Consider the following 57,502-nt stretch of genomic DNA (forward strand, 5'->3'; position numbering starts at 1 on the left):
CGCGATTGCGGTGTGTCAGATAAATATTTTTCAACTGACACACCGCAATCGCGAGCAAGCCCGCTCCCACAGTTGACTGAGTTCGGCTTGTGATCTTGATTTGAGAAACGCCCCGTTAAACCACGAGGGCATGCCGAGGCACAGCGAGGCACCGAGTGGTGGGGCAAGAGCGTTTTGGGTCCTTTCAAAAGTGACCCGCTGTAAGAGCGGAACCGATATAAGCCATAAACTCAATAACGGACATGCACTCAATAACCCCAAAAGCCCACCCCGACTGACGGCTATTGTCAGAAATTTCCCACAAGAGTACAAATGTACTCCATGACAACTCTGACCCCCCGCCGCACCGCCATCCTGACCTTCATCCGCGACCGTATCGCGCAACAAGGCCAGCCCCCGAGCCTCGCCGAAATCGCCGAAGCCTTTGGCTTCGCCTCTCGCAGCGTCGCGCGCAAACACGTGCTGGCGCTGACCGAAGCCGGCTTTATCGAAGTCAACCCCAACCAGGCTCGCGGTATCCGCCTGCTCAACCAGCCCGCACGCCCCGAATGGCTGGATGTGCCGGTGCTCGGCCGCGTCGCCGCAGGCAAGCCAATCGGCGCCGACGCCGAAGTGCACAGCCGCTTGCAACTCGACCCCGGCACCTTCGCGAAAGCCCCGGACTACTTGCTGCGGGTGCAAGGCGATTCGATGATCGAAGACGGCATCCTCGACGGCGACCTGGTCGGCGTACGGCGCAGCGCCGAAGCCTTGAACGGGCAAATCGTGGTGGCGCGCCTGGACGGCGAAGTCACCATCAAGCGCTTTGAACGCAACGGCGAGCATGTGCGCCTGTTGCCGCGCAACCCCGCGTATCAACCCATCGAGGTAGGGCCAGACCAGGACCTGGCGATCGAAGGCGTCTTCTGCGGCCTGGTGAGGCAAGGCTGATGGGCGCCGTCGTTGCGCTGGACGCGCTGTTCAATGGCGGCCGCGTCTGGAAGGGCCGGCCCGCCACGGCACCGGCCAGCGTGCATCCTACCGGGCTGGCGGCGCTGGACGCGGTGCTGCCCAGCGGCGGCTGGCCGGAAGCGGCGCTGAGCGAAATACTGATGGCCAAGGAGGGCGTCGGCGAACTGCAATTGGTACTGCCAACCCTGGCGCGGTTATCGGCGCTGGGTGAGCGCATTGTGCTGGTGGCGCCGCCTTACACCCCATACCCCCACGCCTGGCAGAACGCCGGGGTGGATTTGCGCCAGCTTTCGGTGATCCAGGCCGAGGCGCGCGATGCCTTGTGGGCGGTGGAACAGTGCCTGCGTTCGGGCAGTTGCGGCGCCGTATTGTGCTGGCCGCACAAGGCCGATGACCGTGCCTTGCGCCGCTTGCAAGTGGCGGCAGAAACCGGGCAGACCCTGGCGTTTGCGTGGCGCTCCTTGAGTGAGGCCGTTAATTCATCACCTGCTGCCTTGCGCTTGGCGGTCGAGGCAAAACCCGCCCAAGTGCGCGTGCTCAAGTGCCGGGGCGGCTTGGCGCATCCGGCGCCGATTGCGCTGGCCGGGCACTGAGGTTGCCATGCGCTGGGTGTGTATTGTGTTCCCGCAATTGGCGCTGGACGGGGTGCAGCGTGTGCACCCCGAGCCAGACCAACCTTTGGTGTTGCTGGCCGGCACGCCGCAACGCCGCGTGCTGCAAACCGTCAATCACGCCGCCCGCGCCTTGGGCCTGCGCCCCGGTCAATCGCTGACGGCGGCGCATGCGCTGGTCAAGACCTTTGCCAGCGCTGAATATGACCCCGCAGAGATTGAACGCTGGCAGCAGTTTCTGGCGGCCTGGGCCTACCGTTTCAGCTCTCAGGTCAGCGTGTATTACCCGCGCGCCTTGCTGTTTGAAATCGAATCGAGCCTGGGCCTGTTCGGGCCGTGGCCGCAGTTTGAGGCGCGTTTGCGTAACGAGCTGACCGAGCTGGGGTTTCGTCACCGCATCGTCGCTGCGCCTAACCCGGCAGCGGCGCGCGCGTTGGCCAATATCTACGATGGCCTGGCCGTGGCGGATGATCAGGTATTGATGCAGGCCCTGGCGCCGCTGCCCATTGATCGCGCCGGCCTCGACCCGCAGGCGGCCACGGCGTTGTTGCGCATGGGCCTGCGCACGTTGGCCCAGGTGCAAGCGCTGCCCCGGCATACCTTGGCGCGGCGGTTTGATGCCGGCGTGCTCAAGCACCTGGATGCGTTGAGCGGGCAGCGGCCGCTGGCCCTGGCGTTCTATCAGCCGCCGGACCAGTTTGATGTACGCATCGAGTTGAATTTCGACGTGCAATCGCACCAGGCGCTGCTGTTTCCCTTGCGCCGCTTGACAGGCGACCTGTCGGCTTTCCTCTGCGGCCGCGACAGTGGCGTGCAACGTTTCGACCTGCACCTGGAACACGCCGGGGCGCCCGACAGCGTGATCAAGGTTGGCCTGCTCAGCGCCGAGCGCGAACCGGCGATGCTGTTTGAATTGGCCCGAGGGCGCCTCGAGCACGTGCACGTCAGCGCGCCGGTACGCGGCTTTCGCTTGGTCGCCCAAGACCTGCCGGTATTCGTGCCGCAACGCCAGGACCTGTTCGACGACCGCCCGCAACAAACCTTGCCGTGGGAGCAATTGCGCGAACGCCTGCGCGCGCGGCTGGGGGATGAGGCGGTGCAAGGCCTGCGTTTTCATGCCGACCATCGCCCGGAGTGCGCCTGGCAAGCGGCCGCCGATAATCGCGCGTGCCCAACCTTGAACAAGGTGCAACGCCCCGGCTGGTTGCTGCCCGCGCCGACCTTGCTGGCCGAGCAGGGCGTACAGATAGTAATGGGCCCGGAACGCATCGAGTCCGGCTGGTGGGATGGCGCCGATGTACGCCGCGATTACTACCTGATCCAAACCCGCGCCGGTCAGCAAGGCTGGGCCTACCGCACCGTGGGGCAAAGCGATGGGCTGTGGCTGCAAGGCTGGTTTGCATGAGTTACGCCGAACTGCATTGCCTGTCCAATTTCAGCTTCCAGCGCGGCGCGTCGAGTGCGCTGGAGTTGTTCGAACGCGCCAAACGCCAGGGTTACAGCGCCCTGGCGATCACCGATGAGTGCACCTTGGCGGGCATCGTGCGCGCCTGGCAGGCGGCGAAGGCGGTGGGTTTGCCGCTGATTATCGGCAGCGAGGTGCGCATCGAGAACGGCCCGAAACTGGTGTTGCTGGTGGAAAACCTCAGCGGCTACCAGCACCTGTGCCGCTTGATCACGCTGGCCCGACGCCGCGCCGAAAAAGGCCGCTATCGCCTGCTGCAAGAAGATTTCGAGCAGCCATTGCCCGGCCTGCTGGCGCTGTGGGTAGCCGAAGACGGCGATACCCAGGCCTCGATTCAATGGCTGCGGCGCACCTTTGCCGAACGCCTGTGGCTGGCGGTGCACCTGCATTGCGGCCAGGACGATGCGCGCTATTTGGAGCAACGTTTGGCCCTGGCCGCGAGCCTGAAAATACCCGCGGTGGCGTGCGGCGATGTGCACATGCATGCGCGTGGCCGGCGTGCCCTGCAAGACACCATGACTGCCATCCGCCATCACGTGCCGGTGGCCGAAGCGGGCACGCGCCTGCACCCCAATGGCGAGCGGCATTTACGCAGCCTCGACGCCGTGGCCGCGCTGTACCCGCAAACGTTGCGCGACGAAACCCTGGCCATTGCGCAGCGCTGCACCTTTGATTTGAGCCAATTGCGCTACCACTACCCGCGCGAGTTGGTGCCCGAAGGCCATGACGCCCAATCGTGGTTGCGCGCCGTGACCGAAGCAGGCATCGCCCAGCGTTGGCCGCAGGGTGTCGACGCCAAGACCCTGGCGCAGATCAACAAGGAATTGCAGTTGATCAGCGAGCTGGGTTACGAGAGCTACTTCCTCACGGTGCACGACATTGTGCGCTTCGCGCGCAGCCGTTCGATCCTGTGCCAGGGCCGAGGCTCGGCGGCCAACTCGGCGGTGTGTTTTGCCTTGGGCATTACCGAAATCGACCCGAGCCTGACGAGCATGTTGTTCGAACGCTTTTTGTCCAAGGAGCGCAATGAGCCACCGGACATCGACGTCGACTTCGAACACGAACGCCGTGAAGAAGTGCTGCAATACGTGTTCCAGCGCTACGGCCGTACCCGCGCGGCGTTAACCGCAGTGGTCAGCAGTTACCACGCCGCCGGCGCGGTGCGCGATGTGGCCAAGGCCTTGGGCTTGCCGCCGGATCAAATCAATGCGCTGGCCGAGTGTTGCGGGCGCTGGAGTGATGACGCGCCGCCCCTTGAGCGCCTGCGTGAAGGCGGCTTCGACCCGCAAAGCCCGGTCCTGCGCCGCGTGCTCACGCTGACCCAACAACTGATCGGCTTTCCTCGGCACCTGTCCCAGCACCCCGGCGGTTTTGTGATTTCCGAATACCCGCTGGACACGCTGGTGCCGGTGGAAAACGCCGCCATGGCAGAGCGCACCATTATTCAGTGGGACAAAGACGACCTTGATGCCGTCGGCCTGCTCAAGGTGGATATTCTTGCGCTGGGTATGCTCAGCGCGATCCGCCGCTGTTTCGACTTGCTGCGCCGCCATCGCCATCGCGACCTGTCGCTGGCGACGATCCCCAAGGAAGACCCGGCGACCTACGCGATGATCAGCAAAGCCGACACCCTCGGCGTGTTCCAGATCGAGTCACGCGCGCAGATGTCGATGCTGCCCAGGCTCAAACCGCAAACATTTTACGACTTGGTGATTGAAGTTGCGATTGTGCGGCCCGGGCCGATTCAGGGCGGCATGGTGCACCCGTATCTGCGGCGGCGGAATAAGGAAGAGCCGACAACCTACCCGTCGCCGCAATTAAAAGCAGTGCTGGAGCGCACGTTGGGCATCCCGTTGTTTCAGGAGCAAGTCATGCAAATCGCCATGGTCGCCGCCGACTATGGCCCCGGCGAGGCCGACCAGTTACGCCGCTCCATGGCCGCCTGGAAACGCCACGGCGGCCTGGAGCCGCATCAAGAGCGCCTGCGCATCGGCATGCTGAAAAACGGCTACAGCGAGGCCTTTGCCGCGCAGATTTTCGAGCAGATCAAAGGCTTTGGCAGCTATGGCTTTCCCGAGTCGCATGCGGCCAGTTTTGCCTTGCTGACCTACGCCAGTTGCTGGCTCAAATGCCATGAACCGGCGGCCTTCGCCTGTGCGCTGATCAATAGCTGGCCCATGGGTTTTTATAGCCCGGACCAGATCCTGCAGGATGCGCGGCGCCATCGCTTGCAGATTCGCCCGGTGGATGTGCAGGCGAGTGACTGGGATTGCAGCCTGGAGCCGATCGACGGCCAGCAACCGGCGATTCGCATGGGCTTGCGCATGATTTCGGGGTTTCGCGAGGAAGAGGGGCGGCGCCTTGAAACGGTACGTCAGCGCCGTGCGTTCAGCGACATTGCCGACCTGGATGAACGCGCCGGGCTGGATGCGCGTGCCCAAGCGTTGCTGGCGGACGCGGGCGCCTTGCGCGCGTTGGCGGGCAACCGGCACCAGGCGCGCTGGAACGTGGCGGGCGTGCACAAACAACTCGGCTTATTCAGCGGCTTGCCGAGCCCGGATGAAGCGGCGGTGGAGCTGCCCACACCCACGGTCGGCGAAGACCTGCAGGCCGATTACGCCACGCTGGGTACCACACTCGGGCCGCATCCGTTGGCGTTGTTGCGCGGCGAATTGGGTAAACGCCGCTGCCGCAGCTCGCTTGAACTGATGTCGGTGGAGCATGGGCGCAACGTCAGCGTGGCCGGGCTGGTCACCGGCAGGCAACGCCCTGGCACGGCAAGCGGGGTGACTTTTGTGACCCTGGAGGACGAATTCGGCAACCTCAACGTGGTGGTCTGGCGCGACCTGGCCGAGCGTCAGCGCCAGGCGTTGGTCGGTTCGCGGCTGCTGAAAGTCGACGGGCGCTGGGAGGCGGTGGGCGAGGTGCGGCACCTGATTGCCGGGCGCCTGACCGACCTGACGCCGCTGCTGGACGGGATCAATGTGCGCAGTCGCGATTTCCACTGAGGGGCGTTGCCCAAGCCTTCACAGATAAGCTATCTGCAATGAAACGATTTATGGCCGCCAGGCTCCAAGTTTTTATCAGTGCAACTGCGCCGCTTATCTCCCCTTATCTTCCCCTAGAGCCCATTGATGCATTTTTTATCCAACACCCATGGCTGCGAAGGCTGGGGTGGCGAAATGGCCCAGCGGATTCGTGCCTTCGACTGGTCGGCCACCGACCTTGGCCCGATCGACGCTTGGCCGACTAGCCTGGTCAGCGCCGTGCAGATGCTGCTGGCATCACCCATGCCCATGGTGATGCTGTGGGGGCGGGCTGGCTATATGATTTATAACGACCACTATTCGCTGTTTGCCGGTGGTCGCCATCCGTACCTGCTGGGCACGCCGGTGGAGCAGGGCTGGCCGGAAGTGGCTGAGTTCAACCGGCAGGTGATGAACACTTGCCTGGCCGGTGGCACCTTGTCGTTTAACAACAAGGAGCTGGTGCTGCTGCGCAACGGCAAGCCGGAAGCGGTGTGGATGGACCTTTACTACAGCCCTGTCGCCGGGGATGACCAGGCACCGGCCGGTGTACTCGCGATTGTGGTGGAGACCACCGACCACGTGAATTCCGAACGCCTGCGCCGGGAATTGACGCATAACCTGGAGCAGCGTGTGGCTGCCGAGGTGCAAGCGCGTTCCGCTGCCGAAGAACAGTTGCGTCAATCGCAAAAGCTGGAAGCCATCGGCGGGCTGACCGGCGGCGTGGCCCACGACTTCAACAACCTGCTGCAAGTGATCGCCGGCAACCTGCACCTGCTGGCTCGGCACGAGCCCGAGAATGCCCAGGTTCAGCGGCGGGTGACGGCGGCTATCGCAGCGGTGGAGCGCGGCGCCAAGCTGTCGTCGCAACTGCTCGCGTTTGCCCGCCGCCAGCCGTTGTCGCCCGCCGTGTATAACCCGCAGCGCATCTACGCAGGGTTAGGTGAGCTGTTGCAGCGTGCGTTGGGCGAAACCATCCATATCGATGTGAAACTGCCGCAAGATTCCTGGTTTATCAGCGTCGACCGCAACCAACTCGAAAACGCGCTGCTCAACCTGGCGATCAATGCCCGTGACGCCATGCGCGGCGAGGGCGTGATTCGCATCACCGGTGAAAACATTATCCTCAACCCCGACGACTGCGTGGGCAAGAGCATCACGCCCGGCGAATATGTGCGCCTGGCCGTGACGGACATCGGCGTGGGCATGTCGCCAGCGATTCTGGCGCGGGTGTTCGAGCCATTTTTTACCACCAAACGTTCAGGCCATGGCACCGGCCTCGGCCTGAGCATGGTGTTCGGGTTCGTGCGCCAAAGCGGTGGCCATGTCGAGGTGTGGAGCGAGGAAGGCAAGGGCACTGTGGTGCAGATGTATTTCCCGCGCAGCCTGGGCGAAGAGAATCAAGACACCCACGTCGAACCGCCGCTGCACGAAGGCGGCCAAGAGACGATTCTGGTGGTCGAGGACAATGCCGACGTACGCGTAACGGTGGTCGATGTGCTTGAACAGGCCGGTTACACCGTGTTCACGGCCGAGGACGGCGACCGCGCCATGCACGCCTTGCAGAGCGGTGTGCAGCCGGACCTGATTTTTACTGACGTGGTGATGCCCGGCCGGGTCAAAAGTACTGATTTGGCCGAATGGGCTCGCGCCCAAATGCCGCCGGTGGCGGTGCTGTTCACCTCCGGCCATACCCGCGACATTCTCTCCAGCAATCACTTGCTGAGTGCCGATATTCACCTGCTGAGCAAACCCTACAGCCCCGATGCACTGACGCAACGGGTGCGCAGCGTGCTCACAGTCAGACAAGGTTGCCCATGACTTCCCCGCGTGACATCCCTGCAATCAATGCCCAACACCTCGGGTTTGTCCGAGTGCGCGGCGCCCGTGAACATAACTTGCGTAACGTTGATGTGGACATCCCCCGCGATGCGCTGGTGGTCTTCACCGGCGTGTCGGGCTCGGGCAAATCGTCCTTGGCATTTTCTACGGTATACGCCGAGGCGCAGCGCCGTTATTTCGAGTCGGTGGCGCCGTATGCGCGGCGCCTGATTGACCAGGTTGGCGTGCCGGATGTCGACAGCATTGAAGGCCTGCCACCGGCCGTGGCCCTGCAACAGCAACGCGGCACGCCGAGCGCGCGCTCTTCGGTGGGCAGCGTCACCACCTTGTCGAGCCTGATTCGCATGCTCTATTCGCGTGCCGGCAGCTACCCGGCGGGGCAGGCGATGCTGTATGCCGAAGACTTTTCGCCGAACCTGCCGCAAGGCGCCTGCCCGCAATGCCATGGGCTGGGCCGCGTGTACGAAGTGACCGAGGCGCTGATGGTGCCCGATCCGTCCCTGACGATTCGCCAGCGCGCGGTGGCGTCCTGGCCGTTGGCGTGGCAAGGGCAGAACCTGCGCGACATTTTGGTGACCCTCGGCTATGACGTCGATAAGCCTTGGCGCGACCTGCCGAAAAAGCAGCGCGAGTGGATTTTGTTCACCGAAGAAACCCCGACCGTGCCGGTGTACGCAGGCTTCACCCCGGAGCAAACCCGCGAGGCGCTGAAGCGCAAGCTGGAGCCGAGTTACCAGGGCACGTTCAGCGGCGCGCGGCGCTATATTTTGCACACCTTCAGCCACACGCAAAGTGCGCTGATGAAAAAGCGCGTCGCGCAGTTCATGCAAGGCAGCGCCTGCCCCTTGTGCGAAGGCAAGCGGCTGACCAAGGCGGCGCTGTCGGTGAAGTTTGCCGGGGTGGATATTGGCGAGCTGTCGCAACTGTCGCTGGCGCAGGTGGCCGAGTTGCTGCGGCCGGTCGCGGCGGGGCAGGACAAAATGAAATTGTCAGTGGAAAAACGCCTGGCCGCCCAGCGCATCGCCCAGGATTTGCTTGAGCGGGTGAGCACCTTGACCGACTTGGGCCTGGGCTATTTGTCGCTGGAGCGCAGCACGCCGACCTTGTCATCCGGCGAGTTGCAACGCTTGCGCCTGGCCACGCAGTTGGGCTCGCAATTGTTCGGCGTGATCTATGTGCTGGATGAACCGTCAGCGGGGCTGCACCCGGCGGACGGCGAGGCGTTATTCACCGCGCTCGAGCGTTTGAAAGCCGCAGGCAATTCGTTGTTTGTGGTGGAGCATGACCTGGAAACCATGCGCCGCGCCGATTGGTTGATCGACGTAGGGCCAGCCGCCGGCGAGCATGGCGGGCACGTGCTGTACAGCGGCCCGCCCGCCGGTTTGGCCGAGGTCGAGGCGTCGCAGACACGCGCGTATTTATTCGCCGAACGCAGCGTGCCAAGCCAGTCGCGACGTGAGCCCACAGGCTGGTTGAAGCTGGAAGGCGTGACGCGCAATAACCTCAATGACCTGAGCGTGGCTTTCCCGCTGGGCTGCTTTACCGCAGTGACCGGTATTTCCGGTTCGGGCAAATCCAGCCTGGTCAGCCAGGCGCTGCTGGAACTGGTGGGCACCGGCCTCGGCCGCGTGGTCGAAAACGACGAAGAACCGAGCCTGGAAGACGACACCCCGCAAAGCAGCGGCGGGCGCATCAGTGCCGGGCTTGAGCACATCCGCCGCTTGGTGCAGGTCGACCAGAAACCCATCGGCCGCACACCGCGCTCCAACCTTGCGACCTACACCGGGCTGTTCGACAACGTGCGCAAGCTGTTCGCCGCGATGCCGGCGGCGAAGAAGCGCGGTTATGACGCGGGGCAGTTCTCGTTCAACGTCGCCAAGGGCCGCTGCCCGCAGTGTGAAGGTGAAGGCTTTGTCAGCGTCGAGTTGCTGTTTATGCCAAGCGTGTACGCGCCGTGCCCGACCTGCCATGGCGCGCGCTACAACCCTGAGACCTTGGCGATTAAATGGCAGGGGTTGAGCATCGCCGACGTATTGGGGCTGACGGTGGAGCAGGCGGTAGCGGTGTTTGCTGAACAGCCTGGCGTGTTGCGCTCGTTGCAGGTATTGCGCGACATCGGGCTGGGTTATTTGCGTCTAGGCCAGCCCGCGACTGAGTTGTCGGGCGGCGAGGCGCAACGTATCAAGCTGGCGACTGAGCTGCAACGCAACGCACGCGGCGCAACCTTGTATGTGTTGGATGAGCCGACAACCGGGCTGCACCCACGCGATGTTGACCGTCTGCTTAGCCAGTTGAATCACTTGGTGGATGCGGGGCATACGGTGGTTGTGGTGGAACATGAAATGCGCGTAGTGGCGCAGAGTGACTGGGTGATCGACATCGGCCCAGGGGCTGGCGATCTTGGCGGCAAGGTGGTTGCCAGCGGCGAGCCCTGGAAAGTGGCTAAAAGCAAGACCAGCCGCACGGCGCCGTTTCTGGCCAGGGAATTGAGCTGAGCCCAGAGGGGGGTTAGTCCAATATCTCAAGCCCAAAACTGTGGGAGGCCATCTACATCTGAGTGGTTGAAGCAGATCAAGGGCGGGTTTTACATACACAGCAGATCTGCTTCTGCTTGTTGTGGGGGGGGGCTTGCCCCCGATAGCAGTTTTACAGTTGATACATGAATTGACTGACCCACCGCCATCGGGAGCAAGCCCCCTCCCACAGTTTGACCGAGTTCGGGGTGGGATTGGGTCGGCTTTCGGGGCGCCTGCTTGTGATCTTGATTTTGATCTGAGAAGCGCCCCGCACACTCAACCCTGCGCGAGTTGAATCTGCTCCTTGGCCAACTTCACCACATTTTCAGCCGTAAACCCGAACTTCTCCTGCAGCTTGGCCAGCGGCGCCGAGGCGCCAAAGCTGTTCATCACCACCTTGGCGCCGGTCTGCCCGACATACCGGTCCCAGCCCAGTGGCCCGGCCTGTTCCACCACCACCCGGGCTTTCACCGCCGGCGGCAAAACGCTGTCACGGTACGCCTGGTCCTGGTCTTCAAACAGCTCCCAGCTCGGCATCGATACCACCTGCGCGGCGATCCCTTCGGCCTTCAACTGCTCATAAGCCGCCACCGCCAGGCTGACCTCGCTGCCGGTCGCCAACAGCAGCACCTTGGGCTCATCAGCACTCGCCAAAACATAAGCCCCTTTGGCTGCACCCGAGGCGCTCGCGTACTTCGTACGGTCCAGCGTTGGCAATGCCTGACGCGACAACACCACGCAACTTGGCCGATCAGTCTGCGCCAGCGCGACCTTCCACAGCTCCAGGGTTTCATTCGCATCGCCAGGTCGCAACGTCAGCAACCCCGGCGTCGCGCGCAGTTGCGTCAGGTGCTCGATCGGCTGATGCGTCGGCCCGTCTTCACCCACGCCGATGGAGTCATGGGTAAACACAAACACCACCGGCAATTCCATGATTGCCGCCAGGCGGATCGGCGGTTTCATGTAGTCGCTGAACACCAGGAACGTCGAGGTGTAGGGCCGCAGGTACGACAGCGCCATGCCATTGGCAATCGCGCCCATGGCGTGTTCGCGGATACCAAAATGCAGGTTGCGCCCGCTGTAGTCGTCCGCGCTGAAACGCCCGGCGCCGTCGAAGGTGAGGTTGGTCTTGGTCGACGGTGACAAATCCGCCGAGCCGCCCAGCAGCCAGGGGATTTGCTGCGCGAAGGCATTCAGCACCTCGCCACCGGCGGCACGGCTGGCGACGCCCTTGGCGTCGGTGTCAAAGGTCGGCAACGCCGCTTGCCATTGCTCCGGCATTTCACCGGCGCGCATGCGGCGCAGTTCATCGGCCAATGGCGGTTCGTGTTGTTCAAGTTGCGCCAGGTGCCGGGTCCATTCTTCATACAGAGGCTGGCTGCGCTCAAGCAGCGCGTCACGCAGTACCGTGCGCGTCTCATCGGGCACCAGGAAGCTTGAATCCTGCGGCCAGCCGTAAGCGGCTTTGGTCAGGCGAATTTCTTCCTCGCCCAGCGGTTCGCCGTGGGCAGCAGCGGTGTTGTGTTTGTGGGGCGAGCCGTAGCCGATCACGCTGTCGACCACAATCAGGGTCGGCGCACCGGTGTTGGCTTTGAACGTCTCCAGGGCGTTGCTCAGGGCTTGCAAATCGTTGGCGTCGGTCACGTGCACGGTATGCCAGCCGTAGGCCTGGAAACGCTTGATCACGTCTTCGCTGAAGGCAAGCTCGGTGTGGCCCTCAATGCTGATGGTGTTGTTGTCGTAGATCCAGCACAGGTTGGCGAGCTTCAAATGCGCGGCCATCGAGGCCGCTTCGCTGCTGATGCCCTCCATCATGTCGCCGTCACCGCACAGGGTGTAGACGTTGTAATCGAACAGCGCCTTGCCCTCGCGGTTGAAACGCTGGCCCAGCCAACGCTCGGCCATGGCCATGCCCACACTGTTGGCGCAGCCCTGACCAAGCGGGCCGGTGGTGGTCTCAACGCCGGTGGTCATGCGGTATTCGGGGTGGCCGGGGGTTTTCGAACCCATCTGCCGGAACTGCTTGATGTCGTCCAGGCTGATTGCCGGTTGGCCGGAGCGCTTGCCGTGGGCATCAATCTCAACCACGCCCGCCAGGTGCAGCAGCGAATACAACAGCATCGATGCATGCCCCACCGACAACACAAAACGGTCGCGGTTAGGCCAATCGGGATGCTCGGGGTGGTAACGCAGGAACCGGCTCCACAGCGTGTAACCGACCGGCGCCAGGCCCATGGGCGTGCCGGGGTGGCCGGAATTGGCCTTCTGCACGGCGTCCATGGCCAGCGTGCGAAGTGTGTTGATGCAGTGCGTGTCGACAGCAGTGGCAGCGTGATTCATGAAGCCGTTCTCCCTCGGGTGGCGATTTACAGTGGAGGGCAGTGGGCGGCAAAGGTTTGATCCCATCGCCATGGCAGCGACGAACGGGGCCGCGCCGAGCGCAAAAATGACAAGCCGCCCAAGAATGGTCTAGCTTCAAGAGCGTAGGCCATTGATCAACATGCGGAGGTACTCCATGCCAGTGAAACACGACCTGTATCAGGATTTGGGTTTGACCAAGGAAGTCGTTCACGAACGCAGGAGGCGCGATGACCGTTTGAATTCGCTGCTTGAGCAATACGAGGCCGCCGATAAGGAGGTGCTGGCTTTCGAGTCGTCAGGCGGGGCCGATGAAGCGTTGGAGAAGCTCAAGAAAAAGCGCTTGCTGGTTAAAGACAAAATTGTGCTGCAACTGGGCTAGGCGCGAGCGCGCGCACGCCTGCAGCAAGGCGGTAATATTTATTCAGAATTGTCTGAAGGACAAGGCGCTTTTGCCTGATTATGATGCGCACCGTCCGCTCGGCTCTGGGGGCTGTAGGGCGCAAGGATTGCGCTGTTGAGCCGGGCGGGCACTCTTCTTTCAGGCTAGCAGCGCTTGGGTGTTTCAGGCCAGCAGCGCTTGGATGCATTCATCCATTGAGCGCTGTTGCGTCTCGCCATACAGCTGCAACTCGTCAATCGTCTTGCGGCCCAGCGCCTGCTCGAATTCGGCCTGGTTCGAATTCGCCGCATAGTGGCTTTGCGCGGCATCGCCCAAATTCGACTGAAAAATACCCGCCGCACTTACCGGCAGAAAATCCTCATACACCAGCGGCTCCACGTCGACGTGGCCGGCCGCAATCAGCGCGTCCAGCGTTTGCGGTTGATTGGCTTGGCCGCGTGCCGCCAGACCTTGCTCGGTGGCGAAGTAGCGAAAATACGCCAGGCCCTGTTCGCGCATCTGCGTGTGGGTGTCGGGGAAGGCCTCGAAATGCGCTTCCAGCAAGTGCACATAATGTGCGGCATTCGCCTCAGTCGGGAACGCGCCCAGCTCATCGCGCGCGGCGTTCAGCAGTTGGTCATACAGCGCGCGGCCCTTGGGCGTGAGCGCCACACCGCGCTGTTCGATTTCGCCAAAGCGAGCGCTGTGGCTGCCTTGGGCGTCGGTGAAGGCGATCGGCTCGTCGAGGGCCTTGAAACTGGTTTGGCGCAGCAGGATCGGGCAGTGACGGCGCGGCGGTCCTTCGATCACCGCTTTGGGCGTGATGCCTTTGCCGGGCATGGCCGCCTGGACGTGGTCGATGTCCAGCGTGCGCGGGGTCAGGTGGTTGATGTGCGGGCCTTTGAACGCCACCACGTCGGCGACCAAACGATGTTGGTTGCTCAGTTGCTGGTACTGCGCGCTCGTGACGGTGGCGGTGGGGTGCCAGCGGAAGGTTTCCAGGGCCTGACGGACAAATTCATCAGCCTGCGTCGTGTTCAGGCCGCCGTGCCGCTCGGCCTGTTCAATCAGCGCCAAGGCGCCGGGGGTAAAGATCTTGCGTTTGGCCAAAACGCTTTCGGCGAAGGCGCGCAGTTGGGGATTTTCGATCAGTTCCAGGCGCAGCAATGAGGTAAACACGCGGAACGGGCTGGCCTGCAGCGCGCGTTCATGCACGGCGCGAAACGCCGTGGAGTGCACCGGAACCCCGGCCGGCGTGAGGTCGTAATAACCCACCGGTTGCATGCCCATCACCGCAAACAAGCGGCTGATGGTGGCCAGTTCCTCAGCGCTGCCCAAGCGGATCGCGCCGTGGCGTTCCATGCCCAGCCGCTCGATCTCTGCGGTGCGTTGTAACTGCCGGGCCAGGGCCGAATCATTCTCCAGCGCGTGGGCGTTGGTCGCCGTGACCAGCTCCATCAACGCGCCATACAGCGGCACTTCATCGCGGTACATGTCGGACATGGCCTTGGAAAAGGCCTTGCGAATCGCGTCCGGGCTGACATGGGCGGCATTTGGCATAGAAAAATTCCTGAACGCTGTGGCGCTGAGTGGGCCGTTCTGAGGATTTTGTTGAGCTTGCGGCAGTGTTGCAAACGAAGATTCCTCAGGACTTCATTCTTCAAATGACTGAAACGATTGGCAGCGCAGACGCGTGAGGGTGTTTTTTGTGCGCACGCCGCAGACTTCATGTGCATCCGGGCGCGCATGGGTTCTACACTGCCCCCAACTGTGCCAGTGATGGAGGACCCGATGACGGCCACCCCCGCAACCCATATCCTTGAAACGATTGAAGGCCAGCGCCTGGCAACCCAACAGGCCGAACGCTGGCGCGAGTGGGGGCCGTATTTAAGTGAGCGCCAATGGGGCACGGTGCGCGAGGACTACAGCGCAGACGGCGACGCCTGGGCGTATTTCCCACATGAACATGCACGCAGCCGCGCCTACCGCTGGGGCGAGGACGGCCTGGCCGGGTTCAGCGACAAGGCGCAACGCTGGTGCCTCGGCCTGGCGCTGTGGAACGAGCGCGACAGCATTATCAAGGAGCGCCTGTTCGGCCTGAATAACGCCGAGGGCAACCACGGTGAAGACGTCAAGGAGCTGTACTTTTTTGTCGACGGCGTGCCCAGCCATGCCTATATGCGCATGCTCTACAAGTACCCGCACGCGGCCTTTCCGTATGCCGACCTGACCGCCGAAAACGCCCGCCGAGGGCTTGCAGATGCCGAGTACGAGGTGCTCGACACGGGCGTGTTCGAGGACAATCGCTACTGCGATGTCAGCGTCGAATACGCCAAGCATCAGCCTGACGATATTTTTATGCGGGTTACCGTGCACAACCGCTCGGACCAACCGACGCGCCTGCAGGTGCTGCCCCAAGTGTGGGCGCGCAATGACTGGAGCTGGACGCTTGATGCCGCCAAGCCGCAATTGCGGCTGGACGCTGAGCATGTGCTGGCGTGTCACCCTGAACTGCCTGACCGCTACCTCAGTGCGTGGGGCCAGAACGGCGTGGAGTGGCTGTTCTGCGAGAACGAGAGCAATTACCCCAAGCTGGACGGGCAGCCTGCGCCGGGGCCGTTCAAGGATGGCATCAACGACTACGTGGTGGGCGGCGTTCAATCGGCGATTCGTCGCGACGCCGGTACCAAGGTCGCCGCGCGCTTTATTGTTGAGCTGGCGGGCCTGGAAAGTAAAAGCCTGTACCTGCGTTTTGCGCCAGCCGACGCGCCGCAGGTCAACGCGCGCAAGCTGTTTGAACAACGCCGACAGGAGGCCGACGACTTTTATGCGGCCCTGCAACACGGGATTGCCGATGAAGACGCGCGCAACGTGCAGCGCCAGGCATTGGCCGGTTTGCTGTGGTCCAAACAGCTCTACTATTTTGACGTGAACCAATGGCTCGACGGCGACCCGGCCCAGCCCGCGCCACCGCCTGAGCGCCTGCATATACGCAACACGCATTGGCGGCATTTGTCCAACTTCGACATCCTGTCCATGCCCGACACATGGGAATATCCGTGGTATGCCTCGTGGGACCAAGGCTTTCAGGCGGTGGCCATCGCACTGATCGACCCTGAGTATGCCAAGCAACAGTTGCTGCTGTTGGTGAAGGACCGCTTCATGCACCCCAACGGCCAACTGCCGGCGTATGAATGGCGGTTCGACGACGCCAACCCGCCGGTGCATGCCTGGGCCAGTTGGCGCGTGTATCAGCAAGACAAGGCGTTGACCGGTGTAGGCGATTTGGATTTCCTGGAGCGGATTTTCCACAAGCTGCTGCTGAATTTTTCCTGGTGGGTCAACCGCAAGGATGCCGAAGGGCGCAACCTGTTCCAGGGCGGCTTTCTGGGGCTCGATAACATCGCCTTGTTCGACCGCTCGGCCACGTTGCCGCCGGGTTATCAACTGGATCAGGCCGACGGCACCGCGTGGGTCGCCGCCTATGCGCTGGACCTGATGCGCATGGGCCTGGAACTGGCCAAGCGGAACGCCGTGTACGTGGATATATCGGTGAAGTTTTTCGAGCACTTTTTGTACATCGCCGGGGCCATCAACCGGGTCGACGACAGCGCCGAAGGGCTGTGGGATGAGCAGGATCTGTTCTTCTATGACGTGCTGCATCGTCCCGACGGCCAGAACGAGCCGGTGCGCCTGCGTTCCATCGTCGGCTTGATGCCGTTGTTTGCGGTGCTGGTGCTGGAGCAGCGCGAACATGAAGGTTTGGACGGTTTGCGCGAGCGGCTGTTGGGTTTCATGCAGCACCGGCCGGACCTTGCCAAGTTGGTCTCGCGCTGGAACGAGCCGGGGCAGGGTAACCGCCTGTTGCTGGCGCTGTTGCGCGGCGAACGCACCAAAGACCTGCTGCGGCGCATGCTCGATGACAACGAGTTCTTGTCGACGTTTGGCGTGCGCTCTCTGTCCAAAGCCTATGCCGAGCAGCCGTTGGCGCTGAAGATGAATGGCGACACATTATCTGCGCGCTATCAGCCGGGTGAATCCGACTCACGCTTGTACGGCGGTAATTCCAACTGGCGTGGGCCGTTATGGATGCCGGTGAACTACATGCTGATTGAGTCGCTGCGCGAGTTTCACCGTTACTACGCGGATAACTTCTCGGTGGAATACCCCACCGGCAGCGGCTATCTGGCGTCGCTTGAGGAAGTGGCCGACAGCCTCAGCCAACGCCTGACGCGGTTGTTTTTGCGTGATGAAGATGGCCTGCGGCCGTCGATGGCGGGGTATGCGCAATTGCAGGCGGACCCGGCCAGCCGCGATCTGGTGCTGTTCCATGAGTACTTTCATGGCGAGACCGGGCGTGGGCTGGGGGCTTCGCATCAAACCGGCTGGAGCGCGTTGGTGGCGCTGTTGCTGCATGTACCGATAAAGGCCTGAACTCGCCGCTTTAACCAAAAAATCCCGCCAGTTGGCGGGATTTTTGTTTGGGCCGCGGCGTTATCAGGCCGGGAACAGCTCGCTCAGCTTCATCGCCAGCATCATGTCGCCTTCGGTGCGCAGCTTGCCTCCCATAAAAGCCTGCATGCCATCGGTTTCGCCGCTGACGATGCCTTTCAGGGTGTCGCCGTCCATCACCAGGGTCACTTGGGCGTCCGGGTTTTCACCTTCGAGCAGCTCGCAGGTGTTGTCCTTGACCACCAGCGAGAAGTTCTGGGTATCGTCAATACGGAAACCGAATACCAGGTCCAGGCCTTCAGCAGCGCTTGGGTTGAATTTGGCTTTCATTGCTTCTACAGCTTTAGCTACGTCAGTCATGGTTTCGATCCTTTAGGGTTGAGTCCAGTGACCTTGGGGTCACGGTTGGCCGCACTTCATCGGAAAGTGATGAGCTGCGGCGCCTTCATCAGTTGCAAGTGGGTATGACTGTTGAAGGAAGCCAGCGCCACCTCGCGACCACGGAATTTCAGCTGGTTGAGCGAGGTGTTAACAATTTGCCAATTCAGTTCGAAGGCCTGGGCGGCAGGCATTCGGGTTATCAGATGGAGCAGGGCGGTGATGCTGCCGCCGGAGGTAAACACGGCGATTTTGTGCGAGCTGTCGGCCGCTTCAAGAATACGTTGCAGGCCACCTTGTACCCGTTCGACAAACCCCAGCCAGCTTTCCAGGCCCGGCGGGTCATACGTGCCGGCCAGCCAGCGCTCGATAATCAGGGCGAAGATGCGCTGGAATTCGCTGCGGTGTTGCGCGGCGTTGCGCAGAACCTCTATGGCGCAGGGTTCTGCGCCCAGCAGGTCGGGGAGCAGGGCGCGGATGATCGCTTCGGCGTCGAATTCATTGAACGCAGCGTCTATTTCCAGCGCCGGAACCGGCAGGCCCAGGGCAGCGTACTGATCGAAAGCGGCGGTAGCGGTGTGCTGCTGGCGGCGCAGGTCGCCGGCGATACAGCGGTCGAACCTTATGCCCAGTGCTGCGAGATGGCGACCGAGCACGTGTGCCTGCTCCACGCCGATGGGCGACAGCACGTCGTAGTCGTCTGCACCGAAAGAGGCCTGGCCATGTCGAATCAGGTAAATGCTGCCCACGTCCGTTTTCCCGGTACGTTGAAAGTCTGGCGAGGTTATGAGGATGCCTGCAAGCTGTCAATGGAAAAACATACGCTCGTTTTAAAATCTCCTTGGAGCCCGCTTGGTGGCGGTTTGATCACTGGCCCGAACGCAGTGGCGCCGGTATGCTGGGGCAATCTGCGCCTGGCGCACCGCCATCTGTAAACCGCACCTGTAAGGAGTCACATGGATTTTCTGGCTGAATACGCAAGCTTTTTGGCTAAGACCGTCACCCTGGTGGTCGCCATCCTCGTGGTGTTGATCAGTTTCGCGGCGCTGCGCAGCAAAGGCCGTCGCAAACCCGCCGGCCAACTGCAGGTCAGCAAGCTCAATGACTTCTATAAGGGCCTGCGTGAGCGCCTGGAGTCGAGCTTGCTCGACAAGGACCAGCTCAAGGCCCTGCGTAAGTCCGAAAGCAAAAGCGAAAAGAAGAACAGCAAGAAGAAACCCGAGGCCAAGCCACGGGTGTTTGTGCTGGATTTCGACGGCGACATCAAAGCCTCGGCCACCGAGAGCCTGCGCCATGAGATTACCGCGCTGCTGAGCCTGGCCACGGCGAAAGACGAAGTGGTGCTGCGCCTGGAAAGCGGCGGCGGCATGGTGCACAGCTATGGTTTGGCGTCTTCGCAACTGGCGCGTATCCGCCAGGCCGGCGTGCCGTTGACCGTGTGCATCGACAAGGTCGCGGCCAGCGGCGGCTACATGATGGCGTGCATCGGCGAGAAGATCATCAGCGCGCCGTTCGCCATCCTCGGCTCGATTGGCGTGGTGGCGCAGTTGCCCAACGTTAACCGCTTGCTGAAAAAGCACGATATTGACTTTGAAGTGCTGACTGCCGGTGAGTACAAACGCACGCTCACGGTGTTTGGCGAAAACACCGAGAAAGGCCGCGAAAAATTCCAGGAAGACCTGGACATTACGCATCAGTTGTTCAAGAACTTCGTCTCGCGTTATCGCCCGCAGTTGGCGATTGATGACGTGGCCACCGGGGAGGTGTGGCTGGGTGTTGCAGCCCTCGACAAGCAACTGGTCGACGAGCTGCAAACCAGCGACGAATACCTGGCCACCAAGGCCAAGAGCGCCGAGGTGTTCCACCTGCACTATGCCGAGCGCAAGAGCCTGCAGGAACGCGTAGGCCTGGCCGCCAGCGGCTCGGTGGACCGCGTGTTGCTGACTTGGTGGAGCCGTTTGACGCAACAGCGCTTCTGGTAACCGAAGCACATCACCCCGCACGCTTATTCTGGCAAGCGGGCTGGTGTGGCGAGCCCCCTCGCCACACCAGCCCGTTGCTACATCACCTCAAACGCTGCTCAACCGAACCGGCCAAACACGTCAGGATCAGGCAGCACGACACCGCCCCAGCGTCCAGCACGCCCAATGAGCGCTCGCCCAAACGGCTGGCACGGCCGATTTTAGCCACCAGGTCTCTGGTCGAATCACGCCCTTGCGACGCGGCGCGCTTCATCGCTTCCAGCGCCTGATTGAATGACGCCCCACGCGCATGCTCACGCTCAAAGGCCTCAACCGCCGGGATCAACGTGTCCATCAAACACTTGTCGCCCACACCGGCCTCGGTGATGTCTTGCAGCGACGTCAGGCCGCCGCGCAATAGACCGGCAAAGGTCGCGGCGTCGATGTCTTCGCGGTTGCGCACTTCATCGGCCATGCCAATGAACAGGCTGCCGTACAGCGGGCCCATGGAGCCGCCGATGCCTTCCATCAGGCTCAAGGTCAGTTCATCCAGGGCTTCGGCGAGGCTCAATTGGCGGCCCTCGATGTTGCGCCCGCAGTCGGCGAAGCCTTTGGCCATGTTGATGCCGTGGTCGCCGTCGCCAATCGCGCCGTCGACTTCGCTGAGGTATTCACGGTTGGCCACGATCACGCGGACCAGGTCGGCAACGATGGCGCTGCCGTCGTCGCTGGAAAAATGCTCGCTCATGGTTCATTCCGCCTGGGTCATGCCGATGGAGCGGCAGGGGTGGTCGATCAGGGTTTTCAGTTCGGCGTCGAGGCCGAGCAGGGTCAGGGTCACGCCCATCATCTCCAGGGAGGTGAAGTAGTTGCCCACGTAGCAACGGTGAATCTGCAAGCCCCTGGCCTTGAGCTGGCGTTCCACCTCGGCATAAAAAATGTACAGCTCCATCACCGGTGTCGCGCCGAGGCCCGAGACCAATACCACCACGCTGTCGTCCTGGCTGAAATCGCGGTCGGCGAGGATCGGCGCGAGCATGCGCTCGGCCATCGCAGCGGCGGTTTCGATGGGGATGACCTGAATGCCCGGCTCGCCGTGGTGGCCGATGCCCAATTCCATCTGGCCATCGGCAATCTGGAAATTCGGCTTGCCCACGGCGGCAATGGTGCAGGGCGTCAGGCCGATGCCAATCGAGCGGCAGTGGTCCACCGCCTTCTGCGCGACGCGAATAACCCCGTCCAAATCATATTGGTGTGCGGCGGCGGCACCGCCGACCTTCCACATGAAAATTTCCCCGGCCACGCCGCGCCGTTTAGCGATCTCGGCCTTGGGCGCGGAGGCCACGTCGTCGTTCGCCACCACGGTGCGGATGTGCAGGTCTTTGCTGGCGGCCATTTTCATCGCCAGCTTCACGTTCATATTGTCGCCGGCATAGTTGCCGTACAGGCAGGCCACGCCCGCGCCATGCTCGGCCGCGCGGAAGGCATCGAAGAAACTTTTGGCGGTGGGCGAGGAGAAAATCTCGCCGACCGCCACGGCGTCCACCAGGCCCGGGCCGACATAGCCGAGGAAGGCCGGTTCATGCCCTGAACCGCCGCCGGTGACGATGCCGACACGGCCTTGCGCAGACGGTTCGGCTTTGACGATCACCCGCGGGTTGCTTTCGAATTGGTGCAGTTCGGGGTGCGCGAGCAGAATCCCGCGCAGCATGTCTTCGACCACTTGGTCTGGATCGTTGATGACTCGATTCATAACGCGGTGTCCTGTTGTTGTTTTCAAAGGCACAAAAGATCAAGCGGCGGCGCTGTTCGGGTTCAGGGTTGCAAAACGACTTTGAGCGATTTGTCGCCGCGCTCCATCACCGCGAACGCTTCCTTGAAGTCCGCCAGTGCAAACGTGTGGGTCACCACGTCGCGCATGTCGATCTTGCGGTTGCCGATAAAGTCGATGGCGCGCGGGTACATGTACGGCCCCAAGTGCGAGCCGAGGATGTCCAGTTCCTTGCGGTCGCCAATGATCGACCAGTCCACCGTGGCCTCGTCATTAAACACGCTGAACTCAACAAAACGCCCCAGCTTGCGCAGCATCGCCAGGCCCTGGTTCACGGCTTTGTGGTGCCCGGTGGCTTCGATATAAATATCGCAACCGTAACCGCCGGTAATTTCACGGATCCTCGCCAGCACGTCGACTTCGGCCGGGTTCCACACCTCGTCGGCGCCCATGCGCAGGGCGAGGGCGGCGCGCTCGGGTTTCATGTCCAGTACGATGAGTTTTTTCGGGTTGCGCAGGCGCACCGCGCCGATAATGCCCAAGCCCAGCGTGCCGGCGCCGGCCACCACTACCACGTCGTCGAAATCGACATTGGCGCGTTCCGCCGCGTGCAGTGAGCAGGCCAGCGGTTCGATCAAAATCGCCTCTTCCGGCGCAATCGAGTCCGGCACCTGATGCACGATGCCTTCCTTGGTGAAAATCATGTATTGCGCCATGGCGCCTTGCACATTGTTCTGGAAACCATAGAGGTCATGCTTCTGGCACATCCAGTACTGCCCGTGATTACAGAAGCGGCAGCCCCAGCACGGCACTATCTGTTCCGAGATCACCCGGTCGCCGACCTTGACTCCGCGCTTTTCTGCGCCGGGGCCGAGGGCAACCACGCGACACACAAATTCATGCCCTGGAATCATTGGCGGTTTGACGTAGCGCGGTTGCTCGGCATCGCCCCAAAACGACGGCGCGCCGCGATAGGTCTTGATGTCGCCCATGCAAATGCCGCACAGCTCGACTTTGGTCAGAATCTCATCGGGGCCAGGCCTGGGCACGTCGACGGTTTCCAGGCGGTAGTCTTCCGGGCCATGGCAAACCACGGCCTGCATGGTTTTCGGGATGACCGGCGCGCGTAGTTCGGGTGTGCTTTCGGTGACGTTGGACATGGCAAAACCTCACGACAAAAGATGAATTACTGAATGCTGTAGCCGCCGTCGATCAGCATGTTGGCGCCGGTGATCATTTGCGCGGCATCGCTGAGCAGGTACAGCGCGAGCCCGGCGATTTCTTCCGGTTGCGCAAAACGCCCTGCCGGGATCTGCAATTTGGCCCGCTCACCGACTTCACCGGCCCAGGCTTTTTTACCCAGCGCGGTCTCGACGATGGTCGGAGAGATGGCGTTGACGTTGATCTGCGGCGCCCATTCCATCGCCAATACTTTGGTCATGCCGACGATTGCCGCCTTGCTGGCGCAGTACGCGACGTGGCGGTCCAGGCCAATCACGGCGGCCTGCGAGGCGAGGTTGACGATGCGCCCGTGGCCGCCGGCGAGCATGTGTTTGGCGCAGGCCTGGGCCACGAAAAAGCTGGCCTTGAGGTTGATGTCCAGCGTGCTGTCCCAAGCGCTTTCGCTGACATCCATGGCCTTGTCGAGCAGGGCGATGCCGGCGCTGTTGATCAGGTAATCCAGGCGTTGGAAATGCTCGAACACGGTGTCGATGGTGCTGTGTATCTGGTCGACCCGGCTGAGGTCGACGGCAATGCCCAAATGCCCGGCGCCCAGGCTGGCCGCGATTTCGGCCACCGCCGGGTCGCGGTCGAGCAAGGCCACGCGCGCGCCGCGCTCCACCAGCAGGCTGGCACACGCCAGGCCGATCCCGGCGGCGCCGCCGGTGATCACTGCGCAACGGCCACTGAGGTCGAAGGCTTGGTTCCAGAATCCAGACATGTAAGTGACTCCACTTTTTGATCGTTCCCGCGCTCTGCGCAGGAACGCCGCCTGGGACGCTCTGCGTCCCGATGTTGAGTAACGCGCAGCGTCACGGCATGCACTCCCACGCGGGGCGTGGGAACGATCAGCCGTTACTTGCCGCCGCTGACTTGTTTGTACAGCGCGTCGGCGTTGGCGTTGGTCACCGGCACCCACGGCAATATGTAGTTCTTGGCCGTGCCATCGCCCCATTTCAGGTCTTTGGCATAGCGCTGCCAGATCACCGACTGCGGCGTATAGTCCTTGCCCGCCAGCGCGCGCAAGGCCACGTCCAGCGCGCCTTGGGATTGCGCCTGCGCGTCCTGCAAAAAGGTGGTGATTTCATCTCTTTTTGCCGCCTGGATCGCGTCCGGCATGCCATCAATCGAAGTCACCGGCACCTCTTTGGAGGTCAACCCGTGCGATTTCAGCGCCTGCACGGCGCCGAGGGCCATGTCGTCGTTCTGCGCGATCACACCGTTGATGCCTTTGGGGTGGGCGTTCAGCCAGTCTTCGGTCAGCGTCATGGCCTGGGCGCGGTCCCAGTTGGCGGTCTTTTTCTCGATGATCTTGATGTCGGGGTGCTTGCCCAACACTTCCAGCTCGCCTTTTTCGCGGTCGATTTGCGCCGACTGGCCAATCGGGCCTTGAATGATCACCACGTTGCCTCGGCCCTTGAGCTTGTCGACCATGGCCTGAGCCTGCAAACGGCCGCCTTCGACGTCGTCATTGCCCACATACGGAACGGCCGCATCGGCGACTTTGGTGTTCGAGGCGATCACCACCACGTCGTTGCTCATGGCTTGCTTCACGGTGCCGACACCCGCTTTGGTGTCGATCGGCACGAACAGGATGGCGTCGTAGCGCTGGGTCACCATGTTTTCGATCTGGTTATTCTGGGTCAGCGCGTCGTAGTTGCCGTCGAACACGGTCAGTTGCACCGTGCCGTCCTTGACCGCCGGATGCTCCTTCAATTCACGCACCCAGTTCTGCATGAACTGGCCCTTGAGGCCGTAGACGGCGGCGCCGATTTTGTAGGTCTTGCCATCGGCCGCCAGGGCGATACTGCTGGCGAGCAGGGAGAGGGCCGCGGCAGCAGCCAAAGACATTCCAGCTTTCATGGTGAGAACTCCGCTTATTGTTGTGGGTCGTTCAGTTCATTTTTTTGAGCAAAAGCGACTAGCGTTTTTTCTTGCGCCACACGTCTATCAGTACTGCGAACACGATGATCAGGCCCTTGGCGACCTGTTGGTAATAAGACGAAACCCCGAGCAGGTTCAGCCCGTTATTGATCACGCCGATCAGCAGCGCGCCAAACAGCGTGCCGACAATGCTGCCGGTGCCGCCCGACAGACTGGTGCCGCCGATGACCACTGCGGCAATCGCGTCCAGCTCATAGGAAACCCCGGCTTGGGGCAGGGCAGAGGTGGTGCGTGCCGACAACACCACGCCGGCCAGGCCTGCGAGCAAACCCGAGACCACGTACACCGAAAACATGACCTTGCGCACACCGATGCCCGAGGTGCGCGCGCTCTTTTCATTGCCGCCCACCGCGTACACATAACGGCCGTAAGTGGTGTAGCGCAGCACCATCCAGAACAGCAGCGCGACCACGGCGAAGATCACGATGGGCACGCCAATCGGGCCGATCTTGCCGATACCGAGTGCCAGGTAAGCGTCGGGCAGGTCGGTAATCGGGCTGCCGTCGTTGAGGATGAAGGTCATGCCGCGCGCGATGCTGAGCATGCCGAGGGTGGCCACGAACGGTGGGATCGACAGGTTGGCGACCATAAAACCGTTGACCACACCGAGCATCGCGCCGGCAAACATCCCCGCACTCGCCGCCGCCAGCACGCCGTAGCCCTGGGTTGCGACCATGGCGCTGCACAGCCCGGCAAAGGCCAGGATCGAGCCCACCGACAAGTCGATGCCCTTGGTCAGGATCACGTAGGTCATGCCCACGGCGAGGATGCCGTTGATCGAGGTCTGGCGCAAAATATCCATCCAGTTGCGCCAAGTCATGAAGTATTCGCTGGAAAACGCCATCACCACGCACAGCAAAATAAACACCAGCGGCAGGCCAAAGCGGTCGAGGGACACCCGCAGGCGGTTGCGCGGCGCGGCAGTAATCGGTGCAGTCAGGGTTTTGGCAGTCATGAGGCAAGACTCAACAAGGCTTCCTGGGAAAGGGCGGTGTCGCTGCTGATGGTCACCAGCCGGCCGCCTTTGAATACCGCGATGCGATCACTCAGGTGGAGCAATTCCGGGGCTTCGGACGACACCACAATGGCCGCGCCGCCGGCGCGCACAAACTGGTCCAGCAGGTGATAAATCTCCTGCTTGGCGCCCTCATCAATGCCGCGTGTCGGCTCATCGCACAGCAGGCACACCGGCTCGGTCGACAGGCATTTGGCGAGCACGACTTTTTGCTGATTGCCGCCGCTCATCGAGGCCACCGGCAACGCCAGTGAGGTCGCCTTGATCTGCAGGCGCTTGACCATCTCTTGTGCCAGTTCGGTTTCCTTGCGCGCATTGATCAGCGACCAGCTCGACAGGCGCTTGTAGGCCGACAACGCAATGTTCGACAGAATGCTGCCGGTAAGTATCAGGCCGCTGTCTTTGCGGTCTTCGGTGACCAGCGACATACCGGCGCTGATCGTCGCTTTGGGCATGCCGATGGGCATCGGTTTGCCTTGCAGGGTCACGCTGCCTGCGTCCGCGACCGTGAGGCCGTAAATGCAATTGAGGAACTCGCTGCGCCCTGAGCCCATCAGGCCATAAATGCCGAGAATTTCACCCTGGCGCAGTTGCAGGCTGATGTCGTGGAACTCGCCATTGCGGCTCAGGTGGTCGACTTGCAGGCAAGTGGTGGCGGCACATTCGCGGCCGACCTTGTGGTCGATGCGCGTCAGTTCCTGGCCGACAATGCCGCGCACCAGGTGGTTGCGGTCGATGTCGGCCATGCGCCCGCTTTCGACAAAGGCGCCATCGCGAAAGATGCTGTAGTCATCGGCGATCTGCGCCAGTTCGCTCAAGCGGTGCGACACATACACGATGCCAGCGCCGCGCGCAGTGAGGCGGCGGATGGCCTTGAACAGCGTTTCGGCCTCGCGTTCGCCGATGGCCGAGGTCGGTTCGTCCATGATCATCACTTGGCAGTCATGGCTGAACGCTTTGGCGATTTCCACCAGTTGAATTTGCGCCACGCTCAGGCGATGCATGGGGCTGCTGGCGTCGACCTCAAACTCCAGGCTGTCGAGCAGCTCGCGGGTGCGTTGGTTGAGCGCCTTGCTGTCGACGATGCAGCCGGCGCGGCGCGGCTCGCGGCCCAACCATATGTTTTCGGCGACGCTCATGTAGGGGATGGGTTCCAGCTCTTGGGTGATCATCGCGATCCCCGCCGCCAGCGCTTCACTCGGGCGGTTGAACTGCACGGGCGCGCCGTTGAGCAAAATGCTGCCGGCATCCCGCGCGGTGATGCCCATTAAAATGTTCAGGAAGGTCGACTTGCCTGCGCCATTGCCGCCACACAGCGCGTGAACGCTGCCGGCCCGCAGGGAGAGGCGCCCGTCACGCAGGGCAGGCACCCCGGCGTAAGCCTTGGCGACGTGTTCAGCCTGGAGCAGTAATGGCGTGGCCATTGGCGTGTCCTCGTGCTGTGAATTCTTATTAGGTCGCACAGTCATGTTTCGCTGTGATCATATGTGTATCAAATGAAATTCTGATCAGTCAATCTCTTTCAGATAAAACCTGTAAATCTCAACTCGACTGTCAATAACGCCTGCTTATAGGGCTTTGACTGCCAAGTCAGCTAAAACTCGCTTGACAGAAGCGAGTGAATACTTGAGAAATGACTGAATGAAATTTCACAGAGTGATCATATGATCATTCTAAAATACGATCACGGCAGCGGAGCCAGACGCCATGAACACACCTTTCCCGGTGGCTATCGGATGCGATGAAGCGGGTTTTGAGCTCAAAGAGCTGTTGAGGCGCCACATCGAGGCGCTGGGTTACCCGGTGACCGACTTCGGCACCCATTCCACCGCGCCGGTGCTTTACCCGGACATCGCCCTGGCCGTGGCCAGCGCGATTAATGCCGGGCAGCAACGGCTGGGCGTGCTGGTGTGCGGCACCGGGATCGGCATGGCGATTTCGGCCAACAAGGTGCTCGGCATTCGCGCGGCACAGGCCCACGACACCTATTCGGCGGAGCGCGCGCGCAAGAGCAACGATGCGCAGATCCTGTCCATCGGCGCGCGGGTGATCGGCGCGGAGCTGGCCAAAAGCGTGGTCAAGTCGTTCCTTGAATCGGAGTTCGAAGCGGCGCGCTCCGGGGCCAAGGTCGAGCGCATCAATGCGATCGAGCGCGATGGGCATCAATAGTGGACGGCACGGGGCAAGAGTCGGGAGAATGCGCCTTTGACGTCGAAACGGAAGCCCGTCCCCATGAGTGACAGTACCCAGCGTATCGCCAGCGATATCGATCAAATGACCGAAGTGGCGATGCTCTATTACCTTGAGAACGTCACTCAGGAGGCGATTGCCAAGCGCTTCGACCTGTCGCGCGCTAAAGTCAGCCGCTTGCTCAAACGTGCGCGCGATGAAGGCATTGTCGAGGTGCGCGTGCTGCAGCACCCGGCGATGAACAACGAATTGGAGCGGGCGCTGGTCGAACGCTTCAAGCTCGACCGCGCCTTGATCGCCGTCGACCACAGCGACCCCGACACGCAGCGCTCGGCCGTCGCCAGCCTGGTCGCCAACTACCTGAACAAGACCCTGAGCGACGGCATGATCGTCGCCGTGGGCATGGGGCGCAACGTCGGTGCGGTGGCCGATAACGTGTTTTTGCCGGTGACGCGCAATTGCACATTTGTCTGCGCCATCGGCGGTTCGCTCAAGGCCGGTGAGTACATGAACCCCGACCATATCTGCCGGCGCCTGGCCCTGCGTTTTGGCGGCGAAAGCGAAAGCCTGTACGCCCCGGCGCTGGTGGCCAACCCGGAGCTGCGTGGGGTGTTGATCAACAACGACACGGTGCGTTCGACGCTGGACCGGGCGCGACGCGCGGACATTGCGCTGATCGGCATCGGCGACATGAGCGAAAACAGCAACATGGTGCGCATGGGCTGGTTCTCGCCGCAGGAAATTGCCCAGGCGCGCTTGTCCGGCACCGTCGGCGACATGATGGGCTACGACTTTATCGACATCCACGGCCAGCCTGCGGTCAACGCGATTCAAGGGCGGGTGATCGGGCTGACGGTGCAAGAGCTGTTTCGCATCCCGGACGTGGTCGCGATTGCCAGCGAGAACACCAAGGCCGCGGCGACGCTTGGCGCACTGCGCTCGGGCGTGATCAACACGCTGGCGACCACGGTGACCAACGCGCACACGATTCTGGCGCTGGACGACGCCACCCGAAAGCCTTGATTCAACACAGATCAAGCCGTGTGCGAGTCGATCGTTCCCACAGAGCGTGGGAGCGATCATCGCTGTTGCGCTTACAGATTTTGTAATAGTTTTGCGTTGTAGGAAATCCGTGTTTCGGTTGTACGATTCAAGTCCTTTTCTCAGTGCAGGACTTGCATGAACACCCTCTCGGAGCCTCCCAGTCGTCTTTCCTCAAGACCGCCACTGCCGCTGTTCCCGCTGAAGTACCCCCAATACCCACGGCTAACCGTGCCCCGGTCGACTGACCGCGCTTTGCCGTGCCCGGCATTCTGAATATCAATAAAGAGACCCTATAAATGGAATGGTTAGCGGACCCAACGGCCTGGCTCGGCTTGTTGACGTTGATTGTGCTGGAGCTGGTGCTGGGCATCGACAACCTGGTGTTTATCGCGATTTTGGCCGACAAGTTGCCGCCGGAGCAGCGTGACCGGGCGCGCTTGATCGGTTTGTCCCTGGCGCTGTTGATGCGCCTCGGCTTGCTGGCGAGTATTTCCTGGTTGGTCACGCTCACTCAGCCGCTGTTCGAGGTGTTCGACAAGAGCTTCTCGGGCCGCGACCTGATCATGCTGTTCGGGGGTGTGTTCCTGCTGTTCAAGGCCACCATGGAATTGCACGAACGTCTTGAAGGGCATGTGGCGCAGCGCTCGGGCAATGTGGCCTATGCGATGTTCTGGCCGATCGTCGCGCAGATCGTGGTGCTCGACGCGGTGTTCTCGCTCGACGCGGTGATTACCGCCGTCGGCATGGTCGATGAGCTGGCGGTGATGATGATCGCGGTGATCGTGTCCATCGGCCTGATGATCGTCGCGAGCAAGCCGCTCACGCGGTTCGTCAATGCGCACCCGACGGTGATCATGCTGTGCCTGGGCTTTTTGATGATGATTGGTTTTGCCCTGACCGCCGAAGGCTTGGGCTTCCATATTCCGAAAGGCTACCTGTACGCGGCGATTGGTTTCTCGATTCTGATCGAAATGTTCAACCAGATTGCCCGTTCGCGCCGCAAGAAGTCGGCGCAAGGCGTGTTGCCGGTGCGCGAACGCACCGCGCATGCGGTGATGCGCTTGCTCGGCGGCCGCAGCCTGGCGGTGGAGGAAGTGGGTGAGGAGGTGGCTGACTTGCTCGGCGAGCCCGACGCTACCCAAGGCCCACTGTTTGATCGGCGCGAACGCGTGATGATCAGTGGCGTGTTGCAATTGGCCGAGCGGCCGATCCGCACGCTGATGACGCCGCGCGCCAAGGTCGACTGTATTGATTTGGCCGACGACGCCGAAACTATCCGCCTGAAGTTGATGCACTCGCCTTACTCGCGGCTGCCATTGATTCGCAACGGCGCGGTCGACGAGCCCTTGGGGTTTGTGCACAAAAAGGAGCTGCTCAAGGAATACCTGGCCGGCACCGAGCCTAACCTTGAGCACTTGGCACGCCGTGCGATCAACCTGCTGGAGAGTTTTTCGATTCTCAACGCCTTGGAGCAAATGCGTCAGGAATCGACGCACATTGCCTTCGTGATCAACGAGTTCGGCGACTTCATGGGTGTGTTGAGCATGACCGACATCCTCGAATCCATCGCCGGTGAGTTACCCGATGCCAGCGAAATCGAAGGGCCGGACATTGTCGAGGAAGGTGATGGGTTTCGCGCCAACGGCGCCTTGAACCTGAACCTGGTTCGCCAGCGCACCGACTTCAAAGCCGTCGCCACCGAGGACTATCAAACCCTGGCGGGCTTGGTCATGAGCCTGATCGACCGCCTGCCAGTGGTGGGCGACAGTCTTGAGCATGAAGGCTGGCGCCTTACCGTGGCGGCGGTGGAGGAGCGGCGGGTGACTCAAGTGCTTTTGCGTCGGGCTGAGGCTGCTTGACCGGCAGCGCAGCGATGCAGATTGATAGTGCATCGCTGCCTGCGTGTGTCTGAGTCATCATTCAGATGCGTTGGGCCATGAAGATGAAGCATCCACTGAATAGCGCGAAACGCAATGGTCAGGCTGCCGTCCCGAGGTGGCCTGCGCGAGCGGTACAAGACTCATCGATCATGCCCGTGCTCTTCAGTTAACCGCTACATCACTGAACTTCACCACGTTGTCCTCGCCTTTGAGGCTGCGGAACTTGACCTTGAGTGCGGGAATACTCTCCAGCTTGCCGCGTACCGGCTGGAAGATCAGGGTGATGCGGGTCGGCACATTGCGCACCAAGGGGAAATCACTCCAGCTCTTGATTTTCGTTTGACCAACCTGCAACTGATCGATATCCAGCGAGCCACCGGTTTTTTCAAACAGGGTGCTATTACTGATTCCACGCAAATCACGGTCAACATTGGTATTGGTCAGTTCCAGCACGCAACTGGGGGCTTGGCCAATCTGCTCGCATTCCACCAGTTCGATCCGCACGCCATCGACCAGCTCGATACGCTTGCCGAACAAGTTGGCCCCATCATTTTCCACGATCATCTTTTGCGACTGCGCGAATTCGAAGGTGGGTTTGGCGTATTCACTGCCGAGGGTAAAAAAACCGCCAGCCAGCAAGGCTGCAAGGATCAACGAAAGCGTGCCTTTCATCGCTTCTGGCAAACGACGCGCCTGCCAGCCGATAGACAATGCTGCCAGGAACAGAAATACGCTGATGAGCAGGATCAGGTTCTTCCAATTGACGAAGCCAAAACCAAATACGCTGGGGTCAGGAAACACATAAGTGATCAGTGCCCACATGGCGCCAAGCGTGGCGCTGATTCCGGCCATGATTTTGGTGATTGCGATGTTAAGACGGTTTTGTGGAAGAGGCGAAGTGTCCATACAGGTTTAAAAATCCATCGAAGCCAGAAGGGGAAGCCGATCGCTGACAATGCGCAGTCGCGGCTCCCCGCCATTATCCAGTAAGTAGCTGCCGGGTAAAGCCGTGCGATTGAAGATCCCACAATCGGCACACACTCGGCGCGAGGGCAGCGCTCTGGTTTGGCGGCCGGCGGCTCGGCTAAAGGTGCATCAAACCTTGCGATTATTAGTCGGCGGCGTGCAGGAGAGTAGTCGCGGGGGTATCTCTTGTGGCATAGCGTTTGAACGTGCGCATCAGACGTTTTGCCTGGCCTTCGTCCTCGCCAAAGCCCTTGAGTTTTTCCTGCAATTGCCCATTGAGATACACCAATAGCGTCGGGGTACCGCTCACTTCGGGGTGTCTTGGCGTGTTTTCGCAGTCCAGCACCAGGCTCACGGCGAGCGGGTATCGAGCGGCGACCAATTCGAATAACTCCACGGCATCCGGGCAGGCAAAGCAGTGTTGCGAGGCAAATAACAAGAATACCGGGTGAGGTGTACTCAGGATTCTTTGATAATCCTCTGCGTTGGCAATGGTTGCGCTGGCAATTACCATCACAGTTTGACTCCTTGGCAGTAGTGGGCTCGACCGACACTAGGTCCACAGATCACCCGCGTCTACTGTCAACCTTCACAGGTAGCCCGGTGTTCACGCGTCCTGCGCGCGCTCCACACGCTCGCGTGCCTTGCGCGCCTGGCTGGCACATTTGCGGTATTCCTCATTGTCCCTGGAGGCCTTCGCCTGCCGGTAGCCATGGTGGTTCTGGCTGGTGTAGTTGGTGCTGAAGGCCTCCTTGAGCTTTCGCAGTTCTTCTTTGCATTCGCGGCGGTCGTTACTGGCCGAGGCGCTGGCGGCCGCCAGAAGGCATAACACAAGCACAGTGAGACGGAGCTTCATGGCAAACGGGTCCTTGTCGGGCTGATGTGCCAAGGCTAGCCCAACGCCGGGAATTTTCCACGCCTGCGCGTGCTGCAACAGTGCGCGGTAACGCCCTCATAGCGCACTGGCGTGGGGCCTTTCACCGCAGGCTGGGGCATTGGGTAGCAATTTGATGCCAAGTGCTGGCGCAACGCCGCCTTGCGCTCGAAGATTTATCTGGCTGATTTCTAACGTTTTTATCCTTGTCATATTTTTCTGTTACTGCGTGTGGCACACTTTCTGCTGTCTATTCCGTTGTTACATACCAAGTTCCGGTATAGCGGAATACACAACCCCTGGAGTGCTTGTCATGCATCACCGACCTTCCGTGTTTAAAGCGTGTGTTTTTCTCTTCGCCGCATCGGCTTGCCTTGCCAGCACTGTGCAGGCTGCGGGCAGCAAGCTGGACGATGTGCTCAAACGTGGGCATCTGATCGTCGGTACAGGCAGTACCAATGCGCCGTGGCACTTCCAGGGAGCGGATGGCAAGTTGCAGGGTTTTGATATCGACATCGGCCGCATCGTGGCCAAAGGGTTGTTCAACGACCCAAGCAAGGTCGAGTTTGTGGTGCAGTCGTCCGACGCACGCATTCCCAACTTGCTGACCGACAAGGTCGACATGAGTTGCCAGTTCATCACCGTCACCGCCAGCCGTGCGCAACAGGTGGCGTTTACCTTGCCGTACTACCGCGAAGGCGTCGGCCTGCTGTTGCCGAACAACAGCAAGTACAAGGAAATCGAAGACCTGCAAGCGGCAGGTGACGGCATCACCGTGGCCGTGCTGCAAAACGTTTACGCCGAAGAACTGGTGCACCAGGCGCTGCCAAAAGCCAAGGTTGACCAATACGACAGCGTCGACCTGATGTACCAGGCAGTCAACTCCGGCCGCGCCGATGCCGCCGCCACTGACCAGTCTTCGGTCAAATACCTGATGGTGCAGAACCCCGGCCGCTACCGCAGCCCGGCCTACGCATGGAGCCCGCAAACCTACGCGTGCGCGGTCAAGCGTGGCGACCAGGACTGGCTGAACTTCGTCAATACCGCGCTGCATGAAGCCATGACCGGTGTGGAGTTCCCCACCTACAAGGCCTCGTTCAAGCAATGGTTCGGTGTCGACCTGCCAGAGCCTGCGATTGGTTTTCCTGTTGAATTCAAGTGACGTGTAAACCGGGGGCGCTGCGTTTTGCGCCCCGCTTCAGGTACTGCCGACCATGAACTATGAGTTGAATTTTGCCGCCGTGTGGCGTGATTTCCCCAGCTTGCTGGCGGGGCTCGGTCTGGGCCTCGAACTGGCCTTGCTGTCGATCGCGATTGGCTGCGTGATCGGCCTGATGATGGCGTTTGCCATGCTGTCCAAACACCGCGCGTTGCGACTGTTCGCCTCGGTGTATGTGACGGTGATCCGCAATACACCGATCCTCGTGCTGATCCTGTTGATCTACTTTGCATTGCCGTCGCTGGGCATTCGCCTGGATAAAATCCCTTCATTCATCATCACGTTGTCGTTGTACGCCGGTGCCTACCTCACCGAAGTATTCCGCGCCGGGCTGTTGAATATTCCCAAGGGCTTGCGTGAGGCCGGCTTGGCGATCGGCTTGGGTGAGTGGCGTATTCGCGCCTACATCACCGTGCCGGTGATGCTGCGCAACGTGTTGCCGGCGCTGTCGAACAACTTTATTTCGCTGTTCAAGGACACCTCGCTGGCCGCCGCCATCGCGGTGCCGGAACTGACGTATTACGCCCGCAAGATCAACGTCGAAAGCTACCGGGTGATTGAAACCTGGATGGTCACGACCGCGCTCTACGTGGCGGCCTGTTACTTCATTGCCATGCTGCTCCGTTACCTGGAACAGCGTTTGGCGATCCGTCGTTAAGGAGGGGTTCCATGTACGAGTCCCCAAGCTGGCTGCATGAGTTGTGGGTCGCCCGGGATACCCTCTGGGCGGGGTTTCAGACCAGCGTGTATTGCTCGGCGCTGGCGATTTTTTTCGGCACGCTGATCGGCATCGTCGCCGGGTTGGTGCTGACCTACGGCAAGTTCTGGATGCGCGCGCCGTTTCGTCTGTATGTCGACCTGATCCGCGGCACGCCGGTGTTTGTGCTGGTGCTGGCGTGTTTCTACATGCTGCCGGCGCTCGGTTGGCAAATCAGCGCGTTCCAGGCCGGTGCGGTCGGGCTGACGTTGTTCTGTGGCTCGCACGTGTCGGAAATCGTGCGCGGCGCGCTGCAAGCCATACCGCGTGGGCAACTGGAAGCGGGCAGGGCGATTGGCCTGACGTTCTACCAGTCCCTGGCTTACGTGCTGTTGCCCCAGGCGCTGCGGCAGATACTGCCCACGTGGGTCAATTCTTCCACGGAAATCGTCAAGGCCTCGACCTTGCTCTCGGTGATCGGCGTGGCTGAATTGCTGCTGAGCACTCAGCAAGTGATCGCGCGCACCTTCATGACCCTGGAGTTCTACCTGTTCGCCGGGTTTCTGTTCTTTGTCATCAACTACGCCATCGAGTTATTCGGGCGCTACATTGAAAAGCGGGTGGCCTTGCCATGAACCAACCTCTTACAAACCAACCGCTGCTGAACATTCGCGGCCTGCGTAAACAGTACGGCGCAGTGGAAGTGCTCAAGGGCGTCGACCTGTCCATGCAGCGCGGTAACGTGGTGACCTTGATCGGCTCCAGCGGCTCGGGCAAAACCACGCTGTTGCGATGCGTAAACCTGCTGGAAGAGTTCCAGGGCGGGCAAATCACTCTCGACGGCGAGTCCATCGGCTACAGCGACGTCGCCGGCAAACGCGTGCGCCACCCCGAGCGAGTGATTGCCCAGCACCGCGCGATGACCGGCATGGCGTTCCAGCAATTCAATTTGTTCCCGCACCTCAGCGCGCTGCAAAACGTTACCCTCGGCCTGCTCAAGGTCAAAAAAATGGGCAAGGACGAAGCCGTGGCGCTGGCTGAAAAATGGCTCGACCGCGTCGGCCTGCTGGAGCGTCGCAACCACTTCCCCGGCCAGCTCTCGGGCGGCCAGCAACAACGCGTGGCGATCGCCCGCGCCATCGCCATGAACCCCAGCTTGATGCTGTTCGACGAAGTCACCTCGGCGCTCGACCCGGAGCTGGTCGGCGAAGTGCTCAGCGTGATCAAGGGGCTGGCGGAAGAGGGCATGACCATGTTGTTGGTCACCCACGAAATGCGGTTTGCCTACGAAGTCTCGGACAAGATCGTGTTCATGAACCAGGGCCGTATTGAAGAGCAGGGCACCTCGAAGGACATCTTCGAGCGCCCGCAATCGCCGCGCTTGGCGGAATTTTTGAAGAACATTCGTTTTTAATCAGGAGCTATTTTATGAGCATTACTCGTTACGGCACCGGCAGCACCGCCGGCGGTGGCCAACCCCGCCCTTTCGCGCGTGCGGTGGAAGCCGACGGCTGGCTCTACGTCTCGGGCCAGGTGCCGGCGGTCGACGGTGAAATCATCAGCGGCGGCATTGTTGAGCAAACCCGCCAAACCCTGCGCAACGTGGTGGCGATTCTTGAAGAGGCCGGCTTTGAGCTCAAAGACGTGGTGCGCGTCGGCGTATGGCTGGAAGACCCTCGCGACTTCTGGAGTTTCAACAAGGTGTTCGGTGAGTATTTCACCCCGGAACACGCACCGGCGCGTGCCTGTGTGCAGGCCAACATGATGGTGGATTGCAAGGTTGAGATTGATTGCGTGGCCTACAAGAAAAAAGGCTAAATGCCTCTCTCTTGAGACCACTGAAAATCCACTGCGGGAGCTGGCTTGCCTGCGATGACGGAGTGTCAGGCAACCCATGTGCGACTGAACCACCGCCATCGCGGGCAAGCCCGCTCCCACAGGGTTTCGCTGTGCAGCATACAACTATGACCGGACCACACACTGCCATGACCGAAGACACCATCAAACGCCGCGCCAAAGGCCTGGACCGTGCATTCGACATCCTCGATTTTCTCAAGGAAGTTGGCCAGCCGCTGCGCCCGAATGATATTGCCAGCGGCATCGGCAGCCCCAAATCCACGGTCTACGAACTGGTCGCCTCGTTGCTCGAACGGCGCATCCTCGAAACAGTCGGCAAGGACGGCCACGTCTACCTCGGCCGCCAACTGTACTTTCTTGGCCAGGCGCACTTGCGCCATTTCGACCTGACCCGCGAGGCCGACCACGCCCTGCAGGAAATCGTCAGCCAAACCCACGAAACCGCGCAGATGTGCCTGCTCAACGGGCGCAAATACACGGTGGCGCTGATGCGCGAAGGCGAGCGGCATTTTCGGATTTCTTCAGACATCGGCGAAAACGCGCCGATCCCTTGGACAGCCTCCGGGCGCCTGCTGCTGGGGCACTTGAGCGACCAGCAAATCATCGACTTGATCGACAGCGACGACTTCATCCTGCCGGACGGCCAGCGCTTGGCGCTGCCAACCTTTCTTGCGCAGATTCGTCAGGCCACCCTCGATGGCTTTTTCTCCTTCGACAGTGTGGCGGACACCTTTACCCATTGCTTCGCCGCCCCGGTGCGGGATGCCCAGGGCATCAGCATCGCGACCTTGTGCATCGTCGCCCCGCGCGCCGATGCGATCAAAAATTACAGCGACTATCGCCGGGTGTTGATCGACAGCGCCAACCACCTGGCCCGGCGCATTAACGAATAGGAGCTATTGCATGTCAGCCCTCAACGCCGTTGAAAAAGGCGCCGCCGCCGTTGGCGCCCACCTGGTCCGTGACGTCAGCCTGCCGGCCATGGTGCTGCACCGTGACGCGCTGGAACACAATATTCGCTGGATGCAGGAGTTTGTCAGCCAGAGCGGCGCGCAACTGGCGCCCCATGGCAAAACCAGCATGATGCCCGCGCTGTTTCAGCGCCAGATCGAGGCGGGCGCCTGGGGTATCACGCTGGCGAACGCCGTACAAACGCGGGCCGCGTATGCCGGTGGTATCCGCCGCGTGTTGATGGCCAACCAACTGGTGGGTGCGCCGAACATGGCGTTGATCGCCGACCTGCTGGGCGACCCGAGTTTCGACTTCCATTGCATGGTCGACCACCCGGACAACGTCGCTGACCTCGGCCTGTTCTTCGCCGCCCGTGGCCTGCGCCTGAACGTGATGATCGAATACGGCGTGCTCGGCGGCCGCTGCGGGTGCCGCAGCGAGCAGCAAGTGCGCGACCTGGCCAAGGCGATCAAGGCCCAGCCCGCGCTGGCACTCACCGGTATCGAAGGCTACGAAGGCGTGATCCACGGTGATCAGGCTGTCAGCGGCATTCGCGACTTTGCCGCCAGCCTGGTGCGCTTGGCGGTGGACCTGCAAGACGACGGCGCTTTCGATCTGGCCACACCGATTGTGACTGCATCGGGTTCGGCCTGGTACGACCTGATCGCCGAGTCCTTCGAGGCGCAAAACGCTGCGGGGCGTTTCCTCAGCGTGCTGCGCCCTGGCAGTTACGTGGCGCACGACCACGGTATCTACAAGGATGCGCAATGCTGCGTGCTCGACCGTCGCAGCGACCTGGCCGAAGGCCTGCGCCCGGCGCTGGAAGTCTGGGCACATGTGCAATCGTTGCCCGAGCCAGGGTTTGCGGTGATTGCCCTGGGCAAGCGCGACGTGGCCTATGACGCGGGTTTGCCGGTGCCGCTGATGCGCTACAGGGCCGGTATTGTGCCGGCGCAAGGCGATGATGTGACGGCGTGCAGCGTCACGGCGGTAATGGACCAGCACGCGTTCATGCGCGTGGCGCCGGGGGTTGAACTGCGTATCGGCGACATCATTTCATTCGGCACCTCGCACCCTTGCCTGACCTTCGACAAGTGGCAAGTGGGCTGCCTGGTGGATGAGCAACTGCAAGTGATCGAGTCTTTGCACACCTGTTTTTAGACCGAGTGGCCCCTATCGCGAGTAAGCCCGCTCCCACATTGGACGTGTGAATACAGTCAATTGTGGCAGCGGGCTTGCTCGCGATGAGGCCCCACCATTCACCGGAGACCTCAGTATGAGCACGCAACCGCGCATCGCCCTGATCGGCGAATGCATGATCGAACTGCAACACCGCGCCGACGGCAGCCTGCATCAAAGCTTCGGCGGCGATACCTTGAACGCGGCGGTGTACCTGCGCCGTGAGCTGGGCGACAGCGCCAGCGTCGACTACGTCACCGCGTTGGGCGACGACAGTTTCAGCGACGCCATGTGCAAGCACTGGGCTGAAGAAGGCTTGGGGTTGGGCCTGGTGCAGCGCCTGCCGGGGCGTTTGCCGGGTTTGTACTGCATCCAGACGGACGCGAATGGCGAGCGCAAGTTTCTGTACTGGCGCAACGAAGCGGCGGTGCGTGACTGTTTCACCACGCCGGCGGCCGAGCCGATCCTGGCCGCGTTGCCGGATTACGCCGTGGTGTATTTCAGCGGCATCACCTTGGCGGTGTTGGGGCAGATTGGCCGTGAGCGGTTAATGCAAACGCTGATCGAAACTCGTAAACGCGGGGGCAAGGTGGTATTCGACAACAACTACCGGCCGCGTTTATGGGCCAGCGTGGCGGCCGCGCGTGCGGCGTATCAGCAGGTGTTGGCGCAGGTCGACATGGCTTTGCTGACGGAGGATGACGAGCGTGCGTTGTTTGGGTATGAGGGCAGTGAGCAGGTGTTTGCGGCGTACCCGGCGATTCAGGAAGTGGTGCTCAAGCGCGGTGCGGATGCGTGTTTGATTCGCTGCGCAGGGCAGCGTTTCGAGGTGCCGGCGTTGAAGGTTGAGAAGGTCGTGGACACGACGGCGGCGGGGGATTCGTTCAGTGCGGCGTATTTGGCCAGCCGGCTCACGGGAGGCTCGCCTGAGCAAGCCGCGTTGGCCGGACATCGCTTGGCCAGCCGGGTTATCCAGGTACCGGGTGCGCTGATTCCGAGGTAGCGGGTGTAGGGTCGCCTGCGGCGGATCGCGGGCAAGCCCGGCTCCCACATTGACTGCATTCCTTCAGTTGAAACGCGGTCAATTGTGGGAGCTGGCTTGCCTGCGATAGCAGTCTCAAGCCAAACACTCAATCGCGGTAGAACACCTGCACCAAGTGGTACCCAAACTTGCTCTTGATCGGCCCGTGCACCACGCGCAGGGGTTTCTTGAAAATCACCGCGTCGATCGCCCCAACCATCTGCCCTGGCCGAACCTCGCCCAAATCACCGCCGCGCTTGCCGGACGGGCAGGTCGAATGTTTCTTGGCCAACACGTCAAACGCTTCACCCTGGGCGATACGCTGCTTGAGCTGTTCGGCTTCTTCACTGGTTTTCACCAGAATGTGACGGGCTTGGGCTTTCATCCGGTTACCTTGCAACGGTCAAACGTAAGGGCGCGCGATTATGCCTGAAGTCACTCATCATCGTTGATCATGCCGCGGATTTTTGTCGCCAGCACGTCGACGGAAAACGGCTTGGCTATCATGTCCATGCCGTCCTCCAGAAAGCCTTGGCGCTCGGCGGCTTTTTCGGCGTAGCCGGTCATGAACAATACGCGCAGGCCCGGCCGGTGCTGGCGGGCGATTTCCGCCAGTTGGCGGCCATTCATGCCCGGCAGGCCGACGTCGGTGACCAGCAAGTCCACGCGCAAATCCGATTCCAGCAACGGCAGCGCCGTGCGCGAATCCGCTGCCTGGTGGGCGGTATAGCCGAGTTCGTCGAGCACATTGACCACCAGCATGCGCACGGCGGGGTCGTCTTCGACCACCACCACAGCCTCGCCGGCCAGCGCCAGCGGCGCTTCGCCCAAATGTTCCGGCAGGTTGCTTTCCAGCGCAGTGCCGTGCAGGCGCGGCAGGTACAGGCGCACGCAGGTGCCTTGGCCGGGTTCGCTTTGAATCGTCACGTGGCCGCCGGACTGTTGCGCAAACCCGTAGATCATCGACAACCCAAGGCCGGTGCCCTGGCCGATGGGCTTGGTGGTGAAGAACGGGTCGAACGCCTTGGCAAGAATTTTGGGGGCCATGCCGGTGCCGTTGTCGCACACGCCGAGCATCACGTAGTCGCCGGCCTTGACCGGTTCGAGGGTGGTGATGTCGGTGCCGTCCAGGTAGCTGTTGGCGGTTTCGATGAGGATTTCACCGCCGTCGGGCATCGCGTCGCGCGCGTTGATCACCAGGTTGAGCAGGGCGTTTTCCAATTGGCTGGCGTCGGTGTTGACCGCCCAGATGTCTTTGCCCAATTGCACTTTTAGCGCGATATGCGCGCCTTTGGTGCGGCGGAATAACTCCTCAAGCGACGCCACCAGTTGGTTGGGGTCGAGCGGCTGGCGGTCCAGCGACTGGCGGCGGGAGAACGCCAGCAGCCGGTGCGTCAAGGCAGCCGCACGGTGCGCGGACGCCACGGCGGCCTCGGTAAACCGGCCGATTTCGTCACTGCGCCCGGCGGCGATGTAGCGCTGCATCAGGTCCAGGCTGCCGATAATTCCCGTCAGCATGTTGTTGAAGTCGTGGGCGATGCCGCCGGTAAGCTGGCCCACCGCTTCCATTTTCTGCGCATGGCGCAATGCATCTTCGGCGCGCTCGCGTTCGAACATTTCATTTTGCAGGCGCTGGTTGGCCTCAGCCAGCGCCTGGGTGCGCTGGGCCACACGCTCTTCGAGGTTCTCGTTGAGGTGGCGCAGGGCTTCTTCGGTGAGTTTGCGTTCGGTCTCGTCGATCACAAAAATGTAGAAGCCGTTGACCGAGCCGTCATTGCTGAAGCGCGGCAGGTACTTCATCAACGCATGCCGCGGCCTGCCGTCGTGATGCGGCGTCACGGTCATAAAACTGCAGGCCTTGCCGTTGAGCGCGGCGGTGATTTTATCCTCGCGCCCGGCATACACCTCGTCGCCGAGCACTTCGCGGATGCTCTTGCCGTACAGCTCCTGCGGGGTCATGCCGTACCAGTCGAGGTAGGCGCTGTTGTTCAAGCGAAAACGCTGTTCGTGGTCGACATAGCCGATCAACACCGGCATGGCGTTAATGATCAACTGCAACTCGGTCTGGCTTTGGCGCAACGCCTGTTCGGTGTGCTTGCGCTCGGTCAGGTCCAGCGCGGCGCCCAAAAACCGCGCCGGGCGGCCGTGTGGGTCCTTGTAGCAACGGCCGCGGGCAAACACCCAACGCACTTGCCCGTCGGCTTGCAGCAAGCGGTATTCCTCGGCGTATTCGGTGCCAAAGGTGATGCAATGCTTGATGCTTCTGGCGACCGTGCCACGGTCTTCGGGGTGTACGCCTTGCAGGTAGTCGCTGATCGGCAGCAGGCCGGCATCACTCGGGTCGACGCCGTGCAGGTAGGCGAAGTGGGCGTCGGCGATAAAGTGGTCTTCGCCGATGTCCCAATCCCAGGTGCCGACCGCGTCTGTAGCGGCCAGCGCCAGTTGCAGGCGTTGCTCGGTATTGTGTTGGGCCTTGAGGCTGTCTTCGGAGCGCTGTTGCAGTTCGAGGGTTTTGCTGCGGCGCTCGTTGGTTTCGATGGTGGTGACCAGAATGCCTGCGACCGCACCGCTTTCATCGCGGATCGGGCTGTACGTCATGTCCAGCCAGATCTCGGTGTCGCGGTGATTGCGTTGCAGCACAAAGCGCTGTTCGCTGAAGGTGCGCACCTGGCCCTTAAGCACGGCTTCGTAGATGGGCGTGGTGAAGCTTGCAAGCTCCGGCCAGGTCTCTTGCGCCGGCTGGCCCATCGCGCCGGGGTGTTTGTTACCCGCAAGCGCAGCAAAACCGTCGTTGTAGAGCTGAGTCAGTTGGCTGCCCCACAGCAGCAGCATCGGCATCGGTGAGTTGACAACGATGTCCACCGCCGTGCGCAGGCTTTGCGGCCACTCATTGGCCTCACCGAGGGGGCTTTGCGCCCAGTCCAGCCGCGCAATCAATGCAGCGGCTTCGCTACCGGTGACTGTTCCATTCATGTAAAAACCCTACGCATAACACTCTGAAATATGACAAAAGCCGATTATCCCGCGAGAGGGCAGCGGCTGACTACCCCGAAAAATAGCACGCCGTGGCACGTTGTCTTCAAAACTGTGGGTGAGTGCTGAAACCTTTCATCTTTGATCGCCTGTTAGCGCAAGGTCGGGGTTTACTGCGCAAGCCAGCCGCCGTCGATATTCCAGGCGGCGCCGCGCACCTGGCTACCGGCCTCGCTGCACAAAAACAACACCAGCTCGCCCAACTGCGGCGGCGTCACAAACGCCAGCGAAGGCTGTTTTTCGGCGAGCAAATCATGCTGCGCCTGCTGTGGGCTCACGCCGTTGGCGGCGCGGTCATCAATCTGCTTCTGCACCAGCGGCGTCAGTACAAAGCCTGGGCAAATAGCGTTGCAGGTGACATTGCTGGTGGCGGTTTCCAGGCCCACCACTTTGGTCAAACCAATCACGCCATGCTTGGCCGCCACATAGGCGGCCTTGCCCACCGAGCCGACCTGACCGTGCACCGAGGCGACATTGACGATGCGCCCCCAGCCTTTGGCTTTCATGCCCGGCAAGCTCAAACGCGTGCTGTGGAATACCGACGACAAGTTGATCGCGATGATCGAATCCCAGCGTTCGGCGGGGAAGTCTTCCACCGCCGCCACGTGCTGGATACCGGCGTTGTTGACCAGAATGTCGACGCCGCCGAACTCGCGCTCGGCGTAGGCGAGCATGTCGGCGATCTGCGCCGGGTCGCTGACGTCGGCCGGGTGATGGCCGACCTTGCCGCCAAATGCCTGCACCTGCGCGATCACCGCGTCGGCATCGCCGAAGCCGTTGAGGATAACGTTGGCGCCGGCCTTGGCCAGGCTCAGCGCGATACCCAAGCCGATGCCGCTGGTGGAGCCGGTAACCAGGGCGGTCTTGCCGTTCAATGGGGTCATGAACACCTCATGCAATGCAGAATGTGGTCAACAGAAAGCAAAAGCAAATCTGCTGTGTACTCCAAACCGGCTTTTTATCTATCAAAAGCCATATCCAGGACCCGGCCGCCTACAGCGGAATATGCGCCGCCGCGAGCAATTCCTGAGTGTACGGATGCTGCGGCGATTCAAAAACAGCATGGCTGGCGCCGCGCTCGACCACCTTGCCATCCTTGACCACGATCATGTCGTGGGCCATCGCGCGCACCACGGCCAGATCATGGCTGATAAACAGGTACGTCAGGCCATACTTTTCCTGCAACTCGCGCAACAACTCGACCACCTGCTTTTGCACCGTGCGGTCCAACGCGGACGTCGGTTCATCCAGCAGCATCAGCGCAGGTTTCAGCACCAGCGCGCGGGCGATGGCAATGCGTTGGCGCTGGCCGCCGGAAAACTCATGCGGGTAGCGATGCCGGCTGGCAGGGTCGAGGCCCACGTCCTTGAGCACCTGAACCACCTGCGCGTCGCGGTCGGCGAGGCTGCACGGCGCGTGCACCTCCAGGCCTTCGCTGATGATCTGCGCAACCGACATGCGCGGGCTGAGGCTGCCGTAAGGGTCCTGAAACACCACCTGCATCTGTTTGCGCCACGGGCGCATTTGCTGATGGCTCAGCAGGTGAAGCGCTTCACCCTGAAAGCGGATGCTGCCGGTGGAGTCGAGCAACCGCAGGATCGCCTGGCCCAAAGTGGACTTGCCCGAGCCGGACTCGCCGACAATCCCCAGCGTCTTGCCGCGCTGTACGCTGAGGCTGATGCCATCTACCGCGCGCAAGTAGGTTTTGCGGCGGAACATGCCGCCGCCCAAGGGGAATTGCACGCTGAGGTCGTCGACCTGCAACACGGTTTCGCGCGCCTCGCTGCACAGCGCATTGCCCGCAGGTTCGGCGTCCAGCAGCAGGCGGCTGTAAGGGTGTTGCGGGGCGCTGAACAGCGTCTGGCAGTCGGCCTGTTCGACGATTTCGCCGGCGCGCATCACGCACACACGCTGGGCAATGCTGCGCACCAGGTTGAGGTCGTGGCTGATCAGCAGCAACGACATGCCCAAACGTTGTTGCAGCGACTTGAGCAGCAACAGAATCTTGCGCTGCACGGTCACGTCGAGTGCGGTGGTGGGTTCGTCGGCGATCAGCAGTTCCGGCTCGCAGGCCAACGCCATGGCGATCATCACGCGCTGGCGCTGGCCGCCGGAGAGTTGATGCGGGTAAGCCTTGAGGCGTTCCTGAGGCTTTTGGATGCCCACCAGTTCAAGCAATTCGAGGATGCGCGCCTGCGCCGCCTTGCCGCCCAAGCCCTTGTGCAACAGCAAGGTTTCGCCGATCTGTTTTTCGATGCTGTGCAGCGGGTTAAGCGAGGTCATCGGCTCCTGGAAAATCATCGCAATGCGGTTGCCGCGCAGTTTTTGCAGGGTCGCCGCCGAGGCGCCGATCAACTCCTGGCCGCGATACTTTACCGAGCCGGTGGTGTGCGTGCCGCCTTCCGGCAGCAGTTGCAAAATCGAATGCGCCGTTACCGACTTGCCCGAGCCCGACTCACCGACCAGCGCCAGGCACTCGCCGGGGCTTACTTCCAGGCTCAGGTTACGCACCACGCTCTGGCCGCTGAAGGCGACGCACAGGTCGCGGATCTCGATCAGGTTGTCGCTCATACAGACTCACTCATGCACGGGGGTCGAAGGCATCACGCAACGCCTCGCCGATAAATACCAGCAGCGACAGGATCAGCGCCAAGGTGAAAAACGCCGTCAGGCCCAGCCACGGCGCTTGCAGGTTCTGTTTGCCTTGGGCGATCAGCTCGCCCAGCGACGCACTGCCTGCCGGCATGCCGAAGCCGAGGAAATCCAGGGCGCTCAAGGTGGAAATCGCGCCGGTCAAAATAAACGGCAGGTAGCTCAAGGTGGCGGTCATCGCATTCGGCAGGATGTGCCGGCGGATAATTTTGCCGTCGCCCAAGCCCAGGGCGCGTGCGGCCTTGACGTATTCCAGGTTGCGCCCGCGCAGGAACTCGGCACGCACCACGTCCACCAGCGCGAGCCACGAAAACAGCGCCATGATGCCCAGCAACCACCAGAAGTTCGGCTCGACAAACCCCGACAAGATGATCAGCAGGTACAGCACCGGCAGCCCGGACCACACTTCCAGAATGCGCTGGCCGAGCAAGTCCACCCAGCCGCCGTAGTAACCCTGCAACGCGCCGGCGGCGATGCCGATGGCGGCGCTGATCGCGGTCAGCGCCAACGCAAACACTATCGACACGCGTGCGCCAAACAGCACGCGCGCCAACACATCCCGCGACTGGTCGTCGGTGCCCAGCCAGTTCACCGCCGAGGGCGGGCTCGGGGCAGGGCGGGTCAGTTCGTAATTGGGCGTGTCAGCGCTGAACGGCACCGGCGGAAACAGCATCCAGCCGCCGTCTTGCTTGATCAGCTTTTGCACGTAGTCACTGCGGTAGTCGGCCTGAAACGGCAACTGCCCGCCGAACTGTTGCTCGGTGTAGCGCTTGAACACCGGAAAATACAGCTGGTTTTTGAAGCTGAGTACCAGCGGCTTGTCATTGGCGATCAACTCGCCGCCAAGCGTCAGGATAAACAGGCCGATAAACAGCCACAGCGACCACCAGCCGCGACGGTTCTTTTTGAAGCGCTCGAAACGCCGACGCGCCACCGGAGACAAATCAAGCATCAGGCGTTCCTCGCGGCGAAGTCGATACGCGGGTCCACCCACGTGTAGCAGAGGTCGCCGATGAGTTTTATCAGCAGCCCGAACAGGGTGAAGATAAACAGCGAACCGAACACCACCGGGTAGTCACGTGACACGGCGGCTTCGTAGCTCATGCGGCCGAGGCCATCGAGTGAGAAGATCACCTCGATCAGCAACGAACCGGCGAAAAACACGCTGATAAACGCCTGCGGAATCCCGGAAATCACCAGCAACATCGCGTTGCGGAACACATGCCCATACAGCACGCGCCGTTCGCTCAAGCCTTTGGCGCGCGCGGTGACGACGTATTGCCGGGTAATTTCATTCAGGAACGAGTTTTTGGTGAGGATGGTCAGCGTGGCGAACCCGCCGATCACCAGTGCCGTGACCGGCAACACCAGGTGCCAGAAGTAGTCGGCAATTTTGCCCACGGTACTCAGTTCTTCAAAATTTTCCGAGACCAGCCCGCGCACCGGGAACCAGTTCAACGAGGTGCCGCCGGCGAACAGCACAATCAGGAACATCGCAAACAGAAACGCCGGCATGGCATAGCCGATGACGATGGCGGTGCTGCTCCACACATCAAAGCTGCTGCCATGGCGCACGGCTTTGCGAATGCCCAAGGGGATCGACACCAGGTAGGTGATCAGCGTGGCCCAGAGGCCGAGCGAGATGGTCACCGGCATTTTTTCCAGGATCAGGTCGGTGACGGTTGAGCCGCGAAAGAAGCTGTTGCCGAAATCCAGCCGGGCGTAACTCTTGAGCATCAGCCACAGGCGTTCCGGGGCGGGCTTGTCGAAGCCGTACTGCTTTTCGATGTCTTTGATCAGCTTGGGGTCCAGGCCACGGCTGGCCCGCGAACCGCCGCTGATGCCTTCGCCGGACGAGCCACCGACAGCGCCGCCGCCTATGCCTTGCAAGTGCGCGATGGCTTGCTCCACCGGCCCGCCGGGCGCGGCCTGCACGATCACGAAGTTGACCAGCAGGATAATCACCAGCGTCGGGATAATCAGCAGCAGGCGCCGCACGATATAGGCAAACATCAGTGGGCACCTCCGCGTTTTTTCAACTCGGCGTTCATTTGCTCATTCGTCAGTGGCGTGGGGCTGATTTCCCACCAGGTTTCCAGCGCTTCGTCGTTTTTGGCGGCGATGGCCGGGCGGCCGAAGCGGTTCCACCACGCGGCGGACGTGCCGGGCGGGTAGTAGTTGGGAATCCACAGGTAATTCCATTGCAGCACACGGTCCAGGGCATGCGCGTAGGTGAGCATCTGCGCTTGGGTGTCGGCCTTGACCAGGCCTTTGATCAGGCTGTCGACGGCCGGGTCCTGGAGCACCATGTAGTTATTCGCGCCGGGGTCGAACGCGGCCGCCGAGCCGAAGAAGTTGTACAGCTCCATCCCCGGCGAGGTGGTGACCGGGAAGCCGCTGACGATCATGTCGTAGTCGCGTGCCATTACCCGGTTCACGTATTGCGAGGAATCGATGCGGCGGATATTCAGGGTGATACCGATTTGCGCTAGGTTGCGTTTATACGGCAGCAACAGGCGTTCCACACCGCTTTGCGCGTTGAGAAAGGTGAACTCCAGCGGCTCGCCTTCGGCGTTCACCAGCCTGTCACCGTCGGGTTTCCAGCCGGCCTCTTCGAGCAAGGCCAGGGCTTGCAACTGCTTGTCGCGGATCATGCCGCTGCCATCGGTGACCGGCGCCTTGAACACTTGGGTGAACACTTCATCGGGCACTTGCCCACGCAGCGGCTCAAGAATCGCCAGCTCGTCTTTGCTCGGCAATTGGGTCGCGGCCAGCGGGCTGTTCGAGAAAAAGCTCTGCTGGCGGATGTACATGTTGCGCATCATCTGACGGTTGGCCCATTCAAAATCCCACAGCATCGCCAAGGCCTGACGCACGCGGCGGTCTTTGAACATCGGCTTTTGCACGTTGAACACATAGCCTTGCGCCGGTTGCGGCATTTCTTTGGCCAAGTGCTCACGCTGCAATCGGCCATCGTCCAGCGCCGGGCCGTTGTAGCCGATCGAGTAACCGGTGGCAGAGAATTCGCGGTTGAAGTCGTAGGCGCCACCGCGCAATACCTGGCGCGCAACTTCGGTGTCGCCGAAATACTCCAGGCTCAACTGGTTGAAGTTGTACAGGCCACGACTCACGGGCAAGTCCTTGCCCCACCAGTTTGGGTCGCGGGTAAAAGTGATGGTGCTGCCCGAGTCGATTTTGCTGATGGTGTACGGGCCGCTGCCCAGCGGGGCTTCGTAGCCGCCGCCGTTGGCGAAGTCGCGGGTTTTCCACCAGTGCTCGGGGAACACCGGCAAGGTCGCAATATCCAGCGCCAATGTGCGGTTTTCATTGCTGGAAAAGTCAAAGCGCACCTGGCGCTCGCCTTCGACTTCGACGTGCTTGACGTCGGCGAACAGGGTGCGAAAACGCAGGCTGCCCTGGGTCATCAGCAGGTCGAAGCTGTAGCGCACGTCTTCGGCGGTGATCGGTTTACCGTCGGCGAAACGCGCCTTGGGGTTGAGGTAAAAGCGCAGCGACAGGCCGTCGTCGGCGCGTTCCATCTTTTCCGCGACCAGGCCATACACCGTATAGGGTTCGTCCAGCGAACGCTGGGCCAATGGCGCGTAGAGCCAGCCGTCGACCTGGGATACGCCGATGCCTTTGTCGATATACGGCAGCACATGATCAAAGCGCCCGATCTCGATGGCCGAGCGGCGCAGGCTGCCGCCTTTGGGGGCGTCGGGGTTGGCGTAGTCGAAATGGCTGAAGCCGGCGGGGTATTTGGCCGGTTCGCCGTACACCGTCAGGTACGTCTGCGGGGCCGCGATCACGGCGGTACTGGCCAACAGCAGGGCCAGGGTGGAGCTGAGCAGAGATGAAAAAGCCAATCGCATTATCAGCCTTGAACGCCAGGTGACGAAGAATAATAGGGAGTTTGTACGCTAACGGCCTGAGCATCGCCAGTCATCACATGCACAACGGCCCACCAAAAGGCGGGCCGTTGTTTAGAGCATCAGCGCAGACTGGATCAGTCCTGGCGGCTGGTGACTTCCAGCAGGTGATAACCGAACTGGGTTTTCACTGGGCCTTGCACGGTGTTAACCGGGGCGCTGAACACGACGCTGTCGAATTCTTTAACCATTTGGCCTGGGCCGAACGAACCCAGGTCGCCGCCTTGACGGCTGGATGGGCAGCTGGAGTTGGCTTTGGCGATTTCTGCGAAATCGGCGCCGCCTTCGATCTGGGCCTTGAGTTCGTTGCACTTGTCTTCAGTGGAAACGAGGATGTGACGGGCGGTGGCTTTGGCCATGGGGAGTAACTCCTTGAATAAAAAGGGTGAGCCTACCGGATTCAGGCGGTTATTTCCCGGCAAAGTTCCATTGGTGTGGGTTGGGGAGCGAACGCCGACCGATCTCCCAAGCCAAATGCATTCAACCTGTGGGAGCGGGCTTGCTCGCGATAGCGGTGTGTCAGTTGAAAACTATTTATCTGACACACCGTAATCGCGAGCAAGCCCGCTCCCACAGAAACCAAATTTGCTGTGTACCCGGTCAAACCCCAACAGCAGGCACCAAAAAGGCTGCTTCCAGCAACTGCCGGGTGTAAGCATGCTGCGGCGCGGCAAAAATCGCCTGCGCATCGCCCTGTTCCACTACGCGGCCATGCTTGACCACCATCAACTGGTGGCTCAAAGCCTTGACCACCGCCAAATCATGGCTGATAAACAGGTAAGTCAGGTTGTACTTGGCCTGCAAACCCCGCAGCAACTCCACCACCTGCCGCTGCACCGTGCGGTCGAGTGCCGAGGTCGGTTCATCGAGTAAAATCAAACGCGGTTTGAGCACCAGCGCGCGGGCGATGGCGATGCGTTGCCGCTGGCCCCCGGAAAACTCATGCGGGTAGCGATGCCGCGCATCCGGGTCCAGGCCGACCTCTTTGAGCGCCGCGATAATCGCCGCTTCCTGCTCGGCAGGCGTGCCCATCTTGTGAATCCGCAGGCCCTCGCCAACAATCTCGCTGACGCTCATGCGCGGGCTCAAACTGCCGAACGGGTCCTGAAACACCACCTGCATCTCCCGGCGCAGCGGGCGCACTTGGTGTTGGCTCATGCGGTCCAGTGGCTGGCCTTCAAAGCGAATCCCGCCGGTGCTCGCGATCAAGCGCAAAATCGCCAAGCCCAGGGTGGATTTGCCCGAGCCGCTCTCGCCGACGATGCCCAGGGTCTGGCCTTGCGGCAGGCTGAAGTTGATGCCGTCCACCGCCTTGACGTAATCGACGGTGTTGCGCAAAAAGCCTTTCTTGATCGGAAACCACACCTTCAGGTCATCGACTTCCAGCAACGCCGGCCCGACCGCATTGGTCGCCGGCCCGCCACTCGGTTCAGCCGCCAACAGTTCTTGCGTGTAAGGGTGCTGCGGCGCCTGGAACAGCGTCTCGCAATCGGCTTGCTCAACGATGCAGCCTTGCTGCATCACGCACACGCGGTGGGCAATGCGGCGGACCAGGTTGAGGTCATGGCTGATCAGCAGCAACGCCATGCCGAGTCGCGCCTGCAACGCTTTAAGCAGTTCCAGAATCTTCAGTTGCACGGTCACGTCGAGCGCCGTGGTCGGCTCGTCGGCGATCAGCAGTTCCGGCTCGTTAGCCAGCGCCATCGCGATCATCACGCGCTGGCGCTGGCCGCCGGACAGTTCGTGCGGCAAGGCCTTGAGGCGCTTGTGCGGTTCGGGAATGCCGACCAGCTCAAGCAGTTCCAGGGTGCGCGCGGTGGCGACCTTGCCGGTCAGGCCTTTGTGCAGGCCGAGCACTTCGTTGATCTGCTTTTCGATGCAGTGCAGCGGGTTCAACGAGGTCATCGGCTCCTGAAAAATCATCGCAATGCGGTTGCCGCGAATGTGCCGGATGGTTTTCTCTTTAAGGGTCAGCAAGTCTTGCCCGGCGTAGCCGATGGTGCCGGACGGGTGGCGGGCCAGCGGGTAGGGCAGCAGGCGCAGGATCGAGTGCGCGGTGACCGATTTGCCCGAGCCGCTTTCGCCGACCAGCGCCAGGGTTTCGCCACGCTTGATGTCGAAGCTGACATTGTTGACCACGCGGTGGTGATGCTCGCCGGTGACGAACTCGACGCTGAGGTCGCGGACTTCGATCAGATTGTCCTGGTTCATCTCATTTCCTCGGGTCGAAGGCATCGCGAGCGGACTCGCCGATAAACACCAGCAAACTCAACATGATCGCCAGCACGGCAAAGGCACTCATTCCCAGCCACGGCGCTTGCAGGTTGGATTTGCCTTGGGCCACCAGTTCACCCAGCGACGGCGAGCCGGCGGGCAGGCCGAAGCCCAAAAAGTCCAGCGCGGTGAGGGTGCCGATGGCGCCGGTGAGAATGAACGGCATGAAGGTCATGGTTGAAACCATCGCGTTCGGCAGGATATGCCGGAACATGATCGCGCCGTTCTGCATGCCCAGCGCCCGCGCCGCGCGCACGTATTCGAGGTTGCGCCCGCGCAGGAACTCGGCGCGCACCACGTCCACCAGGCTCATCCAGGAAAACAGCAACATGATCCCCAGCAGCCACCAGAAGTTCGGCTGCACAAAGCTTGCGAGGATGATCAGCAGGTACAGCACCGGCAAGCCTGACCAGATCTCCAGGAAACGCTGCCCGGCCAGGTCGACCCAGCCGCCATAAAAACCCTGCAGTGCCCCGGCGATCACGCCGATGATCGAACTGAGCACGGTCAGCGTCAGCGCAAACAGCACCGACACGCGGAAGCCGTAAATCACCCGCGCCAGCACATCGCGGCCCTGGTCATCGGTGCCCAGCAGGTTGACCGACGACGGCGGGGCAGGGGCCGGCACCCGCAGGTCGTAGTTGATGCTCTGGTAGCCAAACGGGATCGGTGCCCACAGCGTCCAGGCGTCTTTGGCCTTGAGCAGTTCCTGGATGTACGGGCTCTTGTAGTTGGCCTCCAGCGGGAACTCACCGCCAAAGGTGGTCTCCGGGTAGCGCTTGAGCGCAGGGAAGTACCAGTCGCCATCGAAGTGCACGGCCAGCGGTTTGTCGTTGGCGATCAATTCGGCGCCCAGGCTGAGCCCGAACAGAATCAGGAACAGCCACAGCGACCACCAGCCACGTTTGTTCGCCTTGAACCGCTCGAACCGGCGGCGATTGAGGGGGGATAAGTTCATCTCAATGCTCCCGGCTGGAAAAGTCGATACGCGGATCGACCAGGGTGTAGGTAAGGTCGCCGATCAGTTTTACCACCAGCCCGAGCAGGGTGAAGATAAACAGCGTGCCGAACACCACCGGGTAGTCGCGGTTGATCGCCGCTTCAAAGCTCATCAGGCCGAGGCCGTCGAGGGAGAAGATCACCTCCACCAACAACGAGCCGGTAAAGAAAATTCCGATAAACGCCGATGGGAAACCCGCGATCACCAGCAGCATGGCATTGCGGAACACGTGGCCGTAAAGCACGCGGTGGTTGGTCAGGCCCTTGGCCTTGGCGGTGACCACGTACTGTTTGTTGATTTCATCGAGGAAGCTGTTTTTGGTCAGCAAGGTCATCGTCGCAAAGTTGCCGATCACCAGTGCGGTGACGGGCAGCGCGAGGTGCCAGAAGTAATCGCGGACCTTGCCGAACAGGCTCAGTTCTTCGAAGTTATTCGAGGTGAGCCCGCGCAACGGGAACCAGTCGAGGTAACTGCCGCCGGCAAACACCACGATAAGCAGGATCGCGAACAAGAACGCCGGGATCGCGTAGCCGACGATGATCGCCGAGCTGGTCCACACATCGAAATGGCTGCCGTGCCGGGTGGCTTTGGCGATCCCCAGCGGAATCGACACCAGGTACATGATCAGCGTGCTCCATAACCCGAGGGAGATGGACACCGGCATTTTTTCCTTGATCAGGTCGATGACCTTGGCGTCACGGAAAAAACTGTCGCCAAAATCCAGCTTGGCGTAGTTCTTGATCATGATCCACAAGCGTTCCGGCGCCGATTTGTCGAAGCCGTACATCTTCTCGATTTCCTTGATCAACGCCGGGTCCAGGCCCTGCGCGCCGCGATAGCTGGAACCGGCCACCGAGACCTCGGCACCGCCACCGGCAATGCGGCTGGTGGCGCCGTCAAAGCCTTCGAGCTTGGCGATCATCTGTTCCACCGGGCCACCGGGGGCGGCCTGGATGATGATGAAGTTGATCAACAGAATCCCGAGCAACGTCGGAATAATCAGCAACAGGCGACGAACAATATAAGCCAGCATTTAATCGCCTCCGCTCGCCGGATCGGCGGTTCCAGTGGTGCCCAGTGAGAGCGCCGGTTTTACTTCGGGTTTGGCCCACCAGGTGGCTGTGCCGACGTCGTAGCGCGGCGGCACCGCAGGGTGGCCCAAGTGGTTCCAATACGCCACGCGGAAGGTTTTGATGTGCCAGTTGGGAATCACGTAGTAGCCGAACTGCAACACGCGGTCGAGGGCTTTGGCGTGCGCCACCAGGCTTTTGCGCGAGTCGGCGTCGATCAACGCTTCAACCAACTGGTCGATCACCGGGTCTTTGAGGCCCATGTAGTTGCGGCTGCCGGGCTTGTCGGCGCTGGAAGACTGCCAGAACTCGCGCTGCTCGTTGCCCGGCGACGTCGATTGCGGAAAGCTGCCCACCAGCATGTCAAAGTCGCGCGAACGCAGGCGGTTGATGTACTGCGAAACGTCGACCCGGCGAATCACCAGGTCGATACCCAGGTCGGCCAGGTTGCGTTTGAATGGCAACAACACCCGTTCAAAATCGGTTTGGGTCAGCAGGAACTCGATGCTCACCGGTTTGCCGGTGGTGTCGACCATCTTGTCGTCGACGATCTTCCAGCCCGCCGCTTGCAGCAACTGGTAGGCCTCGCGTTGCTGGGTGCGGATCATGCCGCTGCCGTCGGTTTTAGCCGGTGCGAAGGCTTCGGTAAACACTTGTGGCGGGATCTTGTCGCGAAACGGTTCGAGGATCGCCGTCTCGTCCGGGCCAGGCAGGCCGGTGGCAGCCATTTCCGAGTTCTCGAAATAGCTGCGGGTGCGCACGTAGGCGCCGTTGAACAGCTGTTTGTTGCTCCACTCAAAGTCCAGTAGCAGGCTGATGGCCTTGCGCACGCGCACATCCTGGAACATCGGTTTGCGCACGTTGAACACAAAACCCTGCATGCCGGTCGGGTTGCCGTTGGGGATTTCTTCCTTGATCAGGCGCCCTTGGGTGACGGCGGGAATGTTGTAGGCGTTGGCCCAGTTCTTCGCGCTGAACTCCAGCCAGTAGTCAAATTGCCCGGCCTTCAGGGCTTCGAGCGCCACGGTGCTGTCGCGGTAATAGTCGCTGATGCGGTTATCGAAGTTGTAGAGGCCTTGGGTCACCGGCAAGTCCTTGGCCCAGTAGTCTTTGACCAGCTCATAGCGAATCATGCGCCCCGGCTTGACCTCGGCGACCTTATACGGCCCGCTGCCCAGCGGGATTTCCAGGTTGCCCTTGGTAAAGTCGCGGGTTGCCCACCAGTGCTTGGGCAATACCGGCAGTTGCCCGAGGATCAGCGGCAATTCGCGGTTATTGGTGCGTTTGAACTTGAACAGCACGCGCAGCGGGTCTTCGGCCACCACTTCGTCGACGTCGGCGTAGTAGGTGCGGTAGAGCGGCGAGCCGTCCTTGATCAACGCATCGAAGGTGAACAGCACGTCCTCGGCGCGTATCGGGTGGCCATCATGAAAGCGCGCTTCGGGGCGCAGGTAGAAGCGGACCCAACTGTTGTCCGGGGCCTTTTCGATCTTGCCGGCCACCAGCCCGTACTCGGTGATGGGTTCATCCAGGCTCTGTATCGCCAGGGTGTCGTAGATCAGTTGCAGATTATCTGCCGGTACGCCTTTGCTGATGTAGGGGTTGAGGCTGTCGAAACCGCCCATGCTCGATTCGCGAAAGGTGCCGCCCTTGGGGGCCGCGGGGTTTACGTAGTCGAAATGCTTGAAGTCGGCGGGGTACTTGGGCGGCTCGTTGTACAGCGTCAGCGCATGTTGCGGCGCCGCGTTCGCCGCCGTGCAGAGCAACAGGCTGCTGAGCAAAGCGTTGCGCAAAAACATCATTGGGCTTTCTCCGAAGCTTTCAGCCACCATGCGCTCAGCCCCAGGCTGTAGGGCGGCGTGGTGACAAAGGCGAACCGGTTGCGGTACGCCAAGCGATGATAGTTGAGGTACCAGTTGGGAATGCTGTAGTGCTGCCACAGCAGTACCCGGTCAAGGGCACGGCCGGCGGCCAGTTGTTCTTCGCGGGTTTGCGCCGCGAGCAATTGTTCCAACAGGTGGTCGACCACCGGGTTGGCGATACCTGCGTAGTTCTTGCTGCCCTTGATGCCGGCTTGGCTGGAATGGAAGTACTGCCACTGCTCAAGGCCCGGGCTCAGGGTCTGGTTGAGGGTGATCAGGATCATGTCGAAGTCGAACTGATCCAGGCGCTGTTTGTATTGTGCGCGGTCAACCGTACGCAGGCGCGCGTCGATACCGATGCTGATCAGGTTCTCGACATACGGTTGCAGGATGCGCTCCAGGTTCGGGTTCACCAGCAAAATCTCAACGCGCAGCGGTTGCCCGTCACTGTTGAGCAGGCGTTGCCCCGACAGCTTCCAGCCGGCTTCACTCAGCAGCCCCAGCGCATGGCGCAGGGTTTCGCGCGGGATGCCGCGACCGTCGGTCTGCGGCAGGCTGAAGGCTTGGGTAAACAGGTTGGCCGGCAACTGCTCGCGGTACGGCGAAAGCATCAGCCATTCGTGGCCCACCGGTACGCCGGTCGCCGAGAACTCGCTGTTGGGGTAGTAACTCAAGCTGCGTTTATAGGCGCTGCTGAACAGGCTGCGGTTGGTCCATTCAAAATCGAACATCAGCCCCAGCGCTTCGCGCACCTTGGTTTGGGCGAAGGTGGGTCGCCGCGTGTTCATGAACAGGCCCTGGCTCTGGGTCGGGATCTGGTGCGCAATCTGCGCCTTGATCACGTCGCCACGGTTGACCGCCGGGAAGTCGTAGCCGGTGGCCCAGTTTTTGGCCTGGTGCTCGATATAGATGTCGAATTCGCCCGCCTTGAAGGCTTCGAACGCCACGTCGCTGTCGCGGTAAAATTCCACCTCCACCTTGTTGTAGTTGTAGAAGCCCTGATTGACCGGCAAGTCTTTGCCCCAGTAATCCTTGACCCGTTCGAACACCAGTTGCCGGCCGGGGGTGACCTTGGTGATGCGGTACGGCCCGCTGCCCAATGGGGGTTCAAACGTGGTGGCTTTGAAGTCGCGGTTTTTCCAGTAGTGCTGGGGCAATACCGGCAATTCGCCGAGGCGCAGGATCAGCAACGGGTTGCCGGCGCGCTTGAACACAAAGCGGATGCGATGACGGTTGAGCACGTCGACCCGCGCCACTTCCTGCAGGTTGGTGCGGTACTGCGGGTGGCCTTCGGTCAACAGCGTGCGGTAGGAAAACGCCACGTCATCGGCGGTGATCGGCTTGCCGTCGTGAAAGCGCGCTTCGGGGCGCAGGTTGAACACGACCCAGCTGCGGTCTTCGCTGTATTCGACCGATTGGGCAATCAGCCCGTAGCTGGAGGTGGGTTCATCGCCGGATGGCGCGTACTGGCCGGTGCCGACCATCAACGGCTCGTTCAGCTCGTTGACGCCGTATTGCAGGAAATTAGGCGTGGAGACGGGGCTGGAGCCCTTGAACGTGTAGGGGTTGAGCGTATCGAAGGTGCCAAAGGCCATGACCCGCAGGGTTCCGCCTTTTGGCGCTGCAGGGTTTACCCAATCGAAGTGGGTGAATTTGGCCGGGTACTTGAGTGTGCCGAACTGCGTGTAACCGTGGCTCTCGGTAATCGTCGCGTTCGCAGCGAAGCTCAAGGCCAGACTTATTAGTAGAAGGAGGGGACGCTTCAAGTCAGAGATCCGATCCGGGCGGCTTGGGCTTTTATGGTCGGTACAGTAACAGCTTGCTCCGGTTGGAAAAAGGTGCGGCCCTCGTGGTTTAACGGGGCGCTTCTCAGATCAAAAGCAAAAGCACGGCGGCCTGAGTGGTTGAAGC

47 protein-coding genes are annotated in these 57,502 nt (G+C 61.3%); 20 read left to right on the forward strand and 27 right to left on the reverse strand.

Translation table 11 applies throughout. The features are described from left to right. Positions 1 to 312: 312 nt before the first annotated feature. From lexA to uvrA, 6 genes are all read left to right on the forward strand, one after another. The gene (gene lexA, locus ACOZK9_RS24610) at positions 313 to 930 is read left to right on the forward strand and encodes a transcriptional repressor LexA (RefSeq protein WP_058412631.1); all 618 of its coding nucleotides are present in this window, start codon (positions 313 to 315) and stop codon (positions 928 to 930) included. Next, a complete protein-coding gene (gene imuA / locus ACOZK9_RS24615; protein WP_058412630.1) occupies positions 930 to 1,544 on the forward strand; it encodes a translesion DNA synthesis-associated protein ImuA in 615 nt (204 codons plus the stop codon). The genes lexA and imuA overlap by 1 nt, the downstream gene beginning before the upstream one ends. Before the next feature lie 7 nt (positions 1,545 to 1,551). Beyond that, entirely contained in the window at positions 1,552 to 2,967 is a 1,416-nt protein-coding gene (locus ACOZK9_RS24620; RefSeq protein WP_152746087.1) for a Y-family DNA polymerase, read from the forward strand. Further along, the gene (locus tag ACOZK9_RS24625) at positions 2,964 to 6,035 is read left to right on the forward strand and encodes an error-prone DNA polymerase (RefSeq protein WP_421556792.1); all 3,072 of its coding nucleotides are present in this window, start codon (positions 2,964 to 2,966) and stop codon (positions 6,033 to 6,035) included. The genes ACOZK9_RS24620 and ACOZK9_RS24625 overlap by 4 nt, the downstream gene beginning before the upstream one ends. Before the next feature lie 126 nt (positions 6,036 to 6,161). Then, the gene (locus tag ACOZK9_RS24630; protein WP_421556793.1) at positions 6,162 to 7,874 is read left to right on the forward strand and encodes an ATP-binding protein; all 1,713 of its coding nucleotides are present in this window, start codon (positions 6,162 to 6,164) and stop codon (positions 7,872 to 7,874) included. Next, on the forward strand, positions 7,871 to 10,390 hold the full coding sequence (uvrA, locus tag ACOZK9_RS24635; protein WP_421556794.1) for an excinuclease ABC subunit UvrA: 2,520 nt from the start codon (positions 7,871 to 7,873) through the stop codon (positions 10,388 to 10,390). The genes ACOZK9_RS24630 and uvrA overlap by 4 nt, the downstream gene beginning before the upstream one ends. Positions 10,391 to 10,687: 297 nt before the next feature. On the opposite strand, the gene tkt is transcribed toward uvrA, so the two are convergent. Continuing rightward, a complete protein-coding gene (gene tkt, locus ACOZK9_RS24640; protein WP_421556795.1) occupies positions 10,688 to 12,751 on the reverse strand; it encodes a transketolase in 2,064 nt (687 codons plus the stop codon). Positions 12,752 to 12,926: 175 nt separating this feature from the next. Here tkt and ACOZK9_RS24645 point away from each other — a divergent pair, with 175 nt between their 5' ends. Beyond that, positions 12,927 to 13,151 (forward strand): DUF465 domain-containing protein, encoded by a 225-nt coding sequence (locus tag ACOZK9_RS24645; protein ID WP_058412624.1) that lies wholly within the window; start codon positions 12,927 to 12,929, stop codon positions 13,149 to 13,151. Between the two features lie 183 nt (positions 13,152 to 13,334). Here the strand turns inward: ACOZK9_RS24645 and hglS are convergent, their stop codons facing one another. Further along, the gene (gene hglS, locus ACOZK9_RS24650; protein WP_421556796.1) at positions 13,335 to 14,711 is read right to left on the reverse strand and encodes a 2-oxoadipate dioxygenase/decarboxylase HglS; all 1,377 of its coding nucleotides are present in this window, start codon (positions 14,709 to 14,711) and stop codon (positions 13,335 to 13,337) included. A gap of 231 nt (positions 14,712 to 14,942) precedes the next feature. Here hglS and ACOZK9_RS24655 point away from each other — a divergent pair, with 231 nt between their 5' ends. Then, positions 14,943 to 17,585, forward strand: a complete 2,643-nt coding sequence (locus ACOZK9_RS24655; protein WP_421556797.1) for an MGH1-like glycoside hydrolase domain-containing protein — start codon at positions 14,943 to 14,945, stop codon at positions 17,583 to 17,585. 63 nt (positions 17,586 to 17,648) lie between these two features. Here the strand turns inward: ACOZK9_RS24655 and ACOZK9_RS24660 are convergent, their stop codons facing one another. Continuing rightward, entirely contained in the window at positions 17,649 to 17,963 is a 315-nt protein-coding gene (locus ACOZK9_RS24660) for an SCP2 sterol-binding domain-containing protein (RefSeq protein ID WP_421556798.1), read from the reverse strand. 56 nt (positions 17,964 to 18,019) lie between these two features. Next, the gene (locus ACOZK9_RS24665) at positions 18,020 to 18,730 is read right to left on the reverse strand and encodes a histidine phosphatase family protein (protein WP_058412620.1); all 711 of its coding nucleotides are present in this window, start codon (positions 18,728 to 18,730) and stop codon (positions 18,020 to 18,022) included. Between the two features lie 207 nt (positions 18,731 to 18,937). Between ACOZK9_RS24665 and sohB the strand changes: the two genes are divergently transcribed. Further along, a complete protein-coding gene (gene sohB, locus ACOZK9_RS24670) occupies positions 18,938 to 19,963 on the forward strand; it encodes a protease SohB (protein WP_058412619.1) in 1,026 nt (341 codons plus the stop codon). A gap of 82 nt (positions 19,964 to 20,045) precedes the next feature. On the opposite strand, the gene dhaL is transcribed toward sohB, so the two are convergent. The 7 genes from dhaL to ACOZK9_RS24705 form a co-directional block, all read right to left on the reverse strand. After that, positions 20,046 to 20,690 (reverse strand): dihydroxyacetone kinase subunit DhaL, encoded by a 645-nt coding sequence (dhaL, locus tag ACOZK9_RS24675; RefSeq protein ID WP_152745204.1) that lies wholly within the window; start codon positions 20,688 to 20,690, stop codon positions 20,046 to 20,048. Between the two features lie 3 nt (positions 20,691 to 20,693). Further along, positions 20,694 to 21,695 carry a dihydroxyacetone kinase subunit DhaK gene (locus tag ACOZK9_RS24680; RefSeq protein ID WP_421556799.1) on the reverse strand — a complete coding sequence of 334 codons (1,002 nt, stop codon included), beginning with the start codon at positions 21,693 to 21,695 and terminating at the stop codon, positions 20,694 to 20,696. A 62-nt stretch (positions 21,696 to 21,757) separates the two neighbouring features. After that, positions 21,758 to 22,873, reverse strand: coding sequence for an MDR/zinc-dependent alcohol dehydrogenase-like family protein (locus tag ACOZK9_RS24685; RefSeq protein ID WP_421556800.1), 1,116 nt, complete (start codon positions 22,871 to 22,873; stop codon positions 21,758 to 21,760). 26 nt (positions 22,874 to 22,899) lie between these two features. Next, the gene (locus ACOZK9_RS24690) at positions 22,900 to 23,655 is read right to left on the reverse strand and encodes an SDR family oxidoreductase (RefSeq protein ID WP_421556801.1); all 756 of its coding nucleotides are present in this window, start codon (positions 23,653 to 23,655) and stop codon (positions 22,900 to 22,902) included. Positions 23,656 to 23,789: 134 nt separating this feature from the next. Continuing rightward, positions 23,790 to 24,797 carry a substrate-binding domain-containing protein gene (locus tag ACOZK9_RS24695; protein WP_421556802.1) on the reverse strand — a complete coding sequence of 336 codons (1,008 nt, stop codon included), beginning with the start codon at positions 24,795 to 24,797 and terminating at the stop codon, positions 23,790 to 23,792. A 58-nt stretch (positions 24,798 to 24,855) separates the two neighbouring features. Continuing rightward, on the reverse strand, positions 24,856 to 25,833 hold the full coding sequence (locus ACOZK9_RS24700) for an ABC transporter permease (protein ID WP_058412613.1): 978 nt from the start codon (positions 25,831 to 25,833) through the stop codon (positions 24,856 to 24,858). Continuing rightward, positions 25,830 to 27,317 carry a sugar ABC transporter ATP-binding protein gene (locus ACOZK9_RS24705; protein WP_058412612.1) on the reverse strand — a complete coding sequence of 496 codons (1,488 nt, stop codon included), beginning with the start codon at positions 27,315 to 27,317 and terminating at the stop codon, positions 25,830 to 25,832. The genes ACOZK9_RS24700 and ACOZK9_RS24705 overlap by 4 nt, the downstream gene beginning before the upstream one ends. 283 nt (positions 27,318 to 27,600) lie before the next feature. On the opposite strand from ACOZK9_RS24705, the gene rpiB reads away from it, so the two are divergent. The 3 genes from rpiB (at position 27,601) to ACOZK9_RS24720 (ending at position 30,986) form a co-directional block, all read left to right on the forward strand. Further along, positions 27,601 to 28,062 (forward strand): ribose 5-phosphate isomerase B, encoded by a 462-nt coding sequence (gene rpiB, locus ACOZK9_RS24710; RefSeq protein WP_058412611.1) that lies wholly within the window; start codon positions 27,601 to 27,603, stop codon positions 28,060 to 28,062. Between the two features lie 63 nt (positions 28,063 to 28,125). After that, positions 28,126 to 29,106: a sugar-binding transcriptional regulator gene (locus ACOZK9_RS24715; protein ID WP_058412610.1), complete on the forward strand. Its 981-nt coding sequence runs from the start codon at positions 28,126 to 28,128 to the stop codon at positions 29,104 to 29,106. Positions 29,107 to 29,423: 317 nt separating this feature from the next. Continuing rightward, entirely contained in the window at positions 29,424 to 30,986 is a 1,563-nt protein-coding gene (locus tag ACOZK9_RS24720) for a TerC family protein (protein ID WP_421556803.1), read from the forward strand. A 183-nt stretch (positions 30,987 to 31,169) separates the two neighbouring features. Here the strand turns inward: ACOZK9_RS24720 and ACOZK9_RS24725 are convergent, their stop codons facing one another. The 3 genes from ACOZK9_RS24725 to ACOZK9_RS24735 form a co-directional block, all read right to left on the reverse strand. Continuing rightward, positions 31,170 to 31,913, reverse strand: coding sequence for a hypothetical protein (locus ACOZK9_RS24725; protein WP_058412608.1), 744 nt, complete (start codon positions 31,911 to 31,913; stop codon positions 31,170 to 31,172). Between the two features lie 205 nt (positions 31,914 to 32,118). Beyond that, positions 32,119 to 32,487 carry a thioredoxin family protein gene (locus ACOZK9_RS24730; protein WP_058412607.1) on the reverse strand — a complete coding sequence of 123 codons (369 nt, stop codon included), beginning with the start codon at positions 32,485 to 32,487 and terminating at the stop codon, positions 32,119 to 32,121. 93 nt (positions 32,488 to 32,580) lie between these two features. Next, positions 32,581 to 32,829 (reverse strand): hypothetical protein, encoded by a 249-nt coding sequence (locus tag ACOZK9_RS24735; protein WP_058412606.1) that lies wholly within the window; start codon positions 32,827 to 32,829, stop codon positions 32,581 to 32,583. 331 nt (positions 32,830 to 33,160) lie between these two features. Here ACOZK9_RS24735 and ACOZK9_RS24740 point away from each other — a divergent pair, with 331 nt between their 5' ends. From ACOZK9_RS24740 to ACOZK9_RS24775, 8 genes are all read left to right on the forward strand, one after another. Next, positions 33,161 to 34,009 carry a transporter substrate-binding domain-containing protein gene (locus ACOZK9_RS24740; RefSeq protein ID WP_058412605.1) on the forward strand — a complete coding sequence of 283 codons (849 nt, stop codon included), beginning with the start codon at positions 33,161 to 33,163 and terminating at the stop codon, positions 34,007 to 34,009. Positions 34,010 to 34,061: 52 nt separating this feature from the next. Continuing rightward, positions 34,062 to 34,724 carry an amino acid ABC transporter permease gene (locus ACOZK9_RS24745; protein ID WP_421556804.1) on the forward strand — a complete coding sequence of 221 codons (663 nt, stop codon included), beginning with the start codon at positions 34,062 to 34,064 and terminating at the stop codon, positions 34,722 to 34,724. An 11-nt stretch (positions 34,725 to 34,735) separates the two neighbouring features. After that, positions 34,736 to 35,398: an amino acid ABC transporter permease gene (locus ACOZK9_RS24750; protein WP_058412603.1), complete on the forward strand. Its 663-nt coding sequence runs from the start codon at positions 34,736 to 34,738 to the stop codon at positions 35,396 to 35,398. Next, on the forward strand, positions 35,395 to 36,177 hold the full coding sequence (locus ACOZK9_RS24755) for an amino acid ABC transporter ATP-binding protein (RefSeq protein WP_058412602.1): 783 nt from the start codon (positions 35,395 to 35,397) through the stop codon (positions 36,175 to 36,177). Before ACOZK9_RS24750 ends, ACOZK9_RS24755 begins: the two co-directional genes overlap by 4 nt. A gap of 14 nt (positions 36,178 to 36,191) precedes the next feature. Continuing rightward, positions 36,192 to 36,581: a RidA family protein gene (locus tag ACOZK9_RS24760; RefSeq protein ID WP_058412601.1), complete on the forward strand. Its 390-nt coding sequence runs from the start codon at positions 36,192 to 36,194 to the stop codon at positions 36,579 to 36,581. A 167-nt stretch (positions 36,582 to 36,748) separates the two neighbouring features. Continuing rightward, the gene (locus ACOZK9_RS24765) at positions 36,749 to 37,513 is read left to right on the forward strand and encodes an IclR family transcriptional regulator (protein ID WP_058412600.1); all 765 of its coding nucleotides are present in this window, start codon (positions 36,749 to 36,751) and stop codon (positions 37,511 to 37,513) included. A gap of 10 nt (positions 37,514 to 37,523) precedes the next feature. After that, positions 37,524 to 38,732, forward strand: a complete 1,209-nt coding sequence (locus ACOZK9_RS24770) for an amino acid deaminase (RefSeq protein WP_421556805.1) — start codon at positions 37,524 to 37,526, stop codon at positions 38,730 to 38,732. Between the two features lie 115 nt (positions 38,733 to 38,847). After that, positions 38,848 to 39,753, forward strand: coding sequence for a sugar kinase (locus ACOZK9_RS24775; protein WP_421556806.1), 906 nt, complete (start codon positions 38,848 to 38,850; stop codon positions 39,751 to 39,753). A 127-nt stretch (positions 39,754 to 39,880) separates the two neighbouring features. Here ACOZK9_RS24775 and ACOZK9_RS24780 read toward each other — a convergent pair whose 3' ends face one another. From ACOZK9_RS24780 to ACOZK9_RS24840, 13 genes are all read right to left on the reverse strand, one after another. Next, positions 39,881 to 40,156, reverse strand: a complete 276-nt coding sequence (locus ACOZK9_RS24780; RefSeq protein ID WP_058412597.1) for a peptidylprolyl isomerase — start codon at positions 40,154 to 40,156, stop codon at positions 39,881 to 39,883. A gap of 50 nt (positions 40,157 to 40,206) precedes the next feature. Beyond that, on the reverse strand, positions 40,207 to 42,744 hold the full coding sequence (locus ACOZK9_RS24785) for a PAS domain-containing protein (RefSeq protein ID WP_058412596.1): 2,538 nt from the start codon (positions 42,742 to 42,744) through the stop codon (positions 40,207 to 40,209). Positions 42,745 to 42,914: 170 nt separating this feature from the next. Next, the gene (locus tag ACOZK9_RS24790; protein ID WP_058412595.1) at positions 42,915 to 43,688 is read right to left on the reverse strand and encodes a 3-hydroxybutyrate dehydrogenase; all 774 of its coding nucleotides are present in this window, start codon (positions 43,686 to 43,688) and stop codon (positions 42,915 to 42,917) included. 109 nt (positions 43,689 to 43,797) lie between these two features. Next, entirely contained in the window at positions 43,798 to 45,375 is a 1,578-nt protein-coding gene (locus ACOZK9_RS24795; RefSeq protein ID WP_421556807.1) for an ABC transporter ATP-binding protein, read from the reverse strand. A gap of 10 nt (positions 45,376 to 45,385) precedes the next feature. Beyond that, positions 45,386 to 46,408 (reverse strand): ABC transporter permease, encoded by a 1,023-nt coding sequence (locus ACOZK9_RS24800; protein WP_421556808.1) that lies wholly within the window; start codon positions 46,406 to 46,408, stop codon positions 45,386 to 45,388. After that, positions 46,408 to 47,469 carry a microcin C ABC transporter permease YejB gene (locus tag ACOZK9_RS24805; RefSeq protein WP_058412592.1) on the reverse strand — a complete coding sequence of 354 codons (1,062 nt, stop codon included), beginning with the start codon at positions 47,467 to 47,469 and terminating at the stop codon, positions 46,408 to 46,410. Before ACOZK9_RS24805 ends, ACOZK9_RS24800 begins: the two co-directional genes overlap by 1 nt. Beyond that, entirely contained in the window at positions 47,469 to 49,328 is a 1,860-nt protein-coding gene (locus tag ACOZK9_RS24810; protein ID WP_058412591.1) for an extracellular solute-binding protein, read from the reverse strand. Before ACOZK9_RS24810 ends, ACOZK9_RS24805 begins: the two co-directional genes overlap by 1 nt. Before the next feature lie 134 nt (positions 49,329 to 49,462). Further along, positions 49,463 to 49,744, reverse strand: a complete 282-nt coding sequence (locus ACOZK9_RS24815) for a peptidylprolyl isomerase (protein WP_058412590.1) — start codon at positions 49,742 to 49,744, stop codon at positions 49,463 to 49,465. Positions 49,745 to 49,985: 241 nt separating this feature from the next. Continuing rightward, on the reverse strand, positions 49,986 to 51,596 hold the full coding sequence (locus tag ACOZK9_RS24820; RefSeq protein WP_421556809.1) for an ABC transporter ATP-binding protein: 1,611 nt from the start codon (positions 51,594 to 51,596) through the stop codon (positions 49,986 to 49,988). Position 51,597: 1 nt separating this feature from the next. Beyond that, positions 51,598 to 52,617, reverse strand: a complete 1,020-nt coding sequence (locus ACOZK9_RS24825) for an ABC transporter permease (protein ID WP_122249939.1) — start codon at positions 52,615 to 52,617, stop codon at positions 51,598 to 51,600. A 1-nt stretch (position 52,618) separates the two neighbouring features. Beyond that, the gene (locus ACOZK9_RS24830) at positions 52,619 to 53,692 is read right to left on the reverse strand and encodes a microcin C ABC transporter permease YejB (protein WP_058412587.1); all 1,074 of its coding nucleotides are present in this window, start codon (positions 53,690 to 53,692) and stop codon (positions 52,619 to 52,621) included. Further along, complete coding sequence (locus tag ACOZK9_RS24835; RefSeq protein ID WP_421556810.1) at positions 53,693 to 55,531, reverse strand: extracellular solute-binding protein; 1,839 nt, start codon at positions 55,529 to 55,531, stop codon at positions 53,693 to 53,695. It abuts the gene before it with no gap. Then, the gene (locus tag ACOZK9_RS24840) at positions 55,528 to 57,357 is read right to left on the reverse strand and encodes an extracellular solute-binding protein (protein ID WP_152747003.1); all 1,830 of its coding nucleotides are present in this window, start codon (positions 57,355 to 57,357) and stop codon (positions 55,528 to 55,530) included. The genes ACOZK9_RS24835 and ACOZK9_RS24840 overlap by 4 nt, the downstream gene beginning before the upstream one ends. Positions 57,358 to 57,502 lie beyond the last annotated feature (145 nt).

The organism is Pseudomonas kitaguniensis (assembly GCF_049199985.1).
Lineage (GTDB): Bacteria > Pseudomonadota > Gammaproteobacteria > Pseudomonadales > Pseudomonadaceae > Aquipseudomonas > Aquipseudomonas kitaguniensis.

What these genes read in the sequence shown, in the direction of transcription:
- ACOZK9_RS24700 (WP_058412613.1), bottom strand. Translation starts at nt 25,833, where the DNA reads ATGACTGCCAAAACCCTGACTGCACCGATTACTGCCGCGCCGCGCAAC.
- ACOZK9_RS24740 (WP_058412605.1), top strand. Translation starts at nt 33,161, where the DNA reads ATGCATCACCGACCTTCCGTGTTTAAAGCGTGTGTTTTTCTCTTCGCC.
- ACOZK9_RS24780 (WP_058412597.1), bottom strand. Translation starts at nt 40,156, where the DNA reads ATGAAAGCCCAAGCCCGTCACATTCTGGTGAAAACCAGTGAAGAAGCC.
- rpiB (WP_058412611.1), top strand. Translation starts at nt 27,601, where the DNA reads ATGAACACACCTTTCCCGGTGGCTATCGGATGCGATGAAGCGGGTTTT.
- ACOZK9_RS24695 (WP_421556802.1), bottom strand. Translation starts at nt 24,797, where the DNA reads ATGAAAGCTGGAATGTCTTTGGCTGCTGCCGCGGCCCTCTCCCTGCTC.
- ACOZK9_RS24655 (WP_421556797.1), top strand. Translation starts at nt 14,943, where the DNA reads ATGACGGCCACCCCCGCAACCCATATCCTTGAAACGATTGAAGGCCAG.
- ACOZK9_RS24815 (WP_058412590.1), bottom strand. Translation starts at nt 49,744, where the DNA reads ATGGCCAAAGCCACCGCCCGTCACATCCTCGTTTCCACTGAAGACAAG.
- lexA (WP_058412631.1), top strand. Translation starts at nt 313, where the DNA reads ATGTACTCCATGACAACTCTGACCCCCCGCCGCACCGCCATCCTGACC.
- ACOZK9_RS24760 (WP_058412601.1), top strand. Translation starts at nt 36,192, where the DNA reads ATGAGCATTACTCGTTACGGCACCGGCAGCACCGCCGGCGGTGGCCAA.
- ACOZK9_RS24775 (WP_421556806.1), top strand. Translation starts at nt 38,848, where the DNA reads ATGAGCACGCAACCGCGCATCGCCCTGATCGGCGAATGCATGATCGAA.
- ACOZK9_RS24630 (WP_421556793.1), top strand. Translation starts at nt 6,162, where the DNA reads ATGCATTTTTTATCCAACACCCATGGCTGCGAAGGCTGGGGTGGCGAA.
- ACOZK9_RS24705 (WP_058412612.1), bottom strand. Translation starts at nt 27,317, where the DNA reads ATGGCCACGCCATTACTGCTCCAGGCTGAACACGTCGCCAAGGCTTAC.
- ACOZK9_RS24625 (WP_421556792.1), top strand. Translation starts at nt 2,964, where the DNA reads ATGAGTTACGCCGAACTGCATTGCCTGTCCAATTTCAGCTTCCAGCGC.
- ACOZK9_RS24750 (WP_058412603.1), top strand. Translation starts at nt 34,736, where the DNA reads ATGTACGAGTCCCCAAGCTGGCTGCATGAGTTGTGGGTCGCCCGGGAT.
- ACOZK9_RS24800 (WP_421556808.1), bottom strand. Translation starts at nt 46,408, where the DNA reads ATGCTTGATTTGTCTCCGGTGGCGCGTCGGCGTTTCGAGCGCTTCAAA.
- ACOZK9_RS24690 (WP_421556801.1), bottom strand. Translation starts at nt 23,655, where the DNA reads ATGTCTGGATTCTGGAACCAAGCCTTCGACCTCAGTGGCCGTTGCGCA.
- ACOZK9_RS24770 (WP_421556805.1), top strand. Translation starts at nt 37,524, where the DNA reads ATGTCAGCCCTCAACGCCGTTGAAAAAGGCGCCGCCGCCGTTGGCGCC.
- ACOZK9_RS24685 (WP_421556800.1), bottom strand. Translation starts at nt 22,873, where the DNA reads ATGTCCAACGTCACCGAAAGCACACCCGAACTACGCGCGCCGGTCATC.
- ACOZK9_RS24715 (WP_058412610.1), top strand. Translation starts at nt 28,126, where the DNA reads ATGAGTGACAGTACCCAGCGTATCGCCAGCGATATCGATCAAATGACC.
- ACOZK9_RS24645 (WP_058412624.1), top strand. Translation starts at nt 12,927, where the DNA reads ATGCCAGTGAAACACGACCTGTATCAGGATTTGGGTTTGACCAAGGAA.
- ACOZK9_RS24820 (WP_421556809.1), bottom strand. Translation starts at nt 51,596, where the DNA reads ATGAACCAGGACAATCTGATCGAAGTCCGCGACCTCAGCGTCGAGTTC.
- ACOZK9_RS24720 (WP_421556803.1), top strand. Translation starts at nt 29,424, where the DNA reads ATGGAATGGTTAGCGGACCCAACGGCCTGGCTCGGCTTGTTGACGTTG.
- ACOZK9_RS24790 (WP_058412595.1), bottom strand. Translation starts at nt 43,688, where the DNA reads ATGACCCCATTGAACGGCAAGACCGCCCTGGTTACCGGCTCCACCAGC.
- ACOZK9_RS24730 (WP_058412607.1), bottom strand. Translation starts at nt 32,487, where the DNA reads ATGGTAATTGCCAGCGCAACCATTGCCAACGCAGAGGATTATCAAAGA.
- ACOZK9_RS24810 (WP_058412591.1), bottom strand. Translation starts at nt 49,328, where the DNA reads ATGCGATTGGCTTTTTCATCTCTGCTCAGCTCCACCCTGGCCCTGCTG.
- ACOZK9_RS24765 (WP_058412600.1), top strand. Translation starts at nt 36,749, where the DNA reads ATGACCGAAGACACCATCAAACGCCGCGCCAAAGGCCTGGACCGTGCA.
- ACOZK9_RS24805 (WP_058412592.1), bottom strand. Translation starts at nt 47,469, where the DNA reads ATGTTTGCCTATATCGTGCGGCGCCTGCTGCTGATTATCCCGACGCTG.
- sohB (WP_058412619.1), top strand. Translation starts at nt 18,938, where the DNA reads ATGGATTTTCTGGCTGAATACGCAAGCTTTTTGGCTAAGACCGTCACC.
- imuA (WP_058412630.1), top strand. Translation starts at nt 930, where the DNA reads ATGGGCGCCGTCGTTGCGCTGGACGCGCTGTTCAATGGCGGCCGCGTC.
- tkt (WP_421556795.1), bottom strand. Translation starts at nt 12,751, where the DNA reads ATGAATCACGCTGCCACTGCTGTCGACACGCACTGCATCAACACACTT.
- uvrA (WP_421556794.1), top strand. Translation starts at nt 7,871, where the DNA reads ATGACTTCCCCGCGTGACATCCCTGCAATCAATGCCCAACACCTCGGG.
- ACOZK9_RS24660 (WP_421556798.1), bottom strand. Translation starts at nt 17,963, where the DNA reads ATGACTGACGTAGCTAAAGCTGTAGAAGCAATGAAAGCCAAATTCAAC.
- hglS (WP_421556796.1), bottom strand. Translation starts at nt 14,711, where the DNA reads ATGCCAAATGCCGCCCATGTCAGCCCGGACGCGATTCGCAAGGCCTTT.
- ACOZK9_RS24755 (WP_058412602.1), top strand. Translation starts at nt 35,395, where the DNA reads ATGAACCAACCTCTTACAAACCAACCGCTGCTGAACATTCGCGGCCTG.
- ACOZK9_RS24725 (WP_058412608.1), bottom strand. Translation starts at nt 31,913, where the DNA reads ATGGACACTTCGCCTCTTCCACAAAACCGTCTTAACATCGCAATCACC.
- ACOZK9_RS24785 (WP_058412596.1), bottom strand. Translation starts at nt 42,744, where the DNA reads ATGAATGGAACAGTCACCGGTAGCGAAGCCGCTGCATTGATTGCGCGG.
- ACOZK9_RS24620 (WP_152746087.1), top strand. Translation starts at nt 1,552, where the DNA reads ATGCGCTGGGTGTGTATTGTGTTCCCGCAATTGGCGCTGGACGGGGTG.
- ACOZK9_RS24825 (WP_122249939.1), bottom strand. Translation starts at nt 52,617, where the DNA reads ATGAACTTATCCCCCCTCAATCGCCGCCGGTTCGAGCGGTTCAAGGCG.
- ACOZK9_RS24835 (WP_421556810.1), bottom strand. Translation starts at nt 55,531, where the DNA reads ATGATGTTTTTGCGCAACGCTTTGCTCAGCAGCCTGTTGCTCTGCACG.
- ACOZK9_RS24830 (WP_058412587.1), bottom strand. Translation starts at nt 53,692, where the DNA reads ATGCTGGCTTATATTGTTCGTCGCCTGTTGCTGATTATTCCGACGTTG.
- ACOZK9_RS24795 (WP_421556807.1), bottom strand. Translation starts at nt 45,375, where the DNA reads ATGAGCGACAACCTGATCGAGATCCGCGACCTGTGCGTCGCCTTCAGC.
- dhaL (WP_152745204.1), bottom strand. Translation starts at nt 20,690, where the DNA reads ATGAGCGAGCATTTTTCCAGCGACGACGGCAGCGCCATCGTTGCCGAC.
- ACOZK9_RS24745 (WP_421556804.1), top strand. Translation starts at nt 34,062, where the DNA reads ATGAACTATGAGTTGAATTTTGCCGCCGTGTGGCGTGATTTCCCCAGC.
- ACOZK9_RS24680 (WP_421556799.1), bottom strand. Translation starts at nt 21,695, where the DNA reads ATGAATCGAGTCATCAACGATCCAGACCAAGTGGTCGAAGACATGCTG.
- ACOZK9_RS24735 (WP_058412606.1), bottom strand. Translation starts at nt 32,829, where the DNA reads ATGAAGCTCCGTCTCACTGTGCTTGTGTTATGCCTTCTGGCGGCCGCC.